Origin of the sequence: Exiguobacterium sp. s150 (genome assembly GCF_018618435.1) — a bacterium.
GTDB classification, from domain to species: domain Bacteria; phylum Bacillota; class Bacilli; order Exiguobacteriales; family Exiguobacteriaceae; genus Exiguobacterium; species Exiguobacterium alkaliphilum.
In genome coordinates this window covers 1-57671 of sequence record NZ_JACSMC010000006.1, presented here as the reverse complement: position 1 = coordinate 57671, position 57671 = coordinate 1, and the positions used below count along the sequence as shown (strand labels likewise).

The following is a 57671-nucleotide window of genomic DNA, read 5'->3' as shown; positions in this document are numbered from 1 at the left end:
TCGAGTTCGGCCGCGAGCTCGTCACGTGACTTGAACGTGATCGTGGCGCTCTTGTGCGCTCGTCCGTTCGGCGGGACGATTTTCGTGATTGAGGCGGTGAGCGGGTTCGGTGACGTCGGCAACACCGTCTCGCCGAGCAGGGCGTTCAACGTCGACGACTTACCGGACGAGAATGCACCGAAGATGGCGAGCGTGTACGTCTCGGCTTCGGCTCGTTCGAGTTTGCGTCGGAGCGACCTCACGCGAGACGTGAATAACGGATGACTTTCTAATATTTCACATACCGCATACTCATAGGAAAAATCAGATAAGAAAGCGGCCAAATTATCATCCAAGACTGTCGTCGGTGCCACTTCTTTCTGTTGCTGGGCAACTTGTTGTTTCGGTAAATGCTCGACATCGACATAGTGACGGACTTCGAGCGCTTCGATGCGTTCCGGCGTCAAGGCGCGTTCCGTGTAGGCATGAAGTGCAGTCTGTCGTTCCAGCAGGCGACGTCTCGTACCGAGCGTGTCCAACATGTCGTAAAGTGAGTCTTGTTCGATCGTGATTCGAGCGAGTCGATCCGCACCGTCTGTCTCAAGGTACGATTCGACCGACGCCACCCACGGGTCGGACGCTTTCGTCACCCAGGCGGCGACGGCGGACTCGATGTCCCGGCTGAACTGAAGGACCGTATCTCCGCTAAGCGAGGCACCACTTTTCACTTGGTCGGTGATGAGCGTTGCCGGTGCTTCCGGCAACGCGTCCGGTCGGGCAAGCATCGCTTCTGGCAACTTCAAGTCACGGATGATGTCTTCCGCGTATTTGATTAAGTGCGGGCGCAAGTTCGTGTCGAGCAGGCGATTGAACTCTTTGACGGCGATTTCCTCACGGCGTGTCCGTTCTTGCCGCGTCTTGTCTTTCGAGAAGAACAGGCCGACCTTGAACGTCGGGGCACAGCTTTCCAAATAGTCCCGCAACAGTTCACGGAACTCATAGTTCATGATTGGCGCGCTGGCGACGATCGGGGCCTGGTGGCGGAAGAACTCGCGGCGGAACGCGCTGAGCCAGACATGTTTTTTCTCGAGTCGCTGCAGGCGTGCCTGAATCTCGGTCGGGTGCTTCTCCACAGACGGTAGCTGCTCGAGTGAACGGGCGTACGTCTGTTCCGAACGTGCGAGGAGCGTGTCCGTCAACTGCTCGGCACTCTCAACACGGTTGTCCCGTGCTGTGGCGATGACGTGTTCGACGTATGACCGTAGCCGTGTCACTTCGTTTTCCACATGGTCGAGTTCACGGAGCGAGATATAGAACACGTCATCCGGCTCGATATTGTGGTGCGCGAACGCTGCCGCGAGCGTCTGCTTGAACGACGAGAACGACAGCTCGCTCTCCTCATGCTTGTCGATTTGGTTGATGATGATTGAATACGGACGACCCTCGGCGCTGAACTGCTTCATGAGCTGGATATTCTGTTCCGATTGGACGTGGTTGTAGTCCATCATGAAAAACAAATGGTCCGCGAGGAAGAGCGAGCGTTCCGTCGCCTGACGGTGGCGTTCGTCCGTCGAATCAATGCCCGGTGTGTCCATCAAGACGACGTCGTCGCCGAACGGGAAACGGGGTAGGGCGTATTCGACCTCTTTGATTTCTTCAATCTTGCAAAAGTCACTCAGACGTTCGAGTTCATCTGTCCCGAGCTGAATCCAGTCCGTATCGTTGACCGCGACCGAGGCGCCGGTCACCTCGCTTCGAAGCGTGACGATGTTGGCGCTCGTCGGAATCGGGCTCGTCGGTAAGACGCCGTCCCCGAGCCAGTTGTTGAGCAGTGTCGATTTTCCGGCAGAGAAGTGACCGCAGACGGCGATCCAAATCTCGTCACGGGTCACTTTGCGGAGTGCCGTCCGGGCGAGACGGGCCAGTTCGGTCTCGTCTTGCGTCTCAAACAGGTCGGTCAATTGCGCGAGGCGCATGTGTTGTTCGTTCAACTTCTTCATCCCCTCATCGTGACTCCGTCGTGATTCCGACACGGTGCCCTATATAGTTGTTTTCTTCCCACGCCTTGACGACGAGATCGGCGACGTCATCGCGTGAAATCGGGCCAGAATGAAGCGTCCCGAGTTCGTCTGGTGTAATGACGATGTCCCCACCTGACGGCTCGTCAATCAATTGCGTCGGGCAGACGACCGTATAGTCGAGATCTGAGTCGCGGAGCAACTCATACGCATGGGCGTGGTCCTCGGCAGCCGTCGTCATCGTCCGTTTCGATTCGCGTGTCTCGAAACGGTACGCGTCCGTGTCGTGTGCCTGCAATATCCCGGCCGTCCCGACCGTGATGATACGGGTGACGCCAACTTCTCGCATCGCCTCAATCACGAGCGGGGTGAAGCGCGACAAGACATTTTGCTTGTCGGTGCCGAGCGCCGAGAAGACGACGTCCGCATGCTGCACCGTCTCCGTGACCGCGCTCAAATCGGTCGCATCTCCGACGATGACCGTGACCCCTTCACGTGATTCGATCGGTCGACGTGACAAGAGTCGCACCTCATGACCGGCTTCTACTAATTTCTCGAGCAACCGCATCCCCGTGCGGCCGCTCCCTCCAAATAAAGCAATGGTTGACAAGTAAACCCCTCCCCATCAAGATGAAAGAAAATATCCACCGCCATCATACCACGGAAGCGCTCTCGAAACAGCGCTTGACGGCTCCATTTGTTCGTATGTTTGAACCCGTGACAAGAAGGATACAAAAAAACAAGACGTGTATAAGGGAGGAAGACAGTTCGCTGTCGACACCGCATGAGATTTGGAGCTAGAACCATCAAAACCGGGATTTCGGTCGCCTTGGTGTTATTGATCGCCGAGGCGTTTCAGTTTCAACAAATCGTTGTACCGGCGCTCGCCGCCTCGCTCGCGTTACTTCCGTCCGTTTATCAGACGGGACTCCGGTTTTTAGAAGAGATGAAGGGGAACTTGATCGGGGCGCTACTTGCCGTCTTCTCGTTACTGTTGACGCCGAACCCGACCCCGATTGCCATCGGCGTCGTCATTATCATCGCTATCTCGATTCTTTTGTTCTTGAATCTCGAGTCGACGACACGGACCGTCATCTTGACGACGATCTTGATCATGGAAGGGGCGAGCCAATCGGACATGCCGATTTGGATGTTCGCCGGGGAACGATACTTACTCATCATGATGGGGATCACGGTCGCGCTTCTCGTCAACGCACTGTTGTTCCCGCCACGCTATGAACGGAAGCTCGAGGACGAGATCACGACGGTGTTCCAAATGGCCGTCCGCATCGCGCGTCTATTCTCCGAGACGGACGGAGGGCGTTCCTCGTTCGAATCACTCGAAGAAACGAAGAAGAAACATCGCGGTTCGAAGACGACCTACGACTTCTTCGAGGAAGAGATTAAAGCGAATCGCTGGCTCGAGAAAAAGACGCCGATTTATCGCCGGGCCGTCTTGAAGTCGAAGATGATTAACACGAACAGTGCCGCCATCCACGTGCTCGACAAGCTGCATGACGATTTTCTAACGCTCGAACATTTGCCACCTCAGCTCGAAGAAGAACTGTTGCGACATGTACGCCATTTGCTCAGACGACATGAGCGCCTATTCTCAGCGTATGAACTCGAGAACGAGCACATCATCGATCGGGAAGAGGACCTCATCCATGAGAACTTCGACTTCGCCAAGCTGATGATTGAGAAGATGCGAGACGAAGAGGAAGACTTGATCCTGACCGTCGTCCCGCTCGTCGCGACGATGACGGACTGGGTCAAGGCGATGAACGAGCTTGAACGTTATCTTATCACCGAGATGAAGAAACATGGCGACAACTTGAAAGTAGAACCGCGCAAGAAGTGGTTCTTTGAAGACTAAACCGCTCTCGAGCGGTTTTTTGTATACTTAAGCTATGTCGTTACATAAGGAGAACAAGATGCAGACCTACTTACAACACACCACAAAATTCTGGAACATCCGTGTCGGCACGGACGAGTTCGTCGTCCAATACGGAAAACGCGGCACAATCGGGAAAGTCCAGCTGAAATCGTTCGATACGGAAGAAGCGTGCAAGAAAGAAGCGGACAAGCTCGTCCGTCAAAAACTGAAAAAAGGGTACGTCGAGGTCGAGTACGACTGGGACACCCATCTTTACGTCGACGACCCGGAGATTGGGCCGCATCCGCTGACGGCCCACCCGGCGTTCATGCTACATTTCCAAGAAGACTTCTATTTGGACTGCACGGACGAATTCGCGCCGTTCGGGAGCGATGAAGGGGCCGATGTCCTCGATATGTTTGGAGAAGCGCTTCGAAAAGACCGAGACCTCGATTTTTTGGAAGGGGCGTATGCGATTCTATCGGACTGGCTTGAAGAAGACATCTCGACGCCCGAAGACTGGATGCAAAACGGGGACCGCTTCGCATGTGACGTCGTCATCCTCGCAAGTGCGTTCGCTTCAATCAAGCTGACTGGGCGAATCACGGATGCGTTAAAACGTTCCGCTCACGAAGCATTAACGACGATTGTCGACGAAGTCGAGCCTGAGGATGTGCACCGGTTCCAGTTAATCAACGAACAGCTTGCCGCTTTCCCCGTGTCAGATTGAAACTTTTTTCAGAAAACGGCGTATACTAAAGAGAGAGACGGACGAACGTCCGAACGGATAGGGGGAAACACCAATGTCAGAGATTGAAACAGCATCACCCATCAGCGGTACATTGCCGGTCGAGGCGAGAACCGTGTTCCGCTTATCGAGTGCCATCTTTTATGTGATCGGTTTGATCATCACGGGTGCGCTTGTATTCGCGGCCGTCTGGTTCGACTGGCCAGGTTGGCTCGAAGCCACCGCTTATGGGTTACTGGCGATTGCGGTCATCTACAGCCTAGTCGACATCATCGTCTTCCAAAAGTGGAAACAAGAGCGCTTCACGTATCTCGTCCAACCGCTCGAAATCAGACTTCATCACGGCATCATCACGACACATGATGTCTTAATCCCGATGACGAAAGTACAATACGTGCACGCCAAACAAGGACCGCTCCTTCGGAAATTCGGCCTTCAGACGATCACAATCGGTACGGCTGCCGGCTCACATGAGATTTACGCCATCGATGAATCGTTCGCGAAGACGCTCCGCGAACAGATCGCCGTCTACGCCCGCATCGAAGAGGAGGATGTCGTATGACCGAAGCGTCGCTCACGTGGCATCGGCTTCCGACACGGGTGCTCGTCCTACGCATCGTCGACATGCTGAAGTCGTTCGCCATCCCGATCGTCATCTTGTTCGTCTTGAACAACGACTGGGAGACGACGTTTGGCATCATCCTTCGCGTCGCCGTGCTCCTGTTCATCGGGTTCGACTTGCTGCAAAAGTTTTTCGGATGGCGCAACTTCCGATATGCCTTGGACGAGAAGACGATGTACGTCATCGAAGGGAACTGGATGAAGCAAGAGAAGTCGCTGCCGCTCTATAAGATTCAGAGTGTCCATTCGAACAGCCCGTTCTTTTACCGGTTGCTCGGCGTCGTCGAATTGACGTTCGATACGAATGCGAACAGTGACGACGCCTCGTTCAAACTTGCAGGCGTCTTCCCGAGTGAGGCGAAACGGCTCGAGGACGTGCTCGACCAGTCGAGACGTCGACGGCTCGAGGCCTCGGCCGAATCGAGCGAAACGGAGGAAGGAAGCACGGAGAAGTCGGTGACGATCGAGAAACCGCCGGGCGTTCGTCTATATACGCTATCGACCCGCGAGATTTTGATTGCCTCGCTCACGTCGCTGTCCGTGTTCGCCATCTTCCCGGTCGCCTCGACGATCATCACGTACATCGACGACTTCATCAACCTCGATGGCACGTTCGACCAAATCGGGGACTGGGTCATCAGCGCCTCGGTGATCGCGATCGGCGTGCTCGTCCTCTCCATCTTGTTCTTGTCGGTCGTCATCGGTACGGTGATCAACTTCTTGAAGTATGGGAACTTCGTCCTCGAACGTAGGGGTGACCGTATCCGGGTCGAGAAAGGTTTATTGAACCGGTCGGCCAAAGAGATTCCGTACGAGAAGATTCAAGCGATTCGCATCAAGGAGACGTTCATCCGGCGCTGGTTCAACATCATCGGCGTCGAGCTCGTCGCGGCCGGGACGATGGACGAGTTGAAAGACGAGTCGTCGACGATTCTCCCGTTCGTCAAACGGGATAAGGCGATGGCGGTGCTGAACGAACACTTCAGCCAGTTCGCCTGGGCCGACACGCTCCATCGCTTGCCGAAACGCTCGCTTGTGATCAAGCTGATGCGCATCAGCTGGTTCGGTGTGATCGTCACCGGGATTGTCGTCTATTTCTTCCGCGAATACGCGTGGTGGCTCCTCTTGTTATGGACGCTCATCGTCGGCGGGCGTGTACTCAGCTACTATACGACCCGCTATGCGCGGAACGGGGCATTCATCCAATTACGGACGGGGGCGTTCAACGTGCGCTCGTTCGTGACGGACAAACCCCGCATCGAACAGATTCACGTGACCCAGTCCTGGTTGCAGCGTCGTTTTGGGCTTTGTAACGTCGTCTTGTCGACGCGCGGTGGTCTGTTGTCCATCGAGTCGATTGAGGACATCCCGAAACGAGAAGCGGACGCCATGCTTGACTGGTTCTCGCGCTACAACGTAGAAAACATGAAAACACCGGGCTAAAGATGGCCCGGTGTGTCCCATTTGTGCGATTCGATTCACAATTTTCGCGTTTCCGTTACTGAAAACCGGGAACAGATATGGTATGATGCAAGTAGAAAGAGACCGGTGCTCGATACACCGGCCTCTGGCTTACAGGCTACCACTTCAAGAGTGGCCCAGCCGCCACAATGGTTAGTGAATCAGAAAGTGACCCATCTCATTGCGCCGAGGGGGTCATTTTTTTGTGCGTTCAGACGTTGCACGATCGGATGATTGGTGGATTACCAAGTGAACGATAATCGGAGCGAGGATCGGGAGGATTACGTAATCGCCGATCCAGGTCCAAAGCTGTTCCATCCGCACCACCGCCTTCCTCCATTGTGGACTTGGCGGCTGACCCCACTATTGCTGCGTTAACCTGCCCCTTCATTATAGCAGATTCTCTTCAAAAAAGATGCTAAAAACAGGAACGTTTGTTCTTATTTTAGAAAATGAAGCTTTAGGCGGAGTAGGTCTCACGAGTGGGTCGAAAGATAGAATTGAGTCAACATTCGCTTGCATGTCAGAAGTCAGACAGGATATAATCAACCTCGTGTGTATAACCACATGGGTGGGTGAGGGTGCCAATAAAGGATTGATTCCTATGGCAAAACAAACAGAATGGAAAACAGAAACATACGGGGGCGTGCTGAATTTTCTGGCGACAGCATACATCCCGGCCGTGCACGCGGCAATCTTGACACAAGCCGGACTCCCGTTCGAGGGAGCGCTCGTCGGAGCGATTTTGACAAGCATCATCGGAACGTTCATCGCAGGGCTTTTCAACTTGCCACTGCTCCTATTACCGGGGATGGGCATCAATGCGTTGTTCACGTACACGCTCGTCCTACAGATGGGACTGAGCTGGCAAGGCGCGCTCGCCGTTTCGTTCGTCTCGGGGGCGCTCGTCGTCCTGTTGACGGTGACGAAGGTGGCGAGGAAACTCGCGAACGCGTTCCCGCCAATTATTCATGACGGATTGACGGTCGGGCTCGGCCTGTTCCTCATCTTAATTGGCCTCGAGGCGGCGGGGATCGTCTCGGGCGGCGGTGGGGCTCTGCTTCACATTGGAGACCTCGGGGAACGGCCGGTACAGGTCGCGTTCTTGACCCTCTTCGTCGCCATCTTGCTCTTTTTGAAGATGGGACCGAGCAGTTTCCTTTGGACGATCGCGTTCGGCGTCGGCTTGAGCGCCGTCATGGGCACGCTTGACTGGACCGGTGAGTTCGCGCTCACACCGTTCTTCGAGTCGTTCGGCACCGTATTCGGAAGTGTCTCGTTCACCGAATCGATGTCGCCGCTCTTCCTCGTCGCCGTCGGCGTGTTGACGCTCGTCTTGCTGATTGAGAATATCAGCTTGATTCAGAACCAGACACGGGCGATTGATAAGGATGCGGACGCACCGAAAGGGCTCGTCGCGCAAGGACTGTCGACGATGGCCGGTGCACTGTTCGGCTCGAGCCCGACCGTCTCGACGGTCGAGGTCGCGGCCGGCATCTCGGTCGGGGCCCGGGGCGGCATCGCCTCGTTCGTCACGTCAGGGCTTTATGTCGTCTCGCTCTTGTTGTTGCCGCTGTTCGCGATCATCCCAGTGACGGCGATCGCGCCGGTGTTGATTATCATCGGTATGATGATGTTCCAGAACGTGAAGCATCTTCCGCTCGACAATTGGGAGCATGCCTTCCCGGCGATTCTCGTCATCATCATGATCCCGTTCACGTATTCCATCGTCGATGGGATCGGGCTCGGCTTCATCGCCTATACGATGATTGTCTTGTTCAAGAAGGGCTATCGGTCGCTCAGTCCGGTCGTCGGTGTCTTGACCGTCTTGTTCCTCGTTTTCTTTTCTTTACCAGTCTGGCTGTAAGATCGGGCGGTACCGTGTATGCGGTGCCGTTTTTTTGTATGGATAAAAAGGAGTCACATGACTTACACGGGAAGTAGTATGCATGAAACACGTGTGAGGAGAGGATTTGATTTGACGACATCTAAATTGTCTCAAAAGTTTGCGACGTTTGCTGAGAGAGAATGCCGGGACTCGAGCCCGCTCTATGAATCGTTATCGCTTCACATCTCGCAGGACGACGAACTGCTTGAACTCTGTAACGTGGCGAGGGACGGTCAACCGGTCCCGAACTTATTGTTCGGTGCGGTCCATTATTTGCTGATGCAAGGGTATGACCACCCGCTAACAGACTACTACCCGAGTATAGTGCGCGACGCTAAGCCCGTAACCGAATCATTGAACGTGGTCGAAGAAATTGGCCAGACGAGAGACGTTTTCCATCTCTCCAACAACATCCAAGACAAAGACTTGCATCTGGACGAATACGTGAACGGTGTCAAACGAGAGCAGACGATTGCGGAGACGGACGGGCACGGCAGATGGTTCAGATGGTTGTTAAAAGATGAGGCTGTATTGACATGAATACGATTATCGAGCGATTCGTTTCCATTCAAGAAGTCATGGATGCTCTTTGTTTACAAGTCACCAACTATAATTGGTTGGTGACGGACCTCGACGCCGTAATCTCAAATGACTCGTTAAAGTATTTCGAAGAGATTCAAGAACTTGAGGAGGGAGCGGCCTACTGGATAAAAGGTGAACGTCTACTCGAACTTGTCCAACACACAAACCTATACGTCATTTGGGGAGTATTCACGGCGTTTGAACGAAAGACGTCCATCACGTTAAACGATCTAATCGTCCATCCGTTCGCAGACGGGAATAGTGATCTATGGATCGAGTCACCCCGTGTTCAGCATCCGGATGCTATGTGTGAATTGATCTTTTGGGACTCAACATTTGTTTTAATGCTCAGCCAAGTTGAGGACGTAAGCGAGCGATTCCGTCAAACTTTCCCCGGTTGGCGAAGTTTAGAGGAATATAATCGTACGGAAGGGTTATTTGAATCGGAATAGATGAGATAGAATATGAGCGAATTCTTTACTTAATAAATCAAGGAGGACATTTTCATGACTAACACTTCAGACGTCATCGACGAGTTTGAATCCTATACAGCATGGCTTAACACGCTAACGGAATTGGATGAATCGACGTGGGAGAAACCGATTGCGACCGACAAATGGTCAATCAAAGCAATCGTCCTGCACATCGCCCATTGGGACAACCATCTGTTGAACGTCATCATCCCGGCCGTCAAAAACGGGGAAGGGATGATCTTCCCCGAGTTCGACTCGTTTAACGCGCGCGCGACCCAAAAAGCGAAACGTCTCTCTGGAGAAAAGGTGCTCCAGTTAGCCAAAACGAGTCGGAGTTCACTTATAGAAGGGCTGACGTCACTTCGTCACGAGACGATGACAATGCACACGACGGCAAACGGGGCGACCCATTGCCCGCACCAAGGTGTTCCGTACACACTTGCCTATATCGTCACCGAGTTCATCGAACATGACCGTTACCATCAGCAGCAAGTCGACCGAGTTTTAGGGGCGACGTCTTGAAGAGAAGAACGAAAGTACGAGACGTCAGACGAAGGTTGAAATGGTTGCGTTTGGATATCGCAGAACAGACCCATTCGTTTCCGACGACGTTCCATGACGGGTATTGGCGTAGCAAAATTCCAATCGATCAATCGTTCTTACTATCAATCGAGGAGAACAGCCGAATCCAGCAAGCCGTCATCGAGGCGATGCTAGAAGGGGGAGCTCGGCTTGTGCATCTCCGAGAAGATAAACAGTACCGGGTCGTCGTCTTGATTGACCTGCCGACGCTCTGGCAGTCCGAACTTCTCGTATTCGAAAGCGACGCACGACTAAAGGTGTTCATGGAACGCGATACGTCCGAGCAGACGTGGACGCGCTTGCCTGTCGACTCGATGTGCCTACAGCGGTTCAACCTTCCGGCGGACGTCGAGGTACATCGGTTCCATGAGCGGATTCAAGACGATGATTATACATATAGCGGGGAAGTATGGTTGCTCGTTCAATAAGCGGGCGACTTTTTTATGAAAAGACTAAATATTCTATCAAACTATATGCTATAATCCTTTCAAATCCATTTTCCATAAAAAGGATTAAATGGAATCGATGAATGAAGGGAGCCGTGACATCGGATGCGGTCGAATCAACAGTTTCACAGACGGATCGTTATATGAGAAAGGCCAAAGCCCTGTTTATATCCACGGTTTTGATTTCGTTACTGGTTGTCGCACTCATTTCATTCTCAGGTCAAGCCGCATATACATACTTTAAAGGATTGGATATTTCCGGGAGCCCTATCACGAGCTGGGTGACGGACTGTCACGACAAGCGAAAGTTGTTTGGGATTATCGAAGTGGTTGACACCAATCGTTGGTGCGGCGGTGGCGCTGACGAAGATTCTGCGTCTAAGTCTTCTGGAAGTGGGCGCATTGTTGGACCATCGGATGAGGAAGGTGGCACACCGAGAGGAAATTCGGATGACTTGTCTCCGTCATATGGGGAACCATCCAATGACGAAGCCGATCGCCTATCGTTGTTACCATACATTCTTAGCGCTAGCCTTCTGTTAATTGGCGCATGGTTGTGGCGTAGGCGACGTCTCAACAAAAAACTGAGTGGCTCCGTATCGACAGACGAAGTGAACCACTCAAGTCAAGAACCAGAAGAAAGGTTCGAGCAGTCCCCACGCTCAATCCATCCGTTGCCGGATTCCCCGTTGCGGCAACATCTAATTCAATTTGAGCAAGCGCTGCCGCCACAACAACGACGACGGCCGTTCGAGACGTTATCTGCTTGGGCGAATCGTATCCAGCTCGACGCTTCACTTTTGAGCTATTTAGAGACCCGGTATGACCAAGTCGAAATCACGCCACAACGGGAAGAAGCGTTCAAACAGCAACTCGATGCCCACTTACTTCGCCTAGAAAAGGAGCCACCCTTATGACCATCACACGCGTGCTCGAACAACTCGACCAAATCTATCTTGGAAAACCTGACATCACGCGCCTATGTTGCACGGCGCTACTCGCGAACGGACACATCTTGTTAGAGGACGTCCCAGGCACGGGGAAGACGCTTCTCGCCAAAAGCATCGCGAAGAGCTTCGAGGCCGAGTTCACACGGATCCAGTTCACGGCCGACCTGCTTCCAAGTGATATCATCGGCGCTGACTTCTTCAACGTGCAGACGCAGACGTTCGAGAATCGGACGGGTCCAATCTTCACGAATATCCTCTTGATTGACGAGGTCAACCGGGCCGTCCCTCGGACACAGTCGGCGTTACTCGAGGCGATGGAAGAGCGGCAAGTGTCGATTGGCGGGGTCACGTATCAACTGCCGGAACCGTTCTTCGTCATCGCGACACAGAATCCGATCGAGTCGGCAGGGACGTTCGCCTTGCCGGACGCACAACTCGACCGCTTCTTGATGTCGCTCCAAGTCGGCTATCCCGAGGCGGCGGAAGAACGGCAACTGATTTTACAGACGATCTCGAAGACACGCCACGCCGTCCATGCTCTCATGTCGTCCGAAACGTTTTTAGCGGCACAGCAAGAAGTCGAGGTGGTTCGCATCCATGAGGACGTCGTGACCTATCTACTCGCCCTCATCCAAGAGACGCGGAACCATCCGCTCGTCGAAGTCGGGGCCAGCCCTCGTGCGACACTCGCCCTCGTCAAGGCGTCTCAGGCGTATGCCTACATCGAGAATCGTCGCTTCGTGACGCCAGAAGATGTCCAAGCCGTCGCGACGCATGTCCTCGCGCATCGGTTGACGCTCACGCTCGAAGGAGACGTGAAATCAACGAAACGGGCCGTCCTCGCCGACATCTTGGAGCGCGTCGACGTCCCGGTCGAGAAGGTGTGAGGATGCGACAGGTCGAAGTCAGTACACCGTCCCTTTTAGATGAAAAGCTTTGGCCAGCCTACACAGGGATACTCGTCTTCTTCGTCTGGTTCCCCTACGTCTGGCCGTTCGCTTACCTGGCTGGCGTGATTCTCGGGCTGATGCTCGTACGAAAATGGCTGACGAAGCAAATCGTCGGGGTGACAGGCTTGTCGTTCCATCAAAAGGAGCAGTTGTTGTTCGTGAATGATTGCGTCTCACTCAAGATGGACGTGACAGGCATCGAGCAACTTGAGACGCTCGGGATCCCGACATCAATCCGTCTGGTCACGGGGCACGGCTTGACGTTTGACGAAGATCAGTCCGTGCACACCTTACAGCTTCGTCATGAATCGAGCTATTTGCTTTCAATCCACGCGAAGCGACGAGGTCCCGTCCAAATCGAAGAATGCACTCTTCAGTTTAAGCTACCGTTTTGGCTCGGCACCATCTTCCTCACCGGTTTTACGCTTCCGTCCTGGATCATCCTTCCGTCCATCACGAGACAGAACCGATTCGACTCGCGCCTTGTTCGGATGGGAGACCGACTCGTCAAACATTCACCGCTCAATGACCCGTTGATGATGCAAAGCACAAAACGGTACGAGCAAGAGCCGGTCAAACAAATCGACTGGGTCGCGACAGCGAAGACAGGGAAGCTGCAGGCGAAAGTGTTTCAACGCCAAAACCTCGATACGTTCACACTCGCACTCGACTTGAGCGGTCCGCTCGGGAATGGCCTCCACGGGCGTTACGAAGAGTTGATTCAACAAGCCGCTTATCTGGTATCCTATTTGGTGAAGGAAGATTGTAAAGTCGAGCTGTTCATCAATCGGTTAGACGCCGATAATCAGATTGACCACCTGCGGATGAGTGACGGTCGCAAACAATTGCGCCTCGCCCTCGTACGTTTGGCGTGGGTCCACGAATCCGATCGATTCGTCGCTTCGAAACGGTTCAATCAAATCATCGAGCGACAGAAGCATCCGCATGCGGAAGTGATTCGGATTGACGCGTCACTGCTGAACCGGATCGTTGTCGGTTGAAAGGAGTTATGACATGTTTCGCCTGATCACATCATTCGCTTTAGCCGGACTCTTCACGCTCGGTACTACGTCAGCCATGGCCGCGCCGACAGAACGGTCAGCAGAGCAGTTTGCAGAAACACATTTCGAGTCGATCGTCCTTGATCATATCGAAGGAGACAATCCGAGTAACTATCACTTGACGGAAAGTCGCACCATCTCGTTCGGTCCACTGCACGAAGTGATGATGGCCGCACAATCCTGTTATTCGCCAGATGACGCGTGTACGTTCGTCTCAAGTAAAGAATACGTCTCGGCCGTCCTACAAGACGGAGAAGCGAGAAACGTCATCGGTACGTACGAGCAAGAGCCAGGCGTCTTTGCCTTCTCCACGTTCGGGTATGGTGACGAGTTGGCCGTCGCCTTAGCCGATGTGTCCGGTACATTGGTCCATTCCGCGCGAGAGAACGCCTGGTTTGACTATGATGGGGAGACGCTGACCGCCTTGACGACCGATGCGAAACGGCTCATCGCCGGAGACACGATCACGCTCGAGATGTATCAGAAACTCTTGGTCGAGACACGTTCAAACGATCAAGGTTCCGTGGAGGATGGTCTCGTGGGTGGGGCGGGGAAGGCTCAGACGACAGAGCCAACATCGTATCGTATGCTTGGCCTCGCATTGTTGGCGGGTCTCCCGATTGGTTATCTTTTATACAGGAGGCGAGGAAAAAGATGACTTTAAAACGTCCGTGGTTGCATGAAGTCGATGCGGCCACGGCTTTCTTTGTACGGCGACACGCGATGCACTCAGATGCGTTTGAACAAAAGACGATACGCTTATCAAGTTCGAACGATGGGACGTTATGGAAAGTCGACCGTAATGAATTCGACCGCGTCTACAATCAAGAACTTGATGACAAGTATCGTACGGTTCGTCGACAAGCTGCTGACATCTTCTCGTTTCATCCAGGTGATATACAAATCGTTGAGGGTTTCACGGATGCAACGATGCTACGTTACCTCGTCTTGCATCCGTTCACCCGTGATGTCTACGTCGATGTCACTGCATCTGGGGTCGTCGAGAAGGTGTATGTCTGGATGCATCCGAGCGAGGTGTGTAAACAGAATGACCGAGTCACTCGTGTGACGCTAGACGTCTCAAACATCGCGACGGAAACCGAGCTGCATGAACTGTTGAACGAACAGTTACAATTCCCTTCGCACTATGGCATGAACTGGGACGCATTTTGGGACGTCATCACCGATGAGAACGGATTGCCGGACATTGTGGAGCTACACGGTTGGACGGAGTTTGAGCAACGTTTGCCTGAGGCGGCGGACGCTCTCGCAAAATGTTTTACGGACTACGAGAACGAGCCGGACTTGAAACCGTGTCGAATTATCTATCATCAGACAGAGATGCTGATTTTACCGAGCCAGGCATTAAAAGAGGGAGAAGCAAATCGCCTGATCTACCGACATCTCACCGGAGAAGCTTTCCCGTTACGCGTGGAACGGAAGACTTCGGTACGGTTACCAAAGAGACATCGTTTCTCGTTTGAACGCTTAGAAGAGGAGTCTGTCACATTCGGAATCGTTCATAATCATGAGTCGATTGCCCCATGGCTGACACTTTCCCGTGACGAACATTGCCAAGACGTTGTCACGTTCTCAAATGAGACGGATTGGTTGGTAAGCTATTACCGTGAGGGGCTGACACTTCAAGGGACGAATATTGAATCCGTTGAATCGATCGATACAGCGGATTACGACACGTTTTTTCGTCACGTGACACGTGGTGCGTATCCGATTGAATTGACGTTCTGTTTCGGTGGTACAATTGCTCTAAGCGAGACGGTCTATCGATTGACGCTACATGACGCAGCATGGGAGAAGTTGATTGAAGAAACGTTGTTACCTCAATTAAAGATTCCAAAAGCAAAAAGGTTTCGGCAGTCTTTTTCATCAACTACACCTGTACAGTCACTCGAGACATTTCTAGGAGAATTCCATCCTCATATCTTTGGAAACTTCGTACTGGCGCATGATGCGGACGATGTGTATCATTTTCTCGACCATGTGAACGGTTCGGTTAAACGGTTTTGAAGTAGTAAGAGGTGCTTTTATATTGCTTGTTGCATATTTTTACGAATTGGAGCTGTATAAATGGAAACATATACGTGTATCTGTTGCGGGTACAAAACGATGGAAGAGAAGCCGCCAGGAACGTTTTTGATTTGTCCGAACTGTTTTTGGGAGGATGATGGTGTAGATCCCGACGTTTGGGGAGGCGCAAACGTTGTTTCGTTACGAACGGGTCAACGGAATGTGATTCGTTTTGGGGTTTCCGAGGAACAGTTGGTCGGCGCTCGTCCATCGAGAGAATATGAAAAGGACGCGGCATGGAAACCTGTTTGGGAAACGACTCCGTCGAGGTCCCCCTCACTATTCATCAACGGTATAGTTCGACACCGAAAAAAGAATAAGGATGTTGATATCAATCGATTCAATGAACAGTTTGAAAAAATGTTAAAGCTGAATGGATGGACGTGTGGTGGTGAATTTGGGCAGTCTGATTAATAAAAGTTGTTTCGAAAACGATACAGCGTATCATGCCGTAAGATTTTACCTCACTAATCGTATGCGGCATTTTTGAGTGACAGAACAACTTCTGAATATCGAACTGTATGTCGAGAGTATGCCCGAGGGGGATTGGCTTGAACTTATTTAGAGAATTTAACTCAATCGATTGTGAAGTTTGGCGAGTACGGCGTAATGAGACGGATACGTTCCTTGTCATCAAAGATGAGAGAAGGCCAAGTGAACTTAGCGATTACCCATGGCTTTCCGAACATGAGACGCCTTTTTTTGAACCGAAGGACAACGTGATTCATGTCAGTTATCTTGTGACCCCAAACATTAGCTTGGGTCTAGAGCTCATAGCTGAAGTGTTTGAAGTTGTCGAACAACTCCTGCATCATGTCGCCATGGCCGCGTGTGACATCATACTAACGCCTCACACGTTTCCTAGCGAATCTGATTGTTTAAACTATATTCAGAAAATATGCGCAGTCGATTCGGATGCGTATAACTATTTGACTCAACAAAGTCGCATATGTAGCACTACCACTTAAAAGAAAGTAGGAGGAACCATTGGATTATTTAGAACACCTTGAATCCCACTGTGGAGAATTCACGAATCAATTCGAGACGGACGATTTGTTAGAGCAGGCCGTGCAGTTCTTGCAGTTCAATAACAGTCCTACGACCGATTCGTATACCATCTCGACGCTAGGCCTTCATTGGCATACGTTGCAAAACGAGGACGGCACACAGACACATCAAGAGCTCCTATTGAGCTTCAAGCAAAAACGTTCCTATGAAGACGTGCTCGAGTTGCTGTGGCAATTAACGACGCATGCGCTCGAGACACATCACGCCTTCAAACTCGGTGAGTATTTCGAACTCCCCCCGAACGTTTTCAAACGATTGAACTTCTCAGCAATCTATGTGGCGAAACCTTTTTATTTTGATGAGTCGTTTCATGCGTATGAAGGGGACGAGCAAACCGTAGTCCCGGTCTGGTTCATTCCCATCTTCCCATCTGAAGAAGCGTTCATCGAAGCGAACGGGGTAGAACGGTTCAACGAAGTACTTTATAAAACAGATGATGCGTTACTCGATTTGAAACGCAAACCGCTCGTCTGAACCACACCAAAACACCGCTCCACGCAAATCGCGTCGAGCGGTGTTTTCACATGTACGGCCCGTTCGCCTGGACGACGAACTGCGAGTGCTCGTAATGATAGGTGATTCGTGAGTAGTCGAACGGCTTCCCGTTCGTCAGATGGAAAATCGTCTCGATGCGGAGCGTCGGGTCGTCCATTTTCAGACCAAGATATCCGGCCTCCGTCTCGTTCAGTCGCCCGACCTGCATATACATATCGGAAAACCCGATCGTGACGCCGAGCGCACTTTGGACGTAGTCGAAAATCGAGTCGGCGACAATCTCCCGATTCAAATAGGGCACGATCGCCTTCACATAATACGACTCCTCGTAACAAAAGACTTCCCCATCGACGTAGCGGACTCGTTCGACGCGATACACGTCATTCGACACGTCAATCCCTAAGTTTCGAGCGACGTCTTCACTCGGCTTCGTGATCGACACGTCGAGCACGTCCGACGTCAAGACGCGGTCGCCGAGGTTGCTTTTAAACCCTTGCGTCGAGAACAGGCTCATGTAGCCCGGGCGGTTGTGACGTCGGACGAAGATCCCGCTTCCCCGCAACTGAAAGATGACACCCCGGCGTTCAAGCAACTCGAGCGCCTTCGTGACGGTGCTCTTACTGACGCCATATTGGCTCATCAACTGCTCGAGTACGGGCAACTTATCCCCTTGTTTTAAATCCTGATCATTAATGTACTGCTCAATTGCTGCTGCAATCTGTTGGTATTTTAGCATCCTTGTCCCTCATCTACATTGTCATGGTGCCCCTATTATATCATACGACCGTTAAAAGAATGGTCACACAAATATTTTATATCGGTCTTGATTAATTGTACCGGTACAATTATAGTAAGAGTGTACAAAATGTAAGCGTTATATCAAAGGAGGGTTTTCACTTGAGTAAAGTTCGGGATTATTCAAAGCTCGCCCGTGACATTTTAGATGCGGTCGGTGGGGAAGAGAACGTCATCAATGCTGCGCGTTGCGCGACACGGCTTCGCCTCGTGTTGAAACGGTCGAATCCGCAAGCGAAAGAGAAAGTCATGGCGATGCCGGGGGTCATCACGGTCGTCGAGACGGGTGGTCAATTCCAGGTCGTCATCGGGCAACATGTCGGGGAAGTGTTCGATGAGTTCTCGAAACTCGTGAAAATGGAGACGAATGAGACGGAAGAAGGCAATAAAGGGACCGTCCTCAACCGTATCATCGCGACGATGTCTGCCGTGTTCGCTCCGTTCATTTATATTTTAGCGGCCGCGGGGATTTTGCAGGGGACGCTCATCATCACGACGCTTCTCTTCGAAGGGTTCGCCGAGACCGGGACGTACGAAGTGTTCAGTTTCATCTCGTGGGCGCCGTTCACGTTCTTGCCGATCTTTATCGCCATCACCGCGTCGAAGCATTTCAAGACGAACACGTTCATCGCCGTGGCGGCGAGCGCGGCATTGGTCAGTCCGACATGGGCCGAGATGGCAGCACGCATCACGTCAGGGGAGACGATCAGTTTTCTCGGGCTCGCCTTATCGGGAACGACGTACACGTCGTCCGTCTTGCCTCCGCTCTTTCTCGTATGGATCTTATCTTACGTCGAGCGGTTCTTGAACCGACATATGAACGAGGTCATTCGACCACTGTTCGTCCCGTTCTTCAATTTGGTACTCATGGTGCCGCTGACGATCCTCGTCATCGGACCGATCACGACGATGGGTGCGGTCGGGATTGCGAACGGCTATAACTTCTTAGCAGAGAACGCGCCGATGCTCGCCGGTGCCATCATCGGTGGCCTCTGGCAAGTTGTCGTCATCTTCGGTGTCCATTGGGGCGTCACGCCGATGGTGCTCGCGAACTTTGATTTATACGGCCGCGACTCGTTCCAGGCGTATCAAACGATTGCCGTCATCGCCCAAGTCGGCGCCGTGCTTGGTGTCATCTTGAAAGCGAAGAGTCAAGAGACGAAAAAAGTCGGCGTCTCGGCGGGAATCACCGGTCTGTTCGGGATTACCGAGCCTGCCATTTATGGGGTCACGCTCCGTTTCAAAAAGCCATTCATCTTCGGCTGTATCTCGGGTGCGATTGGTGCCATCGTCGCCAGCTTCTTCAACCCGTACTACTTCGCCTATGCCGGTCTTCCAGGTCCGCTCACGCTCGTGAACGGGATCAGCTCGGACGTCCCTTCGTCAATCTGGGGACTGTTGATCGGGACGGCCATCGCCATCATTCTCCCGGTCGTCTTGATTCAACTCTTCGGTTTTGGAGAAGATACGGCGAAACAAGTGACAGAAGTGGCAGAAACACCGGCGACGGCGGAAGCGAGTGCGACGCTCGTTCAGGAAGAGACGATCGTCTCACCGGTGTCAGGGAAAGTCCTCGCGTTGAACGACGTCCCGGACGACGTGTTCGGCTCCGGGGCGATGGGGAAAGGTTACGCCGTCGAGCCAGACGGGAATAACGTCGTAGCCCCGTTTGACGGGACGGTCGTCATGGTCGCACCGACGAAACATGCCATCGGGCTCCGCTCGAACTCAGGCATCGAGCTCTTGATTCACGTCGGTCTCGATACGGTGACGCTCGATGGGAAACCGTTCACCGTGCATGTGAAGGATGGGGATCCCTTCAAAGCGGGCGATGTGTTGACGACGTTCGACCGTGACATGATCGTAGCCCATAACATCTCGACGATTACACCGGTCATCGTGACGAACAGTGCGACATACGCCGATGTGCTCGTTCAATCAAACGAAAAGACAGCCACAACACAAGCGATGCTCACGGTTGTGAACAATTAAGGAGGAACTACAATGAAAACATTACCAAACGACTTTTTATGGGGCGGCGCGCTCGCTGCCCACCAATTTGAAGGTGGCTGGGACGCCGACGGCAAAGGACCGAGCGTCGTCGACGTCTTGACGGCCGGTGCCCACGGCGTCGCGCGTCGCATCACAGACAAAGTCGAGCCGAACGAGTTTTATCCGAACCATGAGGCGATTGATTTCTACCACCGCTATAAAGAGGATGTCGCGTTGTTCGCCGAGATGGGTTTGAAGTGTCTCCGCACCTCGATCGGCTGGAGCCGGATTTTCCCAAACGGGGACGACACAGAACCGAATGAGGCCGGTCTCAAGTTTTATGACGACTTGTTCGACGAGCTGTTGAAGCACGATATCGAGCCGATCATCACGTTGTCGCACTTCGAGATGCCGCTCCACCTCGCACGCGAGTACGGCGGGTTCCGCAACCGTGCCGTCGTCGACCACTTCGTCCGTTTCGCCGAGGTCTGTTTCGACCGCTACAAAGACAAGGTCAAATACTGGATGACGTTCAACGAGATCAACAACAAGATGGACGTCAACAACCCGCTCTTCTTATGGACGAACTCAGGCGTCATCGTCGAAGAAGGCGAGAACGCGCGTGAAGTTATGTATCAGACGGGCCACCACGAGTTGATTGCGAGCGCCCTCGCCGTCGCGAAAGGGAAGGCGATCAACCCCGACTTCGAGATCGGGGCGATGGTTTCCCACGTACCGATCTATCCGTACTCGTCGAACCCGGACGACGTCATGCTCGCGGAAGAGATGATGCGTCAGCGTTACTTCTTCCCGGATGTGCAAGTGCGTGGCGTCTATCCGAGTTACGCCTTGAACGAGTTCGAGCGTGAAGGCTATACGATCCCGTTCTTAGAAGGGGACGAGGAAATCTTGAAAAACGGGACCGTCGACTACCTCGGGTTCAGCTACTACATGTCGACGACTGTAAAAAGTGACGTCGTCGCCGACAACAGCGGCGATATCGTCAACGGCGGTCTACCGAACGGCGTCGAGAACCCGTATATCAAGTCAAGCGACTGGGGATGGGCGATTGATCCGGTCGGTCTCCGCTACGTGCTCAACCGACTGTATGACCGCTATCAAATTCCGCTCTTCATCGTCGAGAACGGATTCGGCGCCGTCGATGAGATTGTTGACGGGAAGATTCATGATACGGCCCGTATCGACTACTTGAAGGCGCATATCGAGCAGTTGAAAGAGGCGGTCGTCTATGATGGTGTCGATTTAATCGGTTACACGCCATGGGGCATCATCGACATCGTCTCGTTCACGACGGGCGAGATGAAGAAACGGTACGGCATGATTTACGTCGATCGTGACAACGAAGGCAACGGCTCGATGGAGCGGATGAAGAAAGACTCGTTCGATTGGTACAAGCACGTCATCGAGACGAACGGGGAAGCGTTGGAATACAAAGTGACAAAATAAAAATGACTCCTTTTGACTTTCTAAGTGATAGTCAAAGGGAGTTTTTGTATGATGGTAAGTAGAAAGAAATGGGGGCACTCCATGAGACATATCTCAATTCGTTTAGGTACAACTCTTAATCAACCACATGATCGGAACTGGAGGAAGCGACACATCACCGAGATTCACTCGTCATACGTGTTTGAAGAATTGCTTGCGAATTATCTGTCTCGATTCATCGAGCAAGACGAGGTCCGATTCACATCCGACGAACTCGTTGGGATAGAGCTTCTAGTGGCACATGAGACGAAGTCATATATGCACCATACGTTTGATGAGACAGACAATCAGGTGCTGGTCCATGAGTTCACGAGTAAAACGTTCAACTATGAGAATTATTTAATGATTCTTGACGAGAAAGAGAAGTTTCGTCATTTCGCTGAGCTCGTTCGTGAAGTGCTCGTACCACTATTATAAGTACATACGTTCAGTAAGAGAGAAGCGATTTCTGACATCATCGAACAATGTTTGAGGCAAATCGAAATGAATGACTACAAGTTGGTCATTTTGCTAAATAAAACTCCATAATCAAATAAAAAACGAAATCGGATAGCTGTTTTTAAATTGATTGTCTCTGTGACAGGTGCTACGTTTTGGATTGAAGTTTATGAAAAGGGGATGAGGTTATTCCAAGCAAAAGTGATTGAAGAAATCGCGAACCCTAATTCGTTCTCATTATATTTCGGAACGAGTAGTTGGGAGTCCGATGACGTGTTCACGATCCATTCCAAAGTTCGAAATTGGAATGCGCGAGTTGATGTCCTGAAAGGAACAATCGACATTTATAAACAAATAAGGGACTAAGGAAGCAAAGCCATCTCGGAGATATAGAACGCTATGACTAAACGACAGTAACTGTCATTGTATGAATAACTCTAAGCCAATCACCATTCATAACGGGAGGGACATCAAGTGGAATACCCTGTACTTAAAACTCCAATTTTTTTTAGTGTAAGATATGAAGAACTTACTCCAAAATTGTTAAATCAATATTTCGAATACATGATGACTAATCTAGAAACTAGAATATGGGTTTTAATAAAACAAACAACACTAAACCGCGTAGTAGAGCATAAAGAAATATTTAGTGATCAAGTCATGGATGAAGTATTTGATTGGGCCATAGAAAATCTGGAAATCAGAAAACTCTCAGAATATACGGAGGAAGAACTATTAAACTGTAACCTTGAAAATGCTGCGCCATACGAATTATCAAAAAGGAAATTTCTAGCCTCGTTGCTAAAAATAAAAAATGAGAATCACGCCGCTATAAATATGATAGACATTCACGATTACAAATTATTAATGGATTTAGGTTTATATTTTGGCGAGTGTTTGAGGCAAAGAATAGATGGTGCCGAATGGGGAGTCTTTAAGAAAAAGAAATATGACATTACAAATCATTTAGTAATTTTCTTTAGTAATGGTGCTGCATTCTGTCCTTTCTCTGAAGTGGAATTGCTTTTAGGCGATTACGAATCAGAATTTATGACTTTAAAAGATCGAATGATTGAACTTAAAGAAATGGATTGAAAACACGACTTGAAGTAGACAATTCAGGATTTATAACACACAAAACCAATGAACTACTCTAACGAATGAATTATAAACGAGTCGAAAACGCCCCCCTAGATATTAACTCTAGAGAGGGCGTTTTTGACTAGGAGACTGTTTATTCTTTCACCGCTACCCACACTTCGCTATAGACGTTGTCCGATGGTCCATCATGCTTCGTGAACGAGATGCTCGGCAAGTCGGCCAGTTCGTACCCAGACGTCGGCAGCCATTCGGCATACGTTTTGGCCATCGTCTCCTGGAGCGTCTTCGGGAACGGGCCGGTATTCGGGAAGACGGCCCACAGGTTCGACGCAATCGTGATTTGTTCAAGATCCTCGTACGGATTATCTTGTGTCGTCGCGAAGCCAATCATGTGCGTGAGTGAACCCGTTTCGTCCAAATAGCCTTCATCGAAGTCGTACGACACGTTGAGCACTTGATTTGGATAAAGGTCCGCCAATTGATGCATCTCGCTTCGTTGTTGTTCCGTAATTGACTGCGCCAACTCGACGATTGCATTGTTCACACCTTCAAATTGAATCGGGACGCGTTTGGACACGCCGACGACGTTGAATGAAGGTTTATGTTCTAATTTGAATTCCATTGAAATTCCTCCTTTGATGTCGATGTAGAAAGTGAATTTCGGGAATGACTTTTGAATCTTGTTCTTGATCACTTCAGACGGTAAAAAGCCACACCAGTCTCGAAACGCTCGCGAGAACCCGTCGACGGATTGGTATCCATACGTATACGCCACGTCCGTGACCGATTTCCCATGAATCAAGTCCTTGTTCGCTTCTGACAGCCGACGATTTCGGATATATTCATTGAGCGTCATCCCGGCCATGTAGGAAAACATGCGTCGAAAATGATAGTCGGATACCCCGACGATGCGTGTGATATCCTCACTCGTGATGTCTTCTGTTAAATGTTGATCGATGTGGTCCATCAATCGGTTCAGTGATTCAAGCATCAGCATTCCCTCCTTTCTGCATTCATCATACTTCGAACATGGTAAGGGGACTCGATGATTTCGATACGGATGTCATCGGATAGCAGACGTCACTGGTTGTAGCCGATGAACGTTGTGAATAGGATCAGGATGACCGACGACGTCATGAGGAGGAATGCGAGAGAGCTCGCGAACACGAGAAATGCTTTGGAGAAGTGAAGACGTCGTTTCCAAATCGCGATGACAAACACCACGTTCAGCATGAGAAACAGTGCGAGCAACAGTAGCGGGAGGGCCCGGTCCTGCATCAATATAAGTAAGTCCATAACTAATTCCCTTTCTTTGCGGGTTTGTTAACAATGAAATCAGTGATGCTCGGTAAAGACGAGATACCAACAGTCGTGTCCTTGCCAGACGCGTATCGTCCAACAAGATCCGTTCGGAAAGTCGTCAAGAGAAAACGCATGATCAAAGGTGATCTGGTGTTTGAATGTCTTGTCCCACAATGTCTGTAGTTGGTCGAGTGGCTGTTCTTCTAACTGGATCCGCCGCGAAGAATGGTGTCGGGTGATCAAACACTTGATGGCCTCAGGACCAAACACCAACCGTTCGATGAACTCCAAAGTAAGCGGTTCAACTATCTCGTGTTCCGAAACAAGCAAATTCCCTTGATAAAGTTGTTCATTATTATTGTCGATATGAAACGGTGATAAGGTCAATGTGATGGTCCTTTCATTTGAATATTTTATAAATCAGGTTAGTTATCCTAATCCCTCCTATAATGAACGAGAATGGTAACGCATATCGTTTGTGATCAAGGAGGAAACAATCATGAAGAAACTACTTCGCGCGACCATCGCGGGCATCGCGTTGTTCACGCTGAGCGTCGCACCGTCAGAAACCGTGGACGCCGCACCGAAAAAAATTAAGAATTGCACCGAACTGAATAAGACGTACAAAGGCGGTGTCGCCAAAACGAAGACGACGAAAAACAAAGGTGGTAAGACAAAGTACAAGCCTTACGCCAACAGTTCGTTATACGAAGCGAACAAATCAAAAGACCGTGACAAGGACGGTATCGCCTGCGAGCGCTAAGAGATGAGAGGACAGCCGTCCTCCGTCTCTTTTTTAGTTGTTGAAGCGGTAAGATACTTCCCCTTCAGAATCATAGCCGGTGATAGACTCAATCGACTCGATTTGGTCGACGAGCACGAACCAAACGTCATTCCCGGCCTTCGTCTTCAACAGTTCCGGTTCGAACCTTTCCCCGTTCAACTCGACGACGACTCTTGTCGTCTCGCCGTGGTTCATCCCGTAAAGGATATCGTACGGGGAACATGCTGACGGATCTCCGCACGATTGGCCGAAAGTCGACCACGTGAGACCTGCCTCGGACAGCGATTCAGATGTAACCGACTGAACCTGATTGTCGACAGTAAGTTCAAGACCTATGCCTTGCGCAACCGGCTCTTCACTCCATTCCTCGACGGTGTAACTGTTCGTGAAAAAGCGAAGACTCATATTACGGTCATCAACAGGGTAGGTGAGAATCGGTTCCGCTCCTTCGGGCAACTGTGGCTGTTTGGTCGACTCGACTCCCCATGCCACTCCGGCTGATAACAACAACATGAACACAATAATGAGGACAATTTTTTGCTGACGCTTCATGACAGACCGCTCACTTTCTCGACTTGTAAAAATTGTCGTACCTGTTCAATCGGGAACGCCGGGTTCCAATGGACGAAGTGGCCGCCTGTCATTCGTATGTAAGTGATTGACAGCTCATGCCGTTGCAGGTCCATCATGGCTGACTTCGTCAATCGGGCTTCTTTGTCGTCCAGTCCGACAAAATCGCCGTAAATAAGCAACGTCGGGACTTGAAGTGAACGCATGAACTGCGGCACGGCAAGTTGATAGAAGCCGAACAACAGATTCAATCCGCCTCGACCGAGCTTAGCCGGGGCGTCCAACGCACGTCGAATCTCGTCTCGTTCAGTGAGACCTGTCTGTGCGCAGAATGCCTTAACCTGTTCCTCTGGCATCGGAGCTGACACGTTGTCTGAAATGATTTTTGTCTCGATTTTCCGGACGAGTCGAGGTCCGAACAGACGATAAAGTCCGCTCAGGAGCGGGACGGCAAGGCCCAACACCCTATGTTCTCTCAACGGAACGCGCGGGAACGTCTTATGGCCTTGGTCTCGCTTTCGCCGCTCCACGTGCTCGGGATAATAAGCGGCGAAAGCGAGACCTACCGCGCCGCCGAGTGAATGCGCGATCACATGGACGGGTCTGATTCGATGTGTGACGACGTAGTCGTTGACCCAATCCGCCAACTGTTCGAACGTCACGGCCTGCTTAATCCCTTCACTTCGCCCGAACCCTGGCAAATCTAACAAATGAACTTCGAAGTCGTTGCGCAACGCCTCAGCGAGCGAACGGCCTTCCTCCCCAGTGAATCCCCCGGCCGGTAAAAATAGCACGGGTGTCCCGCTCCCGAGCACTTCTGCATGATAACGATTCAATTGAACCCCACCTTTCAACTCCCAATATCTGTATCTTTTCATTGTACGTGACTGATGATTGGAACAAAAGCAGATTCTTCCAAACAGAGACACGTTTCCCTCCAAATCCGGGTATAGACTACTGACACGTGAGCAGGTTGCACATGTCGTTTTCACTGTCGCTCTTGAGTTGTCTCAACAAGGAGGAATGCGGTGTGAAATTATCGGGTAAAACGGCGCTCGTCACCGGGGCCGGGTCAGGAATGGGTCGGGCGATCGCCAAACTGTTTGCCGAGGAAGGGGCACGCGTCGTCGCCGTCGACATGAACGCGGATTCGGTCGAAACAGTCGTGTCAGAGATTAAAGCGAGCGGTGGGGAAGCCGGCGGCGTCGCCGGGAACGTCACAAAGCAGGAAGATATCGACAAGATGGTCGAGACGGCGAAGAGCACGTTCGGTTCGCTCGACATCTTGGTCAACAATGCCGGCATCATGGACAACTTTTTGACCGTCGGCGAAGTGACCGACGAGGTGTGGGACCGTGTCATCGCCGTCAATTTGACCGGACCGATGAAACTGGCCCGGGCCGCGATCAACATCATGGACAAGCAAGAAACGGGCGGCGTCATCATCAATAACGCCTCGGTCGGTGGCCTGTTCGGGACACGGGGCGGCGCCTCGTACGTCGCCTCGAAGCACGCACTGATCGGCCTGACGAAAAATATTGCCGCCACGTACGGTACGTTCAACAAGATTCGGGCCAACGCCATCGCACCGGGCGGGGTCAATACGAATATCGGCGCCACCATCACCGCGCCGAGCGAGCTCGGGATGCGGGCCATCCAAGGGGCAGGGGAGGCACCGATGGGTGAACCGGAGCAAATTGCCAAGGTCGCGTTGTTCCTCGCCTCCGACGATTCGAGTTTCGTCAATGGCGACGTCTTGAAAGCGGACGGTGGGTGGACCGCCCGTTAACGAGAAAAAGCCGACACGATTGTCGGCTTTTGTTATGTCTTCTGCTTGCGAAACGCGAGCGGTGTTTGATGATGCACTTTCTTAAACGTCTGGACGAAATGGCTCACGCTCGTAAAGCCAAACCGGTTTGCCACTTCAGCGACCGGACTGTCCGTCTCACATAACAGACGGGCGGCTCGTTGCATCCGGATGTCTTGGACATAGGCGAGCGGCGATGTGTCGCCCCATTTTGTAAAGTAGCGGCAACATTCCGCCCGGCTCAGACCACCCGTTGCTGCGATGTCTTCGAGCGTCAGTTTCATCGTGTCATGGTCATGTATGTAGGCGAGCATGAGACGCATCCGTTCCTGAACATGATGTTTCGTTCTGCTTTGCGGCTGTTGAATCCAATAGCGCCAAATGACTGCGAGTTGTAAGCTCGCATCGAGCAACGCGAACGAGGACTTCTTTTTCAGACTGCGAATCACTTTGTCGATTATGTCGAGGATGGCCTTGTCATCCGGTTCAGCCGGATGCAACACTATACTACGCGACGTCTCGGCATGTGGTGTCACGTACAACTCCGCAAGCGGCGGGGAGAATAGGTCAAACGGCTCGACGGAGATCACGATCAAACGAAATGGCTCTCCCTTCGGTTCAACTTTCACGATTTGTCCACGGTCTAAGATCAACGCCATCCCGGAGCGGAGCCGAGACCGTGTCCCATTGACGAGCAGGTCGAGTTGTCCGTTCGTGATTAACCAGATTTGAAACTGCGGATTCACTTTGATCGTCGTGTCAATCGTCGTTTCAGTCCACTCTTGGATATCAATCAGATTTTCTTCAACTTTCATCCGAACACCTCAATATTTGAACATTTATTTTGTTTTAACACCGGATGGACACACTTCTTTTTCACCACGAAGCGTCTATCAAGACATTTCATCGGAATTTTCTGCGTGGCGATTGAACAAGTTCCCTCTATATAATGGCGTCAAAAGATGAACCAGCCCGTGATCCCGGCGTGCACCAAGATGGCAATCGGGACCCCAATTCGAAACATCGGCTTCAATGTCTTATGACGGAAGAGGCGCATCGCGAGATAGGCGCCGAATGCCCCACCGATCCAGACAAGAATGAGCAGCGTTCGTTCCGAAATGCGCCATTCCCCTGATTTCGCACGGCGTTTATCGAGGAAAAATGTCATAAACGCTAGTAAATTAGTCACAATGTAATATAGCAGTAATAGTTCCAAAGACTAAAACCTCCTTTCTCTTCTCTTTAGTATAGTCGAAAACGGCTCAACAAAGCCATTTGTATCTAGATTGTAAAAATTCAGAGTCCTCTCATCCCTTTGAAAGCTTCTGTAACTGAACTGATATCACTCTCATATCAGCCTGTAACGGCAGTGAAACATACAGGTGTTACAGTAAGGGAGCGTTAGAAAAGGGAGGAATATTCTTATGAAAAAACCACTATTGACACTAACGGCACTCGCTGGCCTTAGTTTAGGAGTCGCTGCTCCAGCTTCGGCAGCATCAACACACACAGTTCAGTCGGGAGATACACTTTACCGTATCGCCGTGAACAACGGTGTATCAGTTAATGACATCAAACAAGCGAACGGCTTAAACTCTAATATGATTTATCCAAACCAAGTATTGAAGCTTGCGAAGTCAGAAGCTAAAGCTTCAAGCGCTTCAAAAACGTATACAGTAAAATCAGGTGACACGTTGTATCGCATCGCGACAAACAACGGCGTATCTGTCAAACAGTTGATGACATGGAACGGTCTTAATTCAGATCTCATTTTCCCTGGTCAACAATTCTCTGTAAAAGGTGCTAAAGCAGCATCGGTTGCGAACAGCGCACCAGCCGCTAAACCAAAAGCATCAACATCTGCACCAGTGACGAAACAGTCTACGTCGACAACGCAAACCCAAGCTCCGGCTTCAGGTAAGACGATGACTGTGGAAGCAACGGCTTACACGCCATACTGTGCAGGATGCTCAGGAATCACGGCAACAGGAATCGACGTCCGCTCGAACCCGAACCAAAAAGTCATCGCGGTTGACCCTTCAGTCATCCCACTCGGCTCTAAAGTATGGGTTGAAGGCTACGGCGAAGCAATCGCTGGAGATACTGGTGGCGCCATCAAAGGTAACAAAATCGATATCTTGATGCCGACACGAGAGCAAGCGCTCAACTTCGGTCGTAAATCAATCACAATCAAAGTCTTAAACTAATCGATTTACCCCAAAAACACCGCAGGCGCGGTGTTTTTTTGTGTGGTAGACGCGGTATCTGTAAACGAGCATTTCATTCTTACGAAGAATGGGTAAACAAGAGGCAAAAGGAGGAAATCGAGATGGTCACGACAGAATTCATTCTAGGCATACTCGGTATCGTATTAGTCATTCTCAACGTGATGTTTGCGGTCACCATCATCTTCTTCGAACGGCGCGATATCGGGTCAACGTGGGCCTGGCTACTTGTTTTATTCTTCGTGCCGCTGCTCGGATTCTTCATTTATATCTTCTTCGGACGCTTGATCAAATCGAATAACTTCTATCAAGTCGACGAGGAACGACGACATGAATACGCCGAGCACGTCCAAAACCAGTTGACCGAGCTCGATGCGGATGAGGGGTTATTCGCCCGCGACCCGCTCTTATCCAAATATCGACGGCTCGCTCGCTTAAATTTATCATCTACGAACGCACTCGTAACGTACCATAATGCGATTCAGGTCATCCATGACGGTGAGCAAAAATTTGAGGCGTTGTTCCATGACATCGAAGTGGCGACGCGTGAAATTAACATCCAGTACTATATCATTCAAAACGATTCACTCGGTCAAGCGCTCATCGAGGCGCTCACACGCCGGGCCAAGGAAGGTGTCAAAGTACGTCTGCTTTATGACGCCGTCGGCTCGAGGGGGTTGCGACGCTCCCATTTCAAACAGCTCCTCGCGCACGGCGGCGAGGTAAAGTCGTTCTTCCCGTCACGCCTCGGCATCAACTTCCGCGTCAACAACCGGAATCACCGCAAGCTATGTATCATCGACGGAGACATCGGCTATATCGGCGGTTTCAACGTCGGGAATGAATACCTCGGGACGAATCGACAGTTCGGTTATTGGCGCGACGTGCATCTGCGGATGAGAGGGGAGGCGGTGCGTGAACTGCTCGAACGTTTCCTCCTCGATTGGAACCGTGCCGTGCCGACGAAGCATCGGGCTGAGAAAGAGGATTTTGTATGGCCATCCGTCCTCATTAAGACGGCCCAATCACCGGTGCAAATCGTCACATCGTGCCCGAACTCATCGACCGAGCACTTGAAAAACATGCTCGTCAAGATGATCACCGAGGCGAAAGAGACGATTTACATCCAGACCCCTTATTTCATCCCTGACGCCAGCTTCCTCGACGCCTGCCGCAACGCGCTCATGTCTGGGACGAAGATTCGCCTGATGATCCCGAATAAGCCGGACCACATGTTTGTCTATTGGGCGACGTATACGAATGCGGCCGAGCTCGTCCGCTACGGTGCCGAAGTATATACGTATGAAGGTGGTTTCCTCCATGCGAAGACGCTCGTCATCGATGGCGAGGTCGCCTCGATCGGCACGACGAACATCGACGCCCGCAGTTTCCGTCTCAATTTCGAGATTTCGGCACTCGTCTATGATGAGGTCGTGGCCCAGTCTGTCATCGATGCATTCGAACGGGACATAGATCGTGCTGACCGCTTGACGATTGAGCGTTATGAGACGCGGACGAAATGGATCCGTTTCAAAGAGAGCGTCTCCCGTCTACTCAGCCCGATTTTATAACAAAAGACCAACGCAACCCCTAGGGGTCACGCTGGTCTTATTGTTTGAGCAATTGTTTGACATGTTGTTCGAACGACTCGATGATCGGAGCGGGCGCGTCTTTCTCCCCGTACTCGGCCGCTTCGAGCCAAGTGGCGAAGAGCGAAGCGTCGGTGAAGCGGATGCGTGTCAACCAATCGTGGACCGTCTCTTCACGGAACCGTGGATGGGCTTTCTCGAGACGACGTCCCGCATCGAGTAGCCGGACGTGTTTCGGCGTGCGCACGGCACGTAGCGTCCGTTCATGGGTGACATGCGCCCGTCTCGGCACGACCGCCTCTTCTTGGACATCTTTTCGTTTCTGCAAGTAGATGAACAGGAACACCCCGATGACGAGCAAGAAGATGAAGAGGGCGATCCATACGACTGTCTGATTCGAGGCCGTCTCAAAGAACGTCTCGTTCGAAAGCGTCTCCGCATCCAAGTTCGGATTTTCAGGCACCATGAACCGGTTCACCCGGTCGGACGGGTCAAGCGTGAACCCATCGAACCAGCCGGCAATCCACATGAGAAACGGACGGACCCACGCCACGAGATCGCCGAACAACAGCTCTTTAATCGTCCGGAGCACGACGGCAATCGTCAACCCGATTGAGAGGCCGACGGCGAGCATCGCCAACATCCGTTTATAATCACGGCGGTAATAGAGACTTCGTTGCCAAAACAAGAACAGGAACGGGAATGCGATCATCGCGAGCGGTTGGGATGCCGGCGGGAACAACCAGTCGACGATCAAGAACAAGACGCTTGCGATGGCGTACCGGTCCGTCCAGTCGAGCGTGCGGATGAAGGCATGCACGTACGTGAACAACAACAAGGAGACACTCATCTCAAAAGAGAAGTATAGCGCCATGACGCTGAGCGCCGTCTGGGCACCGAGCTGCCAATTGCGGGGGAATCGCAGCGTGAGAAGATAGACGAGTGGAAAGACGTGACCGACATAAAACGCGGCAAAGACCCACCATAATAGTTTCATCGTCCGTCACCCCCGAGCCGGAGGATAGACTGGCTGCCCCCGTATTTGGCGACCTTCCGTTCGAACAATGACCGTGCGAGCGGGAAGTCACGTTCCGACAGACAAGCGAGTGTCGTCATGACCTTACGAAAATGCGTCTCACCGCTCCCCGGGGCGAGGTCATACGTGATGCCGTCTTTCGTAAGCGTCGGGACGATGAGCCCATAGCTCGCGTTCTCTTTCTCAAAGTCGCGGCATAGCGCCGCCGCCTGTGAGATCAACCGTTCCATCTGGTGGGTGAGGGCACGTCCGTCTTTCGTCAACAAGTCGAGGACGACGACATACTCGTTCGCCTGAACCGGTTGCTCGGTCCGGGCGAGCAGTTCGCCCGTCTTCGCATAGGCCGACCAATACAGTTGACGCATCGGCTGGCCGTGGTACGGCGCCACCGATTGGAACGTCTCCGGGTCCCGGTAAGCGCTATGGCGCACCATCTCTTCCCCAGGCAACGTCGGCGGCCGTTTCGGGATCGGGTACGGCATGAAGTCCGGGAAGACGTAGCCGATCCGATCGAGCGGCTCTTCTTTATAGAGCGAGAACATCCGGAGCGGGTCACGGATTTCCATGCCGATCGCCTCAATCCGGATCGGACCGCGCTTGATCGCTTTCAACGGAAGCGTATAGGCGACTTCCGCCTCGCGGCCTACATAGTTCTCTTGGCGCCAGAACGCATGGTCCTCCGAGTCGACGGTCGGATGCAAGTAACCGGACAAACGGACGACACCGAGCGGGACAGGTGCCGTCGACAATAGATTGATCGTATACGTCTCCTCGTCCCCCGGGAACAGCTTCAACTCATCCGTCACTGAGACGTGGACGTAATCCGCGAGCCGAAACAACAGCTCCGGCATGATGAGCGCATAGAGGCTGAACCCGATGACCACACTCGCGAGGAAGACGTTGCCGTACAGGGCGATGAATACCCCGACGACGAACAAGAGCCACATATACCCGGGCTCGAGGTAGCGAGGGCTGACGAGTTGCATGTCACACCTCGGATGGGACCGCGATGGTCTCAAGGACAGACTTGATCAATTTTGATGGTTTCGTCTTCAAGGATGCCTCGACCGTCAACACGACACGGTGGCCGAGAATCGGTAAGGCGAGCTCCCTGATGTCTTCCGGTGCGACATAGTCGCGTCCATCCATATAGGCGTGGGCCCGGGCCGCCATCGTATAGGCGAGAGTCGCCCGCGGGCTCGGCCCGACCTCGATGTCCCGGTGGTGCCGAAGCGCCTCGACGAAATCGAGGAGATAATCCTCCATCGCCTCATGGAACGTCACGTCACGGACCGCTTGTTGCATCTCAGCGAGCTCGTCTTGCTTCAACGTGAACGGCGCCGCACTCAAATGTTCGTTCCGGAGCAACCGGCGCTCGGACTCCCGTGACAACGGGGCGAGCGACAGCTTAAACAAGAAACGATCGAGCTGTGCTTGCGGGAGTGGGAACGTACCTTGCCCATCGAACGGGTTTTGCGTCGCGATGACGAAAAACGGATCAGGTAGGCGCATCGACACCTCGCCGAGCGTCACTTGGCGTTCCTGCATCGCTTCAAGCAGTGCGGACTGCGTCCGCGGCGTCGTCCGGTTAATCTCATCGACGAGCAAGATCGACGTGAAAATCGGTCCGGTCCGACGCTCGAACGAACCGGTCGTCGGATTGAACAGTTCCATCCCTAAAATGTCACTCGGAAGCGTGTCCGGCGTACACTGTACCCGCTGGAATGCCGCCGATACAGAGGAAGCGAGACTTCTCGCGAGCGTCGTCTTCCCGGTCCCCGGCCGGTCCTCAAGCAAGACGTGTCCCCCGGAGAGCAGGGCGATCGTCGACAGTTTGATCGCTTTCGACTGTCCAATCACTTGGTCGTTCAAATATGTGGTCCATGGTTGTATCATGAGTAGTTCCCCCGTCTTTTTTCTGAATATTTAAGAAAATCATAGCACATTCAAACGCCCGCATGGAACGAAAAGAAAAAACGATGACGCTTCCGTCATCGTTTCGGTGAATCCAAGTAGCGTTCAAAATGCCGTTCGAGCCAGTCTTGGAAGAACGACATGAACGTACAGATGCCCCAATAGATCAAGGCGACGACCAAATAGACCGTCATGTAATCGAACTCTCGTCCTCCGACGATCTTCGCCTTGTTGAAGATTTCGGGGACGGTGATCATCGCGGCGAGCGAGCTCGCCTTAATCAAATCGAGAAACACGTTCGAGAGCGGGGGGAGGGCGATCCGTGTCGCCTGGGGCAAGATGACCCCTTTGAGCGTCAGCCACTTGTTCATCCCGAGTGAGCGGGCGGCCTCGACCTGTCCATCATCCACCGCACGAATCGAGGCCCGGATAATCTCGGCGATATAAGCGGCCGAGTTCAAACTAAAACCGATAATCGCCGCCGTCAACGCCGCGAACTGAATCCCGATGAACGGGAACCCGGAATAGAGAATGAACAAGATAATCAAAATCGGCACACCTCGCATGAACGAAATATAAAACGTCGACGGGAAGCGGAGTAGCCGTGACGGTGACAGCTTACCAAGGGCAAGGATTAAACCGAGCACAAGCCCGAAGAACATGCTGACGAACGAGATCCATAGCGTGTTCGGCAGCCCCCCGAGAAGGTACGGGAACGAGCGGATGGCCAAGTCGGCATCAAAGATTGCCTCCCATTTCACTCCTTCGAACATACTCAGTCCAATTCGACGATCGTCGCATCGACGTCCGGCTCGACCGATACGTCCGCGCCGTTATAGAACTGCTCTGACAATTCTTTCACCGTACCGTCCTCTAGCATCTCAGCAAGGACACGATCGATATTTTGTTGCAACTCGTCGTTCTCATTCGACATGAGGAATGCGACTTCTTGCGGGTTATAAGCGATATCCGGGTGGATGGCGATATCGAACTCCGGGAAGAAGGCGAGGGCGAGCGTCTGCAGGTAGTAGTCGTTCAAGATGACGTCCGTGCGCCCAGTCGATACATCACGAAGGTACTGGTCGTTCGTCGCGTTGTCATAGATGACTTCTTCAGCCCCGTATTGACGCGCCACTTCCATGAAGACGGTTGTCGCTTCTCCAGCGGCTTTCTTGCCTTTCAAGTCCTCGAGCGAGTCGATGCCTGAAAGGTCACTCTTCCGGACGATGGCCGTTCCGTACGTGTACTTATACGGTGTTGAGAAGGCGAACTTCTCTTTGCGGTCCTCTGTGACCGAGATGTCGTTCGCGGCGACGTCGATCTGCCCGTTCTGGACGCTCGTCAACATGTTGTCAAACGCCATCTCTTTGAACTGAACTTCAAGGTCAAGCCGCTGACCAATCTCTTTCATCAATTCGACATCGAATCCTGTCAACTCGTCACTTTCTTCGGCACGGAACGAGGCAGGGTAGAGTGTGCCGGCCGTCCCGACCGTGAGCGTACCGCTCTCTTGAATCTCATCCCAGCGCGAAGTCTCGGCCTGATCGGTGCTCGAATCACCACACGCCGCGAGCGGGACCGCAAGTAAAAGGGAGGCCGCGAAGCCTTTTGTCAAACGTTTCATTTATGTTCCTCCTTAAGTTATCATCTGTCTAAAAATAGCATGACAATCGATTACAGGCAACTCCTAAGAATGGATGAACAGCGTTAAAGTTATTTTTGAAACATAAATCCATAAAGCGCTATCACGTCCTTGAATGAACGATTCAGTTGAGTAATACAGTTTATTATTTCCGACGAAACAGGTGTAGAATTGAATTGAGCTAGTTGTGCGGATGGTGAAGAAACTTTGTCCAACAATGAATAAAGTTGAATCAAGGAATTGTTGATGTTGGCTATGATGTATCAAGCAGAAAGAGGAGTTTCATATCAATCTAGCAAATAATGTAACAGGTGCTTGATGAACGACGAGCAACTAGCTTTAAACCAGTTACAATAATCCAGCTACGGGAGATGGACCAACCATGACAGTTATGACGATAATCATCGTTTTAGCAATCGGCTTAACCACGCTTACGATTGGACTCTTTACAAAGAAAAGATGGGTGACCATCCTGTCGCTCATTCCACTAGGATTGTCACTTTGGAATTTGATGGCCTTATTCTCGATGGGTATGTAATGTGCGTGAGAGACGATCACAATAAAAGGAGGGGATGCGAATGGCGAAATGGGAAAGATGGAGCGTGAATAAAGAGGTGCCGGCTAAACTAGAATTGCAGGCTCTAATTGATGATAAAGACGGATTAAAACTCGTGTTTACTGATGCGGATGAGAACATATATACATTCTTATTTGACGGACTTGTGTTTTCGTATCGAAATACAGACGAAGGAACGCTTTTAAAAACGCTAGACCATCTATATAAACATTATGACACGAATTATTTTGGCGAGTGGACACTCTTCCGAGTGACCGATTCAAACTATTTGGAATGGCTAGCTGAAGAGGCAGACAACAGTTACGAAAAAATCTATGATATTCACCATTATGTGTTCTTGACATCACATGATGTAGTCGAAGTATTGTCAACTGAACCTCCAAGTTTGATTTCATAACCGCCACTGTATGGCTAGTCTGATGAGACGATATAGGAGCGGCCGAAAGGAGAAAGATCCAATGAGAGGATTCCTAGATATCTCGATTCAAACGTTAAATGAGGATTCCATCAGCGTCGTGAACGAGGCAAATGATTCATTTCCAATCATCGGAAAAATCATTCCGAGCTATAGAGACGGAGTTTGGATGTATGAGGAACAGTTATATGAGAAAGTTTATGAGACGAGATTCCCGGACGATTCACTGGACTGGTCTGAGTACATCAATCGTGAGGACAAACAAGTATTCTTGGCATTCGACGAGACGACTTGTATCGGACAAATCCGTGTCGCAAGAGACTGGAACCGTTTTGCATATATCGAGAACATCGCTGTGCAGAAAGCGTATCGAAACAGCGGGCTCGGTCATTTGTTAATCGGTGTTGTAGAGACGTGGGCAAAAGAGCAATCGTTGCTCGGATTGTCACTCGAAGCGCAGAACGATAACGTGATCGCGTGTCGATTTTATGCGAAAGAAGGGTTCGCGCTCGGCGGTGTCGATACACTCAAACAAACCGGCAATCCGAACATCGACATGACGTTGTATTGGTACAAGATTTTCTGAGTTGCAGCTGAGAGGAGAGACGTCACATCTGGCATCGATTTTCTCTGCTTTTTTTATTAGTTTACATAACATATATTATCAGTAAAAATAAAACTCTGTCTCAATCCTTTAGTATACTTAAAGAAGTGAGACAGAATGAGAGAAATGAGACGAGATGTTATGCACGTGTAAATCGAATCAATGTGACACCGGGTTCCGGTTCGAATTCAGAGCTCGCTTCAAACCCTAACTTCTTATACAGACGCTTTGCTGGACCGTTATGTTTTCCGGTATGGACATAAACTAGCTTGTCTTCATGAAGGCTTAGGACGTGTTCGAGCAAAGTCGTCGCCAGTCTCGCCCGAAAATACGTCGGATCAATACACAGCTTTGTGACTTCGACCGTTGTCTCGGCCGTCTCGATCGTGATAAATCCAATCAACCGCTCGTCGTTATACAATCCGTAACTCTCACCGGGTAAATTTTGAATCACTTCAACCGTCTCATATCGAGCTGGAATCTCATCGAAACCGATCAACTCAGCCTCGACCGCGTAGGCATTTCGTTGAATCTCGAGCATTTGCTCAGCCGAACGATATTGCGTCGTCTGAATCTCACGTAGCTCCATCATCTCACACCTCCTCCTTTACCGTGAAAACAGCCGTGCCCGTTTACGCTTCGCGCGTTTTAGCGCCCGATAGAGCCGATGAGTCCCTTCAATCGATTTTCCATGGCCTACGAACGTATGACGTGGCGCGAGATCGATCAACTTCTCGGCGTTCTCGACAGCGGCCGACTTATCCCATGTCGCCAGTCCAGGAAGCGGGAAAAGCGGTCTGACGTCCCCTGCCACAGCGACTCCCCCATGCGATTGAAACGCGTCGCCTGCGAACAGAATCCGACTCGCTTCATCAAAATAAGCGACGGATCCCGGTGTGTGACCGGCAGCGTGATAGACGCGGAACCCGAACAACCGCTCACCTGGGTCTAACCGCTTGTCCGGCAACGAATGAATTGTCGGGAGCGAGCCTTTAATTTTAAGCTCCCGCTCATCCGGGTCGGTCGTCCGATCCCCTTCAAGCAATCGGGCATCGCGGCGCGAGATGTACAACTCGGCATGAGGATGGACTTTCAAGATGCGATCGACACCTCCGACGTGGTCGCCGTGGGCATGCGTCAATAAAATGGCAAGAAGCGGCCGTTCAAGCGACTCGATATAGGCCAAAATGTCCGCGGCGTTCCGTTCAAGTGCCGTATCAATCAAGACGAGCCCGAGCTCTCTTTCAATCAATTGGACGTTAATCGGCAGTACCGGCGCGTAAAAGGTCAGTTGATGAACATGTTCCAAGCGTGTAATGACCACACAATCCCCTCCCCTCAATCAAACAATGTCACCCAGTCTTCTTGCCATCGGGCGTCAAAACACATATGGAGTTGCTCGAGCGTGTTCCGAGCGAGCGAGAGCGGCGGCAACGCGTCCCGTGTGAAAAAGCCGACGTCACTCGTCTCATAGCTCACCTGCGCCTCCCCGCCAATCAGCTCGCATTCGATAAACAGTTTATAGTAATGCTGCGACATGGGCGGATGTGGGTGATGATGCATATCAAACAAGGCGACGAGACGGATCGGTGCGACATCAAATCCCGCTTCCTCCTCAATCTCTTTGACGATATTCTCCGTAGGCGAGAGCCCGACCTCGCAAAAGCCACCCGGAAGCGTCCAACGTCCTTCTGAACGTTCTTTGACGAGCAACAACCGGTCTTCTTGGAAGACGACACCCCGTACGTCAAGCTTTGGTGTCGGATAGCCATCAATGTGCGTCAACTCGGTGATCTCGTCCAATGCGAGATTGGATTGTCGTTCAAACATCTCGGTCGCAATCTGTTGCAGCTCAAGGTACCGCTCGCGGTCAAACTCGTCTTTCGTGAACGTCAAGCCGGCCTGAGCCAATGCCTGTAGCCGTTTGGCCCAATCGAGCCATTCTGACATAGTCATCCCTCCATCGTTTGTCCTGCTACTCATTTCGCCGCAGGGGTGAGTTGTTCCTCTTCAAGAATACCCGCTTCTAGCAGAAAGTACGTATCGTGCACATGATATACTTCATACAATATGATTCATCAAGGAGGAAACGTATGACGATGCTTATATTGTCCCAATTCAAAGACGATTTGGACGGTTATACCGAGCGACAGTTGCGATATCAGGCAGCAGACGATATCTGGTCAATCGGACAAATGTACGACCATATCATCGTGGTGGCTGAGGAATATGCGGATGAGATTAAACGGTGTCTCGCTTCCACTGAAGAGCAACCGCTCGGGAAGACCGAGTTCGGTGAACGGTTGTTTCAGGCCGGTGGGTTCCCTCCGATGAAAATCCGTTTACTTGACGAAATGAACCAACCTCCGAACAATACGGACAAACGGGAACTGCTCGAACGCCGGATCGATGCATTGCTTTCCCGTCTTGAGCGCCTCGAACCGTTCGTCCGGTCGGCAAATCCTTACGTTAAAGCCCAGCATGGCGGTTTTGGCTGGTTGAACGCACAAGAGTGGTACGCCCTGATCGAGATGCATACCCGCCATCACTTGCGCCAACAGGCCGATTTGGAACGGTATCTTATGGAGGCTGACATCTAAGACGTATTCAAAAAGACGCCTCGCGCGTCTTTTGTTCATTTCTCATCGTAAAAGCTTTCTGTAAACGAATCATTTAGTCCGTACCGCTCGTCAAGCAACCATTTCATTTCAAGATCGATGTCGCGAATCCAGCTACTTTTCAAGCTTCTGTCTCCTTAAATACATTTATACCGGAACGAAAAAACCCTGCACAACGTCTGTTGTACAGGGCCCTCCTCAATCGAGGTACACGTCTTCAATCTCACCGAACGTCTCCTCGTCAAACACGAACGAGCCGTTGGCGTAGCGGTCTAGAAGCGTCAACTGCTTCGTCTTGACCGTCTTCGCTTTCTTTTTCCCGATAATGTGGAGCGTCTCATCGTCATGCACCGGGAGCACACGACGAATCTGATGCGGTTTCGATTTGACTTCACGGATGAGCATCGTCCCACGCAAGTTACGGTTCGTGCAATCGAACTGATCCTCGAGCTTCATCTTCTTGACTGCGCCACGCTGCGTCACGAGGACGAAGAGAGGCGGCGTGAAGAAGGCAAACGCATCGGCGACCGTGTCACCATCCTTCAAGTTCATCGCCTTGACGCCGGCGGCACGTTGCCCGACGACCGGTACGTCATCTTCCTTGAACCAGAGCCCATAGCCTCGCTCCGAGACGAGGAACAATTGGCCCGGCCCGTCGCTGATCCCTGCGAAGACGACCGTATCATCGCCTTTTAACTTGAGCGCCATGAGCGCTTTCGACTTACGCTGGGCGTCATAGTCACGGAGCGGCGTCCGTTTGACCATGCCGTCACGCGTCACGAACAGGCAGTGTGCGTCGGTATCGAACGTCGAGACGACATCGGCCGAGACGACTTGCTCGCCTTCAATCGGCACGAGGTTAGCCACGTGCTGTCCGGCATCCTTCCATTTCGACTCTGGGATTTGATGGACCGGGATGAGCAAGTAGCTGCCTTTGTTCGTCCAGACGAGCAAGTGGTCCGTCGTCATTGCCTGGGTGACGAGGACAGGACGGTCCTTGTCTTTCATGTCCGGCATCTCGTCGCTCGAGGCGCCGTATGAGCGCATCGACGAGCGTTTGACGTAACCGTCACGGCTGACGAAGACCATCGTCTCTTCGACGGCGATCATGACCTCGGTCTTCAGCTTCAACTCCTCGACCTCAGACTCGATGACCGAACGTCGCGCATCACCGAACTCGTCACGGAGCGCCGTGAGTTCTTTCGAGATGAGCTTCCGTTTCGTCGCGTCGACGTTCAAGATGTTCGCGAGACGCGTGATCTCTTTTTGGAGCGCCTTCGCCTCTTTTTGAAGCTCGACGATATCCGTGTTCGTCAAGCGATACAATTGAAGCATGACGACCGCTTCGGCTTGGCGGTCCGAGAACGAGAAGCGCGCCATGAGCTTCTGTTTCGCCTCGGCTTTATCTTTCGCCGAACGGATGAGTTCGAGCGTCTCATCTAAGACCGAGATGGCCTGTTCAAGCGCGTCGACGATTTCGGCGCGTTTCTTCGCCTGCTCGAGCTCGAACGTCGTCCGCCGCGTCACGACCTCTTCGACGTGTTTCAAATAGGCATCGATGATCGGCAGCAGTCCCATCTGTTTCGGTGTCCGGTTGACGATCGAGACCATGTTGTAGTTGTAGGCGAGCTGCAGGTCGGTATGCTTCAAGAAGAAGTGGAGCACACCTTCCGCGTCGGCCTCTTTCTTCAACTCGATGACGACACGGACGCCGGTCCGGTCGGTCTCATCGCGGACCTCGGCGACGCCTTCGACCTTCTTGTCGAGACGGAGTTCTTCCATCTTCTTGACGAGGTTCGCCTTGTTCACCTCATATGGGAGCTCCGTGATCGTAATTTGTTCACGGCCACCCTTGAGCGGTTCGATGACCGATTTGGCACGGATGATGACCTTGCCTTTTCCGGTCTCGAACGCCTTCAAGATGCCGTCGCGACCCATGACGATCCCGCCGGACGGGAAATCCGGTCCTTGCATGTACTCGAGCGCTTCCGTCGCCGTTTGGACCTGACCTTTCAGGCGGGCGATGGCGAGATTGAGCACCTCGGTCAAGTTGTGCGGCGGGATCTCGGTGGCGTAACCGGCCGAGATGCCCGTCGTCCCGTTCATAAGCAGGTTCGGGAGAAGTGACGGCAAGACGAGCGGCTCTTCGGTCGAATCGTCGAAGTTCGGCGTGTAGTCGACCGTGTTCTTCGAGATCGACGTCAGCATGACGCCGGCGATCTTCGATAGCCGGGCCTCGGTATACCGCATCGCGGCAGCCGAGTCGCCGTCCATCGAGCCGTTGTTCCCGTGCATGTCGATGAGCGGATAACGTAACTTCCAGTCCTGTGACAGGCGTACCATCGCCTCATAGACGGAGCTGTCACCGTGCGGGTGATAGTTCCCGATGACGTTCCCGACCGTCTTGGCCGATTTGCGGTACGGTTTCTCGTTCGTGTTGCCCTCATGGTGCATCGCATACAGGATACGGCGCTGAACGGGTTTGAGCCCGTCACGCGCGTCCGGAAGCGCCCGGTCCTGAATGATATATTTCGAGTAACGCCCGAAACGGTCACCGACGACCTGTTCGAGCGACAAGTTTAAAATGTGTTGAATCGTCGACATCGTTACATCACTTCCTCAATCGCTTTAGTCACGTGTTCATTGGCGATGATCGAATCATCTTCCTGGAGGCCGAAGGCGACGTTCTCCTCGATCCACTCACGGCGATGGGCGACGTTGTCTCCCATGAGCACCGAGACGCGCTTGTCGGCGATGGCGGCGTCGTCTACCGTGACACGGATGAGCGTCCGTGTGTCCGGGTTCATCGTCGTCTCCCATAACTGGTCGGCGTTCATCTCCCCGAGACCTTTGTAGCGCTGGAGGATATACCCCTTCTTATACACTTTGACGAGCTTCTCGAGCGCCTCTTCGTCCCAGGCGTACTCGAACTGTTCCGACTTGCCTTTGCCTTTCGAGATACGATAGAGCGGCGGCAAAGCGACGAACACTTTGCCCGCCTCGACGAGCGGCCGCATATAGCGGAAGAAGAACGTCAGCAGGAGCACTTGGATGTGCGCCCCGTCCGTATCGGCGTCGGTCATGATGATGACCTTGTCGAAATTGCAGTCCTCGAGGTCGAAGTCGTGGCCGACGCCGGCCCCGATCGCATGGATGATCGTGTTGATCTCCTCGTTCTTCATGATGTCCTGAAGCTTCGACTTCTCCGAGTTGATGACCTTCCCGCGGAGCGGCAGGATGGCTTGGAACGTCCGGTCACGGCCCTGTTTGGCCGAACCGCCGGCCGAGTCACCCTCGACGAGGAACAGTTCGTTCTTGGCGGCGTTCTTCGACGTCGCCGGCGTCAGTTTCCCGTTCAAGATGCTCGAACGTTTCTTCTTCTTGCCGTTACGAGCCTCTTCACGCGCCTTGCGGGCGGCTTCGCGGGCCTGGGCGGCACGGATCGCCTTCTTGATGAGCATCGTCGCCATCTGTGGGTTCTCCTCGAGGAAGATCGTCAACTGCTTCGCCATGACGCTGTCCGAACTCGTCCGCGCTTCCGGCGAGCCGAGTTTCGACTTCGTCTGTCCCTCGAACTGGAGGAACTCCTCGGGGATTCGGACCGAGACGATGAGCGTGAGCCCTTCGCGGACGTCGCCACCGTCGAGGTTCTTGTCTTTCTCTTTCAACAAGCCGTTCTTACGTGCGTATTCGTTCACGACGCGGGTCATCGCCGTCTTGGCGCCGACCTCGTGCGTGCCGCCGTCGCGTGTCCGGACGTTATTGACGAACGAGAGGACGTTCTCGGAGTAGGCGTCCGTGAACTGGAAGGCGAGCTCGAGCTCGATGTCGTTCTCTGTCCCTTCGAAATAGACGATCGGGTGGAGCGTCGCCTTGTCGTCGTTTAAATATTGGACGAACTCGGCGATCCCTTCCTCGTAATGGAACCTCTCTTCCTTGTCAGTTCGTTCGTCTTTCAGCGTGATCGTGAGTCCTTTCAAGAGGAACGCCGACTCGCGCAACCGTTCGGCGAGCGTGTCGTAGTTGTAGGTCGTCGTCGAGAAGATCGAGGCGTCCGGTTTAAAATAGACGCTCGTGCCGGTCTGGCGCGTCTTCCCGGTCTCGAGGAGCGTCGTCTGCGGGATTCCGCCGTCGGCAAACGTCTGCTCGAACAGCTTGCCGTCACGGTGAATCGTCACGACGACCTTGCTCGACAGTGCGTTCACGACCGAGGCGCCGACCCCGTGGAGGCCCCCGGACGTCTTATAGCCGCCTTGACCGAACTTTCCGCCGGCATGGAGCACCGTGAAGATGACCTCTGGCGTCGGTTTGCCGGAAGCGTGCATCCCCGTCGGCATGCCGCGGCCATGGTCGCGGACCGTGATGGCATCGTCTTTATGAATCGTCACATCGATTTGCCCGCCGAACCCGGCGAGCGCCTCGTCGATCGCGTTATCGACGATCTCGTAGACGAGATGGTGGAGACCGCGATGGTCGGTCGAACCGATGTACATCCCTGGTCGTTTACGGACGGCCGTGAGTCCTTCGAGCACCTGAATGGCGTCTTCATTGTAATTGAATAAATCTGTTGACATTTTCGTCACCTCAATTTCGAACACACGTTCGTTTTCTTTCCTATTGTATAGCTGTTTTTCGATTCTGGCAAGCCCGCCCCCGACGCGCGAGGCACGTGAAAAAAAGGAGACCTGCCAAGGAGGCAGGTCTTAACCGATCAAGCGGGCGTGCTCGACATAGATGCATCGGTTCTCGACGTAATCGATCCCGGCTTCGCGGGCGATCCGTTCCGCGTCAGCGCTCGAGAGACCGAGCTGGTTGAAGATGAGCCCGACATCCCCGTGTCGGACGGCATCCTCGGCGACCTCGGCCAAATACTCGCTGCGACGAAAGACGTCGACGATATCGATATGGCCAGGAATACTCTCGACGGTCGGATACACTTTCCGTCCGTTCCACGTCTCGAGCGTCGGGTTGACCGGGATGACGGTGTAGCCTTGCAACAACAAATAGTCGGCGATTTGATTCGCGGTCTTGTTCGGGTTCGAGGAGATCCCGACGACGGCGATCGTCTTTGCTTCTTCGAGCAATCGTTTCAAATGCTGGTCATCCATTCTAGTTTGCCCCCTTTTGTTTACGTTCTCAGTGTACCGTTACCTCATTCCCTGTTTCAAGGTTTATTTTCAGATTCCATACAACTGTAACTCTTTTCTTTTTTTAAAACAAATCAATTGGTTCACTATAAATTATTATGTAAACCATGTTCATTGGCGTCTTTTTCAGTTTCACGAACGGGGCGTATGAGAACCGTGCAAATTGGCGCGAACCTGTACGCAATCAAACCTTGCGTGAAATATCTATTTCACGCAAGGATAACGACCGTTCCAAGCGGGTCGATGGCGAGCGATTGACTCGAATTTCGAAACAAATATGTGCAAATGGAGCCGGTTTCGATATACTGAGTAAAGGAGGTGTTCGCGTGGGGACAACCTATGAGGAACGTCGCGGTACGTTATATAACTATCGCATCACATTATACGGGAACGCGCTCGCATGGTTGATTCATGTCGTGTTCTTCGTCACCTTTTTACGGCTCGACGTCATGTTGCTCGCCTGGTCGAACGTCGCCAGCGTGCTGTATTACACGATTTCGTTTTACTTCGTACATAAACGCTACTATCGGACATTCTTCGTCGGCCTGTTCGTCGAGGTCGTCTACAATGCCGTCATCTCAACGATCGTCCTCGGTTGGGATGCGAACGTTCATTACTTCATCATCATGGTCGCCTATGGCGTGTTCTTCATGCCGAACGTGAATCGAGGTGCGCGCGTCGCGACGACCGGCATCGCCATGGCGATTTACGGCTCGCTTTACTTGTTCGTGTCGGATGGCACAGAAGCGCTTGCGCCCGCCTTCGAGCAAGCGCTCGGCTTGTTCTGCCTCTTGTCGACGATCGGGCTCATTGCAGGACTGTCGTTCATCTTCGAAGGATCGGTCGTCGAAGTGACGAACGAGCTCGAGGGGACGAACGAACGGCTGCATACCCTCGCCTCGCGCGACGGCCTGACCGGTCTCTACAATCGACTGACCGGGACGTCACGCATCGAGGAGGGCGTCGCGCGTGCGGTGCAGGAAGGCCGACCGTACGCCGTCGCTCTGGCCGACATCGATCACTTCAAGGCGTTCAACGAGCGGCACGGTCATGATTGCGGCGACCTCGTCTTGCGCCGCGTCGCCACGACGCTGACATGGACGGACGCCGTCTGTGTCCGTTGGGGCGGAGAAGAGTTCTTACTCTTCCTCGTCGGGGAGACAGAGGCCGACATTGACGAACGGCTCGACGAGCTGCTTAGCCGTATCAAATCGACCGAAACGATTTATGAGGGGGCTCGCCTTCACGTCACGATGACGATCGGCGTCGCCCATCGCGATGGCAAAACACTAGAAGCGGTCGAACGCCTCGTCAAGGAGGCGGACGATTTCCTGCGCGCCGGCAAACAGGCCGGCAAGGACCGCGTCATCTCATCGATCAGTTTTTAAAGGAGTGATTCCGTGAATCTATTTCGCCAACTCGGTCAAACCCCTACCCAAGCAACCGTACGTCGATTCGACTTGAACGGCTACGACCGAATGCCCGACTTCATCCAACGGTTCTTGAACCATCTTGCGGCGAAACATTATTCGAAACAGACGGCTCAGCGCTATTTGTACGATTTTGACGACTTTTTCCGCTGGGTCGAGGCTGCGAGCCTCGTCAAGGTCGACCCGAGGACGGTCGAGGCCGCCTCATTCGCCGAATTCGACCACGCCGGGGCCGAGGCGTATGCGACGTATCTCGCCCTCGAGCTCGACAACGCCGCGAGCGTCATCAACCGCAAACTGTCCTCGATGCAGTCACTGTTTCACTTCCTAATCGAGACCGGCGTCGCGGGGACGAACCCGTTCCAAACTGTCGAGCGCCCGAAACGAGCGAAACGTAACCCCGTCTATTTAACGGAGTCCGAATGGCTCGATTTCTCGACGCTCGTGCGCAGCAACGTCGGTATGAGCGACCGCGAGGCCGCCTGGTACGAGCGGAATCGCGAGCGCGATTTCCTCATCATCCAATTGCTCGGCCTGTCGGGCATCCGTGTATCGGAACTGACGGGACTCGATTGGAGCGACATCGACTTGACGACGAGGTCGATGCGCGTCATCGGAAAAGGCGACAAGGAACGAATCGTCCCCCTCGCCGCCCCGCTCGTGGCACTCCTGACCGAATGGAGTTCAGAACGCGGCCCCGTCTTCAAAAATGACAAGGGAGAGCGACTCTCCGTCCGCACGGTTCAACATATGCTCAAGCGTCACATCGATCGCTTGAAACCGTATCTATCGTTCTTGGTACACAAGCAAGTGACGCCGCACAAACTGCGTCACACGTTTGCCTCGCGTCTGGCGATGGCCGGGGTCGATGTCTTGACGATTCAACAGTTGCTCGGCCATGAATCGGTCGCGACGACGCAAGTATATGCCCATATCGGTGATGAGAAAAAAATACAGGCAATAACAGGTTTACTATAATGTATTATGTAAACCAAAGACGTGAAGCACCCCCGCTCTCTCGATGAGGACGGGGGTGCTTTTCATAATTGACGTGTCGACAAGATGATGATCGTCTCGTCGAGCACAGTATAATATGCGTTCTCGAACCGTTGGCGTTCGTTCGCCTCGAGGTGGAAGATGCTCACGCCTTGGTCACCTTCAGCCGACTCATGGATGAAGTATGTCCCACCGAGCACACGCTCGAACGGAGCCGTGTCGAGGAAACGGGCGCCGGACGTCGCATCGATCAGTTCTGTGTGCTCGTCCGACTCCTCCACTTTGATGAAAATCGTCGAACTGACATCGTCATACGTGAAATCGAGCGGCTCGTAGGCGCCCCAGTCGATGACGGCGACTTCACGCAGTACGTCCGGTGCCGTCAGTTCATAAATCGTCTCCTCGTTCGCCTCGTCGATGAAGGCCGCGAAGCGGAGCTTCCCGTCCCGTTCACCCAAATATTGCACGGTGTCCCCTTCCCCGTGCAGGCGAATCAGGTCATCGAACGGGATGTGCTCCGCCTTCGACCAAATCGCATCGACCGCCTCGTCGAGCGAACAAACGAGAATCGCCTCGGAGTGATCGATTGGATCGTCCGGGGAGACGAGACCGGACTCGAGCGCCTCATAATAGTCAAACTCGTCGAGTCGGGCGTTGCAAATGATGTAAGGGACGCCTTCGAACGAAGCTGTAAACAAATACAGCTCGCGGAACCGGCCGGCCTGACCGATGAGACGTTCGTCTCGGATCCGTTCCTGTTGATTCGTCTCTACGTCGAACAGCCACGCCTCGTCCGTCGTCCCATAGCTCGTCAAGAAGAGGAAGTAGCGGTCGCCGAGCACCCAATAGAGTGTACTGTTCCCTCGCTTTTCGAACGTCGCGAGCACGTCCTCTCGTCCAGTCCGATATTCGAGCGCGACAAGTTCTGTCCGGACGACACCCGTACGGTCTGGCGCCTCGTTCAGAAAGTAGACACGCCCATCACTCATGAACAGCTTGGCCATGCCGTAATCTTCATACGTACGTTGATTGATCTCGGTGACGGCCCCGTCCTCCTCGACGTAACGATAAATCGAGAAGGCGGTCTCGCCTCGCTTCTGTCGGTAATAGACAGACGATTCGGTCACGGCAATCAGGTCTTCGTGACTAATCGGCATCGCGCGTGCATCGACAATTCTCATAAGGCACCTCTTTCGTATGGGGATTCGATCGGTTCGACGGTGACAAGTCCAGGCGGTCGTTTCGGGAACGTGATCCGCAAATAGGCATACTCGATGACGGACTGGTGCGGATCGGTCTTCTCGATCCAGCGGATACGCTGCTGGTTGGAAAGGGCGTGCCCGATTTTCTCCTCGATTTGGAACTGGGAGATGCCACGGTAGGCGACTTCTTGGATGTAGGTCGACTCATCGGACTCGAACTGTTGCCAAATCCCCATCACGAGCTGACCGAGCGACGAGACGCGGTCGTCCGGTAGTCGCACCGTCCGTAGCGTCTGCTCGACCTCGTTCAGGCATTCCAATGGGTCGTCAGCGACGGCGAACAGCCGTTTCGCCGAGTTGTTCATGACGCGATAGCGGCGTTTGCCGTTCTCGAGTCGGAGCACTTGGGCGTACGGTTCGACGGGCACGCCGTGAAAGAACGTCTCCGTCCCGCCCCAGGCGAAACCGAACGATGGATCGAATTTTCGAATCGTCCGCATGAAGGCGAGCATGAAGTCCTCGACTTCCCGACGTTCGAGCCGCAACCACTCAGCGAGGGCGAGTGCCCCCGGCTCTTTCGGGATGCGGTCGACGGGGAAGAAGAGATCCCCTTCACTCAGCCGGTGGGGACGAAGCACGGTCCCGTCGGCGCGATAATCGGTCGCCGGCCGACCACTCCGCCCCGCATACACGATCCACTCATCGTCCGTGCTCTCGAGCGCGTACGCCTGATGGGCCCAAGGCGGGGTCACGTAAAGGGCGGGAAACTCCTCATACGTCTCTAGATGTAAATAAGACCGGTCGTTCCACAGTTGAGCGAGCAAGCGGACGATCTCCCCCGTCTCCGACTCTTTCGGGGCGATGTAATTCCCGGTGTTTCCGATATACGTCAATAAGTGAAAGCCATAGGCGTTATAGAGATGGCGTACGATCCGCTCGAACACCGCGGCGACCATGCGCTCGAACAATGGATGATCGTCACTGCGGTTCACGGTCGTTGCGTCCACCGTGCACATGAGCCACCCCATCCGTTCATAAAGCCGAATCCGGAGCGGGTAAAAGATGAGCGGAGAGGATGTCGCATGAATCTCGGTCATCCCGATGTTAGCCATATTCTCGACTTGAAGCGTGAAGCCGCTCCGTCTTAACTGCTCCTCCATCTTTTTCTTCCAATTGATCTCCATCATCTCACCTGCTTTCTCCCGCCTCGTCTGTCGGCTCGTTGTGAAATTTTTCCCGTTTCTCGTTTCATACAAACGCGTTTCCTTCGGGTTGTGTCGTCTCACCGATTTGACGGACGAGGCGCTCAATCGCCTCGTCGAGGATGGCGCGGCGTGTCCCGAAGTTGATCCGCTCGAACGTTTGTCCCGATATACCGAACGGTAGCCCAGGGGAGAGGAAGAGACGCACGTCCTGCTGCAACCATTTCTTCCGCTCATCAGGGGTGAGCCCGAGCGCCGCGAAGTCGACCCACAACAGATAGCTCGCCTCCGGCATGAAACAGGTCAGCCGGGGCAACGATTCTTGGATTCGTCCGACGAGATAGTCGGCCTGTTCCTCGAGCTCGGCGCGCAGCTGGTCGAGCCATCGTTCGGCACGCGGGTCGGTATAGGCCGCGACGATGGCCGTGTTCGCGAACGGCGTCGGCAAGACGTGATGCTTGTTCTGGACTTGGATGATCCGTTTTCGCCAGACATCGTCCGGACAGATGATATAGGAAGCGAACAGCCCGGCGATATTGAACGCCTTCGACGGCGCACTGACCGTGATGACGTTCGAATCGAGGCGGTTGAGGGCGACGTGTCGTTGTGTCGGGAACGTCAAGTCCGCATGGATCTCATCGGCCACGACGATGACGTCATGCCGCTTGGCCAGTTCGATGACGCGCTGCAACTCCTCCTCGGTCCATACCCGGCCGACCGGGTTGTGGGGGGAGCAGAGCAGGAACAGTTTCGCCTGGCGCATCGACTCCTCGAGCGCGACGAAGTCCATCTCGAACCGACCGTCCACTTGCTCGAGCGGCGCATCGAACAGTTCGCGCCCGAGCCCCGTCACGAGCTCATGGAACGGCGGATACACCGGCGACTGGATGACGACCCCGTCCCCCGTCTCGGTGAGCGCCTCGACGATCTGGGTGAGCCCCGGTACGACCCCGTTCGAGAACAAGACGTGGTTCGGGTCGACCTCGGTCTCGTGACGGCGTCCATACCAGGAACTGACCGCCCGTTGCGCTTCACGTGAGAACAGCGTATAGCCGAACTCCCCGGTCGCCGCGCGTGCTGCGAGCGCCTCGCTGATCGCTGGTGCGGTCCGGATATCGATATCGGCGACCCATAACGGTAATACGTCAGACTTCAAACGGAACCAGCGCTCGAGGCCGTCCCATTTGACCGAGTCAGTCCCGGTCCGGTCGAGCGTTTGATGTAAGATTGATTTCATAGTCATCCCTCCTGTCCTTACTGTATCAAAAATATCAATCGGCTTGTCGGCAAAAGCGTGGCGGTTTTCCGAGACGTGTTCTATAATCGAGCGAGAAGATGAGGGGGTGAGACCGATGACCGTGAAAGTCATCCGCCATAAACGCAGAAAATACGCCGCCTTTTTCGTGACGCCTGAAGGAATCGAGTTGCGCATCCCGGCCCGGCTCCCGAATCGGACGGTCGAGGCCATCTTGCATGACCATAAGGACTGGATCAACGATCGGCTCGCGGCGCTTCCACACGTGCCGGCATTGCCGTCCGATACGTTGTTATTCCAAGGGAAGACGGTGCCGCTCGTCCGACGGAAAAACATCGATACGTTCGCCTTCGAAGAGGACACGTTCATCTGTCCCGACACGTGGGACGAGACGCACGTCCGTGCCGCCTATGAACGGTTCCTTCGTGTCGAGGCGCTCCGTTACGTCACCGCGCGTTCACTCCTATATGAACGGACACTCGGCGTCCGGGCAAAGAAGATTCGCATCGGGCATCAGAAGGCGCGTTGGGGCTCCTGTAGCTCGACCGGGACGATCTCGATCAACGTCCGGCTCATGCTCGCGCCGACCAAAGTACTCGACTACGTCATCGCCCATGAATGGGCCCACCTCGTCCACTTCGACCATTCAAAAGCGTTCTGGTCGACGGTCGCCTCGATCTATCCGAACGTCAAGACGGCGACGTCTTGGCTTAAAGCGAACGGGCACACGCTCCAAATCAAAAAAACCAATTGACCGAGGCTTTCGCCCTTGTCGATTGGTTTTTTTAAATTGCACCCGTGAACGCCACCGTCGTGCCGTTCAATGAATCCGCCGATTGCTCGATGCTCGCGAAGCGCCGCAACGTGTCTTCCATGATGGTGACGCTCGCATGGATGTCTTCGTTCGAGCGTGAGACGCCGTCGACGATGGAGGTCAATTCTCGGTTCATCCCGTTCGTGTTCGCCCGGACCTCGATGACGGCCCGTTCTACGAGGCGTGACAAGTTCCGGACCTCGGTCGCGACGACGTTGAACCCGAGGCCGTGTTCCCCGGCCCGTGCCGCCTCGATGGCAGCGTTCAGCGACAACAGGTTCGTCTGGGCGGCGATCTCTTTTATCGTGCTGGCGATTTTTGTGATTTCACTGGCTTGGTCTTGGAGTTTGCCAAGCGTAACCAAATTGACCGACGCGTCCCGTTCGAGTCGTTCAATCGTCTGTTTCAAATGATGGCTCTCTTCCATCCCGCTCCGGGCACGAGCGTCCAAGTCTCCGGCCATGTCTTGGAACGTGCGTGCATAGCGTTCAATCGTCAATTGGCGCTCGGTGATATCCGAAGCGATTTTAACGACCCTAACGACTTCATCGCCTTCAAAGATTGGCATATAGGTCGCCTCGAGCCAAATCGATTCACCGTGTGCATCAATCTGTTCGATTTTGTCACTTGCGCTGAAACCGCTGAACAACTTGTTCCAAAACGCTTGAAGTCAGGACTGCCGACAAATTCGGGCGTGCAGAACAAATGGTGATGCATGCCGATCATCTCGTCTCGACGATATTTCATCGTCTTGGCGAACAAGTCGTTCACATCGACGACGAGACGTTGTCGGTCAAATCGGATCATCGCCATATTCGAGGCGATGGTCGTGAGGACGTCAGGAGCTGTGAGCGTGCGATTCGAATGTTGTGTCATTCCGATTATTCCCACCTTATTATCTCGAATTATATTAGGACTTTATTCCTTTAACGTGCTGGAAATTTTAGTTTACCGTGTGCGAATAGTCCCGGCTAGTGAGGATTTATACAGATGGTCAATATCTTAAACTCGAAGTATTTACCAGTTGTTTACTGCTCATCACAACAAAAGAACGCCCGAAGTTTAGGCGTTCCTGAGGCATGCTATTCAATCCATAAATCTGGAGTGCCGATTGTTGTCCCCGGTCATTCGAACGCCTGCGGGAACAACTCCTCGAACGTCTCCGCCCCGACGCTCGACAGTTTGAACCCCGCACCGGTCTTCATGTCTTTCACAAAGACGTCGACTTTTTTCGACCGCTGTTGGTAACTCACCTCGAACTGTTGCCCGAGATTCCCATGTAGCAGCGTCAAATGCTCATAGTCTTTCGTTTCACCGCTTTTTGTCGAAGGGGTTGCGGTCTCGAGCGCTCGGACTAATCGTTCATAAGCTTCTCCGCTCACGCTGACGGCGTCCGGAAACGGGAGCGGCACATCCGAGTGGTAAGGGTATTTGTGAAGATAAGCGACCGATCTCTCATTTGGATCGTCCGCACCGGTACCCGGCAGACTCGGACGATAACGTATCGACACGGTCTTCGAGCTCTTGTGTCCACCCGTGTCGATCGTAAGGTCGTACAGCGGAATCAATGCCATTGATTCCATATCCCTTTCTTTGAATAGGGGACGGACAGAAAGATGATCTGCACCGTTGAGGAGGATGTCGCTATCTTTCATGACGCTCGTACTGTAGTGAACACCGTCATGGGATAACAAAAAATGAGGAAGATTCGTCAAGGCATCGTAGCCTAATGCCACGAACTTCCGTTGCTCGCCGAACTGTGGATTGAAGTCAAGGGATGGGAAGTCGACAATCTTGTCCCCGATCTTAAACTCGATTGTGCCGCTTAATCCGGGTGAGATGGTCATGAGCGTGTCAGGATATACGCGAATATCGTGTCCTTCCTGATAGAAGGCATCCGGTTCATCTAACGCGTCTCGCTCTCTCTCGGTCGCGAGATTGACGGTCGGAAGAAGTGAAATCTCCATTCCGACTTCGTCTTTAAAATAAGGAGGCCGGTCCTCGAGCTTGGCGGCGCGGTATCCTTCCATTTCGTTCGACCGACAGAGCGCATAGACCGCGTCTCCTTCGACGTACGTCACTTCGGTAAAGGCGTATCCATCATAGTCGTCGGTTACAAACGGGGCACGCGTCGCATACGCCATCCCGAGCACTGAAAACGTCTCACCGTCTAGTTCCGACAAGCGTTCATCGTCTTCGCATAGGTGTAATAACGCTTCCGCGTCGACATGTTGATCTCGTGCGTTTAGTTTAAACTGTTCGGCTTGCCAGTGCTCCTCGATATGGCCATAGCGGACGACGTCCACATCTTCCGAACAACCCGCAGCGACCAACAATAGCGAGAGTGCCGCTAACGTCCGCTTCTTCATGTTCACCCCACTCATTTCTTTTTCAGATCCGGGAAGTACGAGAAGAATGTCTCGGCCCCTGCGCTCGTCAATTTATACGTCCGGTCCGTCAACTGGTCCGTCACGTACACGTCACGCTTCTTCGACCGTTGTTTGAACGAAATGGCGAACTGCTGTCCTTTCAATCCGTCCACAATCGTCAACAGTGGGTACTCACCCGTATCGCCGCCCCGTTTGACGGGCTCGGCCAGTTCGATCGCCTCGATCAGCTCGTTAAAATCGGTGCCTGCCGCCTTGAGGACATCCGGATAGCCGAGCGTCTCGTCAAAGTTGAACGGTCTTTTATGGACGTAGACAGAGGGTGACGCGCTTTGATTCCCCAACTGCTCGTCTGCGAACTGCTGCCTCAAGTCGCGGTCTTCTTCCGTACTGAACGTCCCTTCCCGATACGTGAACGTCATTTCAGACGTCTCGGACTTTCCATCCTTCTCATAATGCAAGGCGAAAACCGGGTAGGAAACGTCCGGCATGAGGGCGCCCGTATCGATCGGTAGCCGTTCAATCTCGAGCGACTCGAAGCGAGGGGCCGCCATCTCCGCATCGAACGTCACTTCGAGTGGTTGGGAAGAGACGGATCCGTCGCCGTATCGCATTAAGATATAAGGTAACGACTCGGTCTCGCTCGACGCGAGCATCATCTGAATGTCCCCGATTCCAGCGGACGCCGGTTCAAACATATGAAGGGGGAACAACGGCGGCCAGCCGTCGATCGCAATCTCGATTTCACCGTAGAGCGCCTGCGAGAACGCGAACACGGCATCACCGAACGGCTCGAGCTTGAACGGATGGTCCTGCAACACATCCGCTTCGAGGAACGCTTTCTTGGCCGATTCTGAGACCGGTAACACGACCGGCGCCCGGTCGACCGGTTGGGAAGTGACGACTTGTTCAGGGAACGATGGAACGACTTCGGCCTGGAGATTCGGCGAGACCATGTCCCGGCAGACTGCGTACAGTTGGTCCCCTTCCACATACGTGACCGCCTTGTACATAAAGTCATCACCTGCGTTCGTGAACGGCGGACGACTCACCACGATCGTGTCGTGCACGGTCAGTTCGCCCTCGAGTGTCGTCGTCAAGTCCCCCGTACACGCCTCGAGTACCGTACCGACGTCCGCCGTTGCCTTCTGATTTAGCGAATAATGTCCGACGATCCAATGTTCATCGATATAATCTAATTTCAGTGCGCTGTCGCGCTCGTCCCCACACCCCGAGAGGACGAGCATGCTCAACGCGATTACAATCAACTTCGGCTTCAATCGTACCGCCCCTTTTTGTTTGATAATCCAATTTTACCATTTACTTACTTTCAATGAAATAAGAAAACCCGCCATAGTAGCGGGTGATCTGTTCAGATGCTGTTATCGATGGCGCGTGTCAGTCGAGTCTCGACGTCTCGTGCGATGACTTGGTGTAAATTGTAATTTTATTTTGCATTAAATTTAAGGGGTGCTTTGCACTAATAAATCGAGTAGGAGACTAGCCATTAATTGACTAGTCTCCTACTCGATTTAAAATAGTCCTTTTTTCAATATATAAATACTTTAACTGCCATAAGCATACCCTTTTTCCAGTTCGTCTTTACTTGTAGTTATTTCTATTGTGATATGATCCTTTACACCCGATGTATGGGCAAGCTCTGCAATTTCTTCTTTGATTTCCCTAGTCTTGTTTATATCGGAAGAGTCTATAAGAACCGTAACGATAAGGGCATTTTCTTCTCCGTCCAGTGACCAAATGTGAAAATGAGAGAGGTCCTTTACAGCAGGAATATTGTTAATGGAGTTCGCCAGGTTCTCTACGTTTACATTTTCCGGCGAACCGTTCAATAAAATTTTCATTGTACTGAAAAATTCAGGTACAGTTTTATAGAGGATATAGAGTGCTATCAAAATCGATAAGATTGGATCCAATCGATAAGCCTCGGTAAAGTTCATTACGATACTCACAACCAAGACCCCAATCCACCCTAATACATCTTCTAGCATATGCAGGTTCAACATGCCTTCGTTTTTAGATGACCCTTTGCTTAGAATCCAAGCCGCATATCCATTCAATCCAATAGCCACGAGTGAAAGCCAAAACATGCCACTGTAATTAACCGGTTGCGGATCAATCAAACGTGGGATACTTCGGTAAATCATAAAAAATGAGCCGCCGATCAGTACTACTCCAGTTATCAACGCCCCTAATAATGAAAAGCGGTTATAACCAAAAGTGAACTGTTCATCTTGCTGCTTTTCTGAGTACCCCTGGAAAAACCAAGCGAATCCAATAGAAATGGAATCTCCTAAATCATGAACGGCGTCGGACATAATTGACACACTATTGAAAAGAGACCCAAAGAAAAATTCAATCATGGAAAAAATAAAGTTGGTGAAAAAAGCAATTTTAATATTCTTATTCGGTTGATTTTGGTGCGAGTGATTTTCTTGTTTCTCTGACTTTGAAATTTTAAAAACCTCCATTTAGTTTTATACCTTATTAGCTTTTATTGTTCTTGTTCATTGATATGAGTTAAGACTTGTTCGAGAATACTGAAAACATGAAGATCATCAAGACTGTAAACCATGCTTTTCCCTTCTCTTCTTGCCTTCACTAAACGTGAATCTTTCAATATTTTTAGTTGGTGTGAAATCGCGGACTGTTCCATATCCAATGCAAGCACAATGTTTCCAACACTGAGTTCTTTTTTCTGTAAGAGAAAGAGAATCGACAAGCGTGTAGGGTCACTAATCACTTTGAATAATTTGCTTATTGATTGAATCTTCTCTTTATTGATTGGCGAAGATGTTGATGTATCCATATGCTCTTATTCCTCTCATATGATTTTCCGTTCATATATATAATACCACATGGGTAAAACTGATTACGGCCACGAGTTTTTACCGCCTCTGCCATTTTATTTACCATCAAATGCCATGTTCGGTACCACTCAGTGACATATGTCGACCATCATGTGACTCAAAGTCCGTTGGACAAGGGATTGCGGCATTGTGAGCCATCGATTGCGGAC

The 57671-nt window shown here is 52.4% G+C and carries 59 protein-coding genes (1 of these 59 running past the window's edge); 30 read left to right on the top strand and 29 right to left on the bottom strand.

Going from position 1 to position 57671, the window contains the following annotated elements; all coding sequences use genetic code 11:
• On the bottom strand, window positions 1-1979 hold the 5' portion of the coding sequence (locus tag KNP76_RS05140; RefSeq protein WP_214843230.1) for a dynamin family protein. It extends 1408 nt beyond the left edge of the window; only the first 1979 of its 3387 coding nucleotides appear in the window; the start codon lies at window positions 1977-1979; its stop codon lies off the left edge, out of view.
• A gap of 4 nt (window positions 1980-1983) precedes the next feature.
• On the bottom strand, window positions 1984-2607 hold the full coding sequence (locus KNP76_RS05135; RefSeq protein ID WP_214843228.1) for an NAD(P)-dependent oxidoreductase: 624 nt from the start codon (window positions 2605-2607) through the stop codon (window positions 1984-1986).
• A gap of 174 nt (window positions 2608-2781) precedes the next feature.
• On the opposite strand from KNP76_RS05135, the gene KNP76_RS05130 reads away from it, so the two are divergent.
• The 16 genes from KNP76_RS05130 (at window position 2782) to KNP76_RS05055 (ending at window position 17265) form a co-directional block, all read left to right on the top strand.
• Window positions 2782-3873 carry an FUSC family protein gene (locus KNP76_RS05130; protein ID WP_214843226.1) on the top strand — a complete coding sequence of 364 codons (1092 nt, stop codon included), beginning with the start codon at window positions 2782-2784 and terminating at the stop codon, window positions 3871-3873.
• A gap of 58 nt (window positions 3874-3931) precedes the next feature.
• A complete protein-coding gene (locus KNP76_RS05125) occupies window positions 3932-4603 on the top strand; it encodes a WGR domain-containing protein (RefSeq protein ID WP_214843224.1) in 672 nt (223 codons plus the stop codon).
• Between the two features lie 73 nt (window positions 4604-4676).
• Window positions 4677-5183, top strand: a complete 507-nt coding sequence (locus KNP76_RS05120) for a PH domain-containing protein (protein ID WP_214843222.1) — start codon at window positions 4677-4679, stop codon at window positions 5181-5183.
• Window positions 5180-6685, top strand: coding sequence for a PH domain-containing protein (locus KNP76_RS05115; RefSeq protein ID WP_214843213.1), 1506 nt, complete (start codon window positions 5180-5182; stop codon window positions 6683-6685). The genes KNP76_RS05120 and KNP76_RS05115 overlap by 4 nt, the downstream gene beginning before the upstream one ends.
• A 622-nt stretch (window positions 6686-7307) precedes the next feature.
• On the top strand, window positions 7308-8570 hold the full coding sequence (locus KNP76_RS05110) for an NCS2 family permease (protein ID WP_214843205.1): 1263 nt from the start codon (window positions 7308-7310) through the stop codon (window positions 8568-8570).
• A gap of 111 nt (window positions 8571-8681) precedes the next feature.
• A complete protein-coding gene (locus KNP76_RS05105; RefSeq protein ID WP_251137352.1) occupies window positions 8682-9131 on the top strand; it encodes a DUF2332 family protein in 450 nt (149 codons plus the stop codon).
• Window positions 9128-9625 (top strand): hypothetical protein, encoded by a 498-nt coding sequence (locus KNP76_RS05100; protein WP_214843202.1) that lies wholly within the window; start codon window positions 9128-9130, stop codon window positions 9623-9625. The genes KNP76_RS05105 and KNP76_RS05100 overlap by 4 nt, the downstream gene beginning before the upstream one ends.
• A 54-nt stretch (window positions 9626-9679) precedes the next feature.
• The gene (locus tag KNP76_RS05095) at window positions 9680-10168 is read left to right on the top strand and encodes a DinB family protein (protein WP_214843197.1); all 489 of its coding nucleotides are present in this window, start codon (window positions 9680-9682) and stop codon (window positions 10166-10168) included.
• A 35-nt stretch (window positions 10169-10203) separates the two neighbouring features.
• Complete coding sequence (locus KNP76_RS05090) at window positions 10204-10656, top strand: DUF3916 domain-containing protein (RefSeq protein WP_214843194.1); 453 nt, start codon at window positions 10204-10206, stop codon at window positions 10654-10656.
• 197 nt (window positions 10657-10853) lie between these two features.
• Complete coding sequence (locus KNP76_RS05085; protein WP_251137351.1) at window positions 10854-11591, top strand: hypothetical protein; 738 nt, start codon at window positions 10854-10856, stop codon at window positions 11589-11591.
• Window positions 11588-12511, top strand: a complete 924-nt coding sequence (locus KNP76_RS05080) for an AAA family ATPase (RefSeq protein WP_214843192.1) — start codon at window positions 11588-11590, stop codon at window positions 12509-12511. The genes KNP76_RS05085 and KNP76_RS05080 overlap by 4 nt, the downstream gene beginning before the upstream one ends.
• A 2-nt stretch (window positions 12512-12513) precedes the next feature.
• Entirely contained in the window at window positions 12514-13575 is a 1062-nt protein-coding gene (locus KNP76_RS05075) for a DUF58 domain-containing protein (RefSeq protein ID WP_251137350.1), read from the top strand.
• Window positions 13576-13588: 13 nt separating this feature from the next.
• Entirely contained in the window at window positions 13589-14293 is a 705-nt protein-coding gene (locus KNP76_RS05070) for a hypothetical protein (RefSeq protein WP_214843190.1), read from the top strand.
• On the top strand, window positions 14290-15663 hold the full coding sequence (locus tag KNP76_RS05065; protein WP_251137349.1) for a barstar family protein: 1374 nt from the start codon (window positions 14290-14292) through the stop codon (window positions 15661-15663). The genes KNP76_RS05070 and KNP76_RS05065 overlap by 4 nt, the downstream gene beginning before the upstream one ends.
• A 60-nt stretch (window positions 15664-15723) precedes the next feature.
• Window positions 15724-16137 carry a CPCC family cysteine-rich protein gene (locus KNP76_RS16030; RefSeq protein WP_214843188.1) on the top strand — a complete coding sequence of 138 codons (414 nt, stop codon included), beginning with the start codon at window positions 15724-15726 and terminating at the stop codon, window positions 16135-16137.
• Window positions 16138-16710: 573 nt separating this feature from the next.
• Complete coding sequence (locus KNP76_RS05055) at window positions 16711-17265, top strand: suppressor of fused domain protein (RefSeq protein ID WP_214843186.1); 555 nt, start codon at window positions 16711-16713, stop codon at window positions 17263-17265.
• 46 nt (window positions 17266-17311) lie between these two features.
• Here KNP76_RS05055 and KNP76_RS05050 read toward each other — a convergent pair whose 3' ends face one another.
• Entirely contained in the window at window positions 17312-18022 is a 711-nt protein-coding gene (locus KNP76_RS05050) for a GntR family transcriptional regulator (protein ID WP_211779460.1), read from the bottom strand.
• Between the two features lie 161 nt (window positions 18023-18183).
• Between KNP76_RS05050 and KNP76_RS05045 the strand changes: the two genes are divergently transcribed.
• From KNP76_RS05045 to KNP76_RS05030, 4 genes are all read left to right on the top strand, one after another.
• Complete coding sequence (locus KNP76_RS05045) at window positions 18184-20073, top strand: beta-glucoside-specific PTS transporter subunit IIABC (protein ID WP_214843184.1); 1890 nt, start codon at window positions 18184-18186, stop codon at window positions 20071-20073.
• Between the two features lie 12 nt (window positions 20074-20085).
• On the top strand, window positions 20086-21540 hold the full coding sequence (gene bglA, locus KNP76_RS05040; RefSeq protein WP_214843182.1) for a 6-phospho-beta-glucosidase BglA: 1455 nt from the start codon (window positions 20086-20088) through the stop codon (window positions 21538-21540).
• A gap of 177 nt (window positions 21541-21717) precedes the next feature.
• Window positions 21718-21996, top strand: a complete 279-nt coding sequence (locus KNP76_RS05035; RefSeq protein WP_214843173.1) for a hypothetical protein — start codon at window positions 21718-21720, stop codon at window positions 21994-21996.
• 495 nt (window positions 21997-22491) lie between these two features.
• A complete protein-coding gene (locus KNP76_RS05030; RefSeq protein WP_114166179.1) occupies window positions 22492-23112 on the top strand; it encodes a hypothetical protein in 621 nt (206 codons plus the stop codon).
• Window positions 23113-23251: 139 nt separating this feature from the next.
• Here KNP76_RS05030 and KNP76_RS05025 read toward each other — a convergent pair whose 3' ends face one another.
• Window positions 23252-24109, bottom strand: a complete 858-nt coding sequence (locus KNP76_RS05025) for an AraC family transcriptional regulator (protein ID WP_214843171.1) — start codon at window positions 24107-24109, stop codon at window positions 23252-23254.
• An 89-nt stretch (window positions 24110-24198) separates the two neighbouring features.
• Entirely contained in the window at window positions 24199-24414 is a 216-nt protein-coding gene (locus KNP76_RS05020; RefSeq protein ID WP_214792072.1) for a hypothetical protein, read from the bottom strand.
• 505 nt (window positions 24415-24919) lie between these two features.
• Here KNP76_RS05020 and KNP76_RS05015 point away from each other — a divergent pair.
• Window positions 24920-25183, top strand: a complete 264-nt coding sequence (locus tag KNP76_RS05015; RefSeq protein ID WP_214843169.1) for an excalibur calcium-binding domain-containing protein — start codon at window positions 24920-24922, stop codon at window positions 25181-25183.
• Between the two features lie 33 nt (window positions 25184-25216).
• On the opposite strand, the gene KNP76_RS05010 is transcribed toward KNP76_RS05015, so the two are convergent.
• Window positions 25217-25756, bottom strand: a complete 540-nt coding sequence (locus tag KNP76_RS05010) for a hypothetical protein (protein ID WP_114166183.1) — start codon at window positions 25754-25756, stop codon at window positions 25217-25219.
• Window positions 25753-26610 carry an alpha/beta fold hydrolase gene (locus KNP76_RS05005; RefSeq protein WP_214843168.1) on the bottom strand — a complete coding sequence of 286 codons (858 nt, stop codon included), beginning with the start codon at window positions 26608-26610 and terminating at the stop codon, window positions 25753-25755. Before KNP76_RS05005 ends, KNP76_RS05010 begins: the two co-directional genes overlap by 4 nt.
• Before the next feature lie 194 nt (window positions 26611-26804).
• Between KNP76_RS05005 and KNP76_RS05000 the strand changes: the two genes are divergently transcribed.
• Entirely contained in the window at window positions 26805-27563 is a 759-nt protein-coding gene (locus KNP76_RS05000; RefSeq protein ID WP_214843166.1) for a glucose 1-dehydrogenase, read from the top strand.
• Between the two features lie 32 nt (window positions 27564-27595).
• Here KNP76_RS05000 and KNP76_RS04995 read toward each other — a convergent pair whose 3' ends face one another.
• Window positions 27596-28396, bottom strand: a complete 801-nt coding sequence (locus tag KNP76_RS04995; RefSeq protein WP_214843164.1) for a helix-turn-helix domain-containing protein — start codon at window positions 28394-28396, stop codon at window positions 27596-27598.
• Between the two features lie 140 nt (window positions 28397-28536).
• Complete coding sequence (locus KNP76_RS04990; RefSeq protein WP_251137348.1) at window positions 28537-28797, bottom strand: DUF1294 domain-containing protein; 261 nt, start codon at window positions 28795-28797, stop codon at window positions 28537-28539.
• A gap of 208 nt (window positions 28798-29005) precedes the next feature.
• Between KNP76_RS04990 and KNP76_RS04985 the strand changes: the two genes are divergently transcribed.
• Together KNP76_RS04985 and cls are read left to right on the top strand one after the other, a co-directional pair.
• Window positions 29006-29788 (top strand): LysM peptidoglycan-binding and 3D domain-containing protein, encoded by a 783-nt coding sequence (locus KNP76_RS04985; RefSeq protein ID WP_034777617.1) that lies wholly within the window; start codon window positions 29006-29008, stop codon window positions 29786-29788.
• 122 nt (window positions 29789-29910) lie between these two features.
• On the top strand, window positions 29911-31377 hold the full coding sequence (gene cls / locus KNP76_RS04980; protein ID WP_214843162.1) for a cardiolipin synthase: 1467 nt from the start codon (window positions 29911-29913) through the stop codon (window positions 31375-31377).
• A 37-nt stretch (window positions 31378-31414) separates the two neighbouring features.
• Here the strand turns inward: cls and KNP76_RS04975 are convergent, their stop codons facing one another.
• The 5 genes from KNP76_RS04975 to KNP76_RS04955 all read right to left on the bottom strand — a co-directional run bounded on the left by KNP76_RS04975 (window position 31415) and on the right by KNP76_RS04955 (window position 35969).
• Window positions 31415-32392: a hypothetical protein gene (locus tag KNP76_RS04975; RefSeq protein ID WP_214843160.1), complete on the bottom strand. Its 978-nt coding sequence runs from the start codon at window positions 32390-32392 to the stop codon at window positions 31415-31417.
• Window positions 32389-33417, bottom strand: a complete 1029-nt coding sequence (locus tag KNP76_RS04970; RefSeq protein ID WP_034816641.1) for a DUF58 domain-containing protein — start codon at window positions 33415-33417, stop codon at window positions 32389-32391. The genes KNP76_RS04975 and KNP76_RS04970 overlap by 4 nt, the downstream gene beginning before the upstream one ends.
• 1 nt (window position 33418) lies before the next feature.
• Window positions 33419-34327 carry an AAA family ATPase gene (locus KNP76_RS04965; RefSeq protein ID WP_211779455.1) on the bottom strand — a complete coding sequence of 303 codons (909 nt, stop codon included), beginning with the start codon at window positions 34325-34327 and terminating at the stop codon, window positions 33419-33421.
• 95 nt (window positions 34328-34422) lie between these two features.
• A complete protein-coding gene (locus tag KNP76_RS04960) occupies window positions 34423-35118 on the bottom strand; it encodes an amino acid ABC transporter permease (protein ID WP_034808169.1) in 696 nt (231 codons plus the stop codon).
• 2 nt (window positions 35119-35120) lie between these two features.
• On the bottom strand, window positions 35121-35969 hold the full coding sequence (locus KNP76_RS04955) for a transporter substrate-binding domain-containing protein (RefSeq protein WP_214843158.1): 849 nt from the start codon (window positions 35967-35969) through the stop codon (window positions 35121-35123).
• A gap of 596 nt (window positions 35970-36565) precedes the next feature.
• On the opposite strand from KNP76_RS04955, the gene KNP76_RS04950 reads away from it, so the two are divergent.
• Together KNP76_RS04950 and KNP76_RS04945 are read left to right on the top strand one after the other, a co-directional pair.
• Window positions 36566-36961, top strand: coding sequence for a hypothetical protein (locus KNP76_RS04950; RefSeq protein WP_214843157.1), 396 nt, complete (start codon window positions 36566-36568; stop codon window positions 36959-36961).
• 61 nt (window positions 36962-37022) lie between these two features.
• Window positions 37023-37565 carry a GNAT family N-acetyltransferase gene (locus KNP76_RS04945; RefSeq protein WP_214843155.1) on the top strand — a complete coding sequence of 181 codons (543 nt, stop codon included), beginning with the start codon at window positions 37023-37025 and terminating at the stop codon, window positions 37563-37565.
• Window positions 37566-37722: 157 nt separating this feature from the next.
• Here KNP76_RS04945 and KNP76_RS04940 read toward each other — a convergent pair whose 3' ends face one another.
• The 3 genes from KNP76_RS04940 to KNP76_RS04930 are packed head-to-tail and all read right to left on the bottom strand — an operon-like array spanning window position 37723 to window position 39533.
• Entirely contained in the window at window positions 37723-38175 is a 453-nt protein-coding gene (locus KNP76_RS04940) for a GNAT family N-acetyltransferase (protein ID WP_251137347.1), read from the bottom strand.
• A 15-nt stretch (window positions 38176-38190) separates the two neighbouring features.
• Window positions 38191-38892, bottom strand: coding sequence for an MBL fold metallo-hydrolase (locus KNP76_RS04935; protein WP_251137346.1), 702 nt, complete (start codon window positions 38890-38892; stop codon window positions 38191-38193).
• A 29-nt stretch (window positions 38893-38921) separates the two neighbouring features.
• Window positions 38922-39533: an NUDIX hydrolase gene (locus KNP76_RS04930; protein WP_214838766.1), complete on the bottom strand. Its 612-nt coding sequence runs from the start codon at window positions 39531-39533 to the stop codon at window positions 38922-38924.
• Between the two features lie 143 nt (window positions 39534-39676).
• On the opposite strand from KNP76_RS04930, the gene KNP76_RS04925 reads away from it, so the two are divergent.
• On the top strand, window positions 39677-40183 hold the full coding sequence (locus KNP76_RS04925) for a DinB family protein (protein WP_214843153.1): 507 nt from the start codon (window positions 39677-39679) through the stop codon (window positions 40181-40183).
• 216 nt (window positions 40184-40399) lie between these two features.
• Here the strand turns inward: KNP76_RS04925 and parC are convergent, their stop codons facing one another.
• The 3 genes from parC to KNP76_RS04910 all read right to left on the bottom strand — a co-directional run bounded on the left by parC (window position 40400) and on the right by KNP76_RS04910 (window position 45309).
• Window positions 40400-42805, bottom strand: coding sequence for a DNA topoisomerase IV subunit A (gene parC, locus KNP76_RS04920; RefSeq protein WP_214843151.1), 2406 nt, complete (start codon window positions 42803-42805; stop codon window positions 40400-40402).
• Window positions 42806-42807: 2 nt separating this feature from the next.
• Entirely contained in the window at window positions 42808-44775 is a 1968-nt protein-coding gene (gene parE, locus KNP76_RS04915) for a DNA topoisomerase IV subunit B (RefSeq protein WP_214843144.1), read from the bottom strand.
• 129 nt (window positions 44776-44904) lie between these two features.
• Window positions 44905-45309 (bottom strand): CoA-binding protein, encoded by a 405-nt coding sequence (locus tag KNP76_RS04910; protein ID WP_211779447.1) that lies wholly within the window; start codon window positions 45307-45309, stop codon window positions 44905-44907.
• Between the two features lie 365 nt (window positions 45310-45674).
• On the opposite strand from KNP76_RS04910, the gene KNP76_RS16025 reads away from it, so the two are divergent.
• The gene (locus KNP76_RS16025; RefSeq protein ID WP_214843142.1) at window positions 45675-46736 is read left to right on the top strand and encodes a GGDEF domain-containing protein; all 1062 of its coding nucleotides are present in this window, start codon (window positions 45675-45677) and stop codon (window positions 46734-46736) included.
• A 12-nt stretch (window positions 46737-46748) separates the two neighbouring features.
• Complete coding sequence (locus KNP76_RS04900) at window positions 46749-47756, top strand: tyrosine-type recombinase/integrase (protein WP_214843140.1); 1008 nt, start codon at window positions 46749-46751, stop codon at window positions 47754-47756.
• A 62-nt stretch (window positions 47757-47818) separates the two neighbouring features.
• On the opposite strand, the gene KNP76_RS04895 is transcribed toward KNP76_RS04900, so the two are convergent.
• The 3 genes from KNP76_RS04895 to KNP76_RS04885 form a co-directional block, all read right to left on the bottom strand.
• Complete coding sequence (locus tag KNP76_RS04895; RefSeq protein WP_214843139.1) at window positions 47819-48955, bottom strand: hypothetical protein; 1137 nt, start codon at window positions 48953-48955, stop codon at window positions 47819-47821.
• A complete protein-coding gene (locus KNP76_RS04890; RefSeq protein WP_251137345.1) occupies window positions 48952-50160 on the bottom strand; it encodes a hypothetical protein in 1209 nt (402 codons plus the stop codon). The genes KNP76_RS04895 and KNP76_RS04890 overlap by 4 nt, the downstream gene beginning before the upstream one ends.
• 64 nt (window positions 50161-50224) lie before the next feature.
• On the bottom strand, window positions 50225-51415 hold the full coding sequence (locus tag KNP76_RS04885) for a MalY/PatB family protein (protein ID WP_211779443.1): 1191 nt from the start codon (window positions 51413-51415) through the stop codon (window positions 50225-50227).
• A 115-nt stretch (window positions 51416-51530) separates the two neighbouring features.
• Here KNP76_RS04885 and KNP76_RS04880 point away from each other — a divergent pair, with 115 nt between their 5' ends.
• Window positions 51531-52187 carry a M48 family metallopeptidase gene (locus KNP76_RS04880; protein WP_214843131.1) on the top strand — a complete coding sequence of 219 codons (657 nt, stop codon included), beginning with the start codon at window positions 51531-51533 and terminating at the stop codon, window positions 52185-52187.
• 31 nt (window positions 52188-52218) lie between these two features.
• Here the strand turns inward: KNP76_RS04880 and KNP76_RS15990 are convergent, their stop codons facing one another.
• The 6 genes from KNP76_RS15990 to KNP76_RS04855 all read right to left on the bottom strand — a co-directional run bounded on the left by KNP76_RS15990 (window position 52219) and on the right by KNP76_RS04855 (window position 57461).
• Complete coding sequence (locus KNP76_RS15990; protein ID WP_276514396.1) at window positions 52219-52815, bottom strand: methyl-accepting chemotaxis protein; 597 nt, start codon at window positions 52813-52815, stop codon at window positions 52219-52221.
• Window positions 52743-53123 carry a hypothetical protein gene (locus tag KNP76_RS15810; RefSeq protein ID WP_246514167.1) on the bottom strand — a complete coding sequence of 127 codons (381 nt, stop codon included), beginning with the start codon at window positions 53121-53123 and terminating at the stop codon, window positions 52743-52745. The genes KNP76_RS15990 and KNP76_RS15810 overlap by 73 nt, the downstream gene beginning before the upstream one ends.
• 248 nt (window positions 53124-53371) lie before the next feature.
• Window positions 53372-54616, bottom strand: a complete 1245-nt coding sequence (locus KNP76_RS04870; protein WP_211779441.1) for a hypothetical protein — start codon at window positions 54614-54616, stop codon at window positions 53372-53374.
• 11 nt (window positions 54617-54627) lie between these two features.
• Window positions 54628-55902 (bottom strand): hypothetical protein, encoded by a 1275-nt coding sequence (locus KNP76_RS04865; protein ID WP_214843128.1) that lies wholly within the window; start codon window positions 55900-55902, stop codon window positions 54628-54630.
• Between the two features lie 297 nt (window positions 55903-56199).
• Window positions 56200-57123 carry a cation diffusion facilitator family transporter gene (locus tag KNP76_RS04860; RefSeq protein ID WP_211779439.1) on the bottom strand — a complete coding sequence of 308 codons (924 nt, stop codon included), beginning with the start codon at window positions 57121-57123 and terminating at the stop codon, window positions 56200-56202.
• Between the two features lie 23 nt (window positions 57124-57146).
• Window positions 57147-57461, bottom strand: coding sequence for an ArsR/SmtB family transcription factor (locus tag KNP76_RS04855; protein ID WP_211779438.1), 315 nt, complete (start codon window positions 57459-57461; stop codon window positions 57147-57149).
• Window positions 57462-57671: the final 210 nt, after the last annotated feature.

Coding starts and splice junctions, on each gene's coding strand:
- KNP76_RS04890 (WP_251137345.1), bottom strand. CDS start 50,160: ATGGAGATCAATTGGAAGAAAAAGATGGAGGAGCAGTTAAGACGGAGC.
- KNP76_RS05020 (WP_214792072.1), bottom strand. CDS start 24,414: ATGGACTTACTTATATTGATGCAGGACCGGGCCCTCCCGCTACTGTTG.
- KNP76_RS05075 (WP_251137350.1), top strand. CDS start 12,514: ATGCGACAGGTCGAAGTCAGTACACCGTCCCTTTTAGATGAAAAGCTT.
- KNP76_RS05015 (WP_214843169.1), top strand. CDS start 24,920: ATGAAGAAACTACTTCGCGCGACCATCGCGGGCATCGCGTTGTTCACG.
- KNP76_RS04855 (WP_211779438.1), bottom strand. CDS start 57,461: ATGGATACATCAACATCTTCGCCAATCAATAAAGAGAAGATTCAATCA.
- KNP76_RS05010 (WP_114166183.1), bottom strand. CDS start 25,756: ATGAAGCGTCAGCAAAAAATTGTCCTCATTATTGTGTTCATGTTGTTG.
- KNP76_RS04945 (WP_214843155.1), top strand. CDS start 37,023: ATGAGAGGATTCCTAGATATCTCGATTCAAACGTTAAATGAGGATTCC.
- KNP76_RS04965 (WP_211779455.1), bottom strand. CDS start 34,327: ATGATACAACCATGGACCACATATTTGAACGACCAAGTGATTGGACAG.
- parC (WP_214843151.1), bottom strand. CDS start 42,805: ATGTCGACGATTCAACACATTTTAAACTTGTCGCTCGAACAGGTCGTC.
- KNP76_RS05065 (WP_251137349.1), top strand. CDS start 14,290: ATGACTTTAAAACGTCCGTGGTTGCATGAAGTCGATGCGGCCACGGCT.
- KNP76_RS05095 (WP_214843197.1), top strand. CDS start 9,680: ATGACTAACACTTCAGACGTCATCGACGAGTTTGAATCCTATACAGCA.
- KNP76_RS04955 (WP_214843158.1), bottom strand. CDS start 35,969: ATGAAACGTTTGACAAAAGGCTTCGCGGCCTCCCTTTTACTTGCGGTC.
- KNP76_RS04960 (WP_034808169.1), bottom strand. CDS start 35,118: ATGTTCGAAGGAGTGAAATGGGAGGCAATCTTTGATGCCGACTTGGCC.
- KNP76_RS04975 (WP_214843160.1), bottom strand. CDS start 32,392: ATGAAACTATTATGGTGGGTCTTTGCCGCGTTTTATGTCGGTCACGTC.
- parE (WP_214843144.1), bottom strand. CDS start 44,775: ATGTCAACAGATTTATTCAATTACAATGAAGACGCCATTCAGGTGCTC.
- KNP76_RS04940 (WP_251137347.1), bottom strand. CDS start 38,175: ATGATGGAGCTACGTGAGATTCAGACGACGCAATATCGTTCGGCTGAG.
- KNP76_RS16030 (WP_214843188.1), top strand. CDS start 15,724: ATGGAAACATATACGTGTATCTGTTGCGGGTACAAAACGATGGAAGAG.
- KNP76_RS04880 (WP_214843131.1), top strand. CDS start 51,531: ATGACCGTGAAAGTCATCCGCCATAAACGCAGAAAATACGCCGCCTTT.
- KNP76_RS04995 (WP_214843164.1), bottom strand. CDS start 28,396: ATGAAAGTTGAAGAAAATCTGATTGATATCCAAGAGTGGACTGAAACG.
- KNP76_RS05125 (WP_214843224.1), top strand. CDS start 3,932: ATGCAGACCTACTTACAACACACCACAAAATTCTGGAACATCCGTGTC.
- KNP76_RS04910 (WP_211779447.1), bottom strand. CDS start 45,309: ATGGATGACCAGCATTTGAAACGATTGCTCGAAGAAGCAAAGACGATC.
- KNP76_RS05115 (WP_214843213.1), top strand. CDS start 5,180: ATGACCGAAGCGTCGCTCACGTGGCATCGGCTTCCGACACGGGTGCTC.
- KNP76_RS04930 (WP_214838766.1), bottom strand. CDS start 39,533: ATGTCAGAATGGCTCGATTGGGCCAAACGGCTACAGGCATTGGCTCAG.
- KNP76_RS05050 (WP_211779460.1), bottom strand. CDS start 18,022: ATGCTAAAATACCAACAGATTGCAGCAGCAATTGAGCAGTACATTAAT.
- KNP76_RS04950 (WP_214843157.1), top strand. CDS start 36,566: ATGGCGAAATGGGAAAGATGGAGCGTGAATAAAGAGGTGCCGGCTAAA.
- KNP76_RS04970 (WP_034816641.1), bottom strand. CDS start 33,417: ATGCAACTCGTCAGCCCTCGCTACCTCGAGCCCGGGTATATGTGGCTC.
- KNP76_RS05110 (WP_214843205.1), top strand. CDS start 7,308: ATGGCAAAACAAACAGAATGGAAAACAGAAACATACGGGGGCGTGCTG.
- KNP76_RS05100 (WP_214843202.1), top strand. CDS start 9,128: ATGAATACGATTATCGAGCGATTCGTTTCCATTCAAGAAGTCATGGAT.
- KNP76_RS15810 (WP_246514167.1), bottom strand. CDS start 53,123: ATGACACAACATTCGAATCGCACGCTCACAGCTCCTGACGTCCTCACG.
- KNP76_RS04925 (WP_214843153.1), top strand. CDS start 39,677: ATGACGATGCTTATATTGTCCCAATTCAAAGACGATTTGGACGGTTAT.
- KNP76_RS04860 (WP_211779439.1), bottom strand. CDS start 57,123: ATGGAGGTTTTTAAAATTTCAAAGTCAGAGAAACAAGAAAATCACTCG.
- KNP76_RS15990 (WP_276514396.1), bottom strand. CDS start 52,815: ATGCCAATCTTTGAAGGCGATGAAGTCGTTAGGGTCGTTAAAATCGCT.
- KNP76_RS04985 (WP_034777617.1), top strand. CDS start 29,006: ATGAAAAAACCACTATTGACACTAACGGCACTCGCTGGCCTTAGTTTA.
- KNP76_RS04870 (WP_211779441.1), bottom strand. CDS start 54,616: ATGAAGAAGCGGACGTTAGCGGCACTCTCGCTATTGTTGGTCGCTGCG.
- KNP76_RS05130 (WP_214843226.1), top strand. CDS start 2,782: ATGAGATTTGGAGCTAGAACCATCAAAACCGGGATTTCGGTCGCCTTG.
- KNP76_RS04885 (WP_211779443.1), bottom strand. CDS start 51,415: ATGAAATCAATCTTACATCAAACGCTCGACCGGACCGGGACTGACTCG.
- KNP76_RS05120 (WP_214843222.1), top strand. CDS start 4,677: ATGTCAGAGATTGAAACAGCATCACCCATCAGCGGTACATTGCCGGTC.
- KNP76_RS04895 (WP_214843139.1), bottom strand. CDS start 48,955: ATGAGAATTGTCGATGCACGCGCGATGCCGATTAGTCACGAAGACCTG.
- bglA (WP_214843182.1), top strand. CDS start 20,086: ATGAAAACATTACCAAACGACTTTTTATGGGGCGGCGCGCTCGCTGCC.
- KNP76_RS05025 (WP_214843171.1), bottom strand. CDS start 24,109: ATGCTTGAATCACTGAACCGATTGATGGACCACATCGATCAACATTTA.
- KNP76_RS05080 (WP_214843192.1), top strand. CDS start 11,588: ATGACCATCACACGCGTGCTCGAACAACTCGACCAAATCTATCTTGGA.
- cls (WP_214843162.1), top strand. CDS start 29,911: ATGGTCACGACAGAATTCATTCTAGGCATACTCGGTATCGTATTAGTC.
- KNP76_RS05070 (WP_214843190.1), top strand. CDS start 13,589: ATGTTTCGCCTGATCACATCATTCGCTTTAGCCGGACTCTTCACGCTC.